Origin of the sequence: Maritalea sp., assembly GCF_051251695.1 — a bacterium.
GTDB lineage: Bacteria > Pseudomonadota > Alphaproteobacteria > Rhizobiales > Devosiaceae > Maritalea.
The window spans coordinates 1-57671 of sequence record NZ_JBPOEU010000008.1 but is presented as its reverse complement, the minus strand read 5'-3'; the positions used below and the strand labels follow the sequence as shown (position 1 = coordinate 57671).

The 57671-nt window shown below is 49.3% G+C and carries 55 protein-coding genes (1 of these 55 running past the window's edge); 15 read left to right on the top strand and 40 right to left on the bottom strand.

Going from position 1 to position 57671, the window contains the following annotated elements:
- The 3 genes in view from fdhF to ACSHWX_RS06240 are tightly spaced (at most 10 nt apart) and all read right to left on the bottom strand, a layout consistent with a single transcriptional unit that may run on beyond the window.
- Positions 1–490, bottom strand: partial view of a formate dehydrogenase subunit alpha gene (gene fdhF, locus ACSHWX_RS06250; protein WP_435667337.1) — the 5' end (the start) only. The gene continues 2363 nt to the left of window position 1, outside the view; 490 of the gene's 2853 nt are visible here — the first part of the coding sequence; its start codon is at positions 488–490; its stop codon lies off the left edge, out of view.
- Positions 491–500: 10 nt separating this feature from the next.
- On the bottom strand, positions 501–2060 hold the full coding sequence (locus tag ACSHWX_RS06245; RefSeq protein ID WP_435667336.1) for a formate dehydrogenase beta subunit: 1560 nt from the start codon (positions 2058–2060) through the stop codon (positions 501–503).
- On the bottom strand, positions 2057–2500 hold the full coding sequence (locus ACSHWX_RS06240) for an NAD(P)H-dependent oxidoreductase subunit E (protein WP_435667335.1): 444 nt from the start codon (positions 2498–2500) through the stop codon (positions 2057–2059). Before ACSHWX_RS06240 ends, ACSHWX_RS06245 begins: the two co-directional genes overlap by 4 nt.
- A gap of 214 nt (positions 2501–2714) precedes the next feature.
- Between ACSHWX_RS06240 and ACSHWX_RS06235 the strand changes: the two genes are divergently transcribed.
- The gene (locus ACSHWX_RS06235) at positions 2715–3140 is read left to right on the top strand and encodes a GFA family protein (protein ID WP_435667334.1); all 426 of its coding nucleotides are present in this window, start codon (positions 2715–2717) and stop codon (positions 3138–3140) included.
- A gap of 67 nt (positions 3141–3207) precedes the next feature.
- Here ACSHWX_RS06235 and arsH read toward each other — a convergent pair whose 3' ends face one another.
- From arsH to ACSHWX_RS06190, 9 genes are all read right to left on the bottom strand, one after another.
- Positions 3208–3936: an arsenical resistance protein ArsH gene (gene arsH / locus ACSHWX_RS06230; RefSeq protein ID WP_435667333.1), complete on the bottom strand. Its 729-nt coding sequence runs from the start codon at positions 3934–3936 to the stop codon at positions 3208–3210.
- A complete protein-coding gene (locus tag ACSHWX_RS06225; protein ID WP_435667332.1) occupies positions 3933–4337 on the bottom strand; it encodes an arsenate reductase family protein in 405 nt (134 codons plus the stop codon). The genes arsH and ACSHWX_RS06225 overlap by 4 nt, the downstream gene beginning before the upstream one ends.
- 1 nt (position 4338) lies before the next feature.
- Complete coding sequence (locus tag ACSHWX_RS06220; RefSeq protein ID WP_435667331.1) at positions 4339–4695, bottom strand: ArsR/SmtB family transcription factor; 357 nt, start codon at positions 4693–4695, stop codon at positions 4339–4341.
- A 51-nt stretch (positions 4696–4746) separates the two neighbouring features.
- Entirely contained in the window at positions 4747–6147 is a 1401-nt protein-coding gene (locus ACSHWX_RS06215; RefSeq protein WP_435667330.1) for an MATE family efflux transporter, read from the bottom strand.
- 225 nt (positions 6148–6372) lie between these two features.
- Entirely contained in the window at positions 6373–6753 is a 381-nt protein-coding gene (locus tag ACSHWX_RS06210; protein WP_435667329.1) for a GFA family protein, read from the bottom strand.
- Positions 6754–6829: 76 nt separating this feature from the next.
- Positions 6830–8488 (bottom strand): 4Fe-4S dicluster domain-containing protein, encoded by a 1659-nt coding sequence (locus ACSHWX_RS06205; protein WP_435667328.1) that lies wholly within the window; start codon positions 8486–8488, stop codon positions 6830–6832.
- A 150-nt stretch (positions 8489–8638) separates the two neighbouring features.
- A complete protein-coding gene (locus tag ACSHWX_RS06200; protein ID WP_435667327.1) occupies positions 8639–8986 on the bottom strand; it encodes a RidA family protein in 348 nt (115 codons plus the stop codon).
- A gap of 9 nt (positions 8987–8995) precedes the next feature.
- Complete coding sequence (locus tag ACSHWX_RS06195) at positions 8996–10147, bottom strand: NAD(P)/FAD-dependent oxidoreductase (protein ID WP_435667326.1); 1152 nt, start codon at positions 10145–10147, stop codon at positions 8996–8998.
- A 95-nt stretch (positions 10148–10242) separates the two neighbouring features.
- The gene (locus ACSHWX_RS06190) at positions 10243–12051 is read right to left on the bottom strand and encodes a gamma-glutamyltransferase family protein (RefSeq protein WP_435667325.1); all 1809 of its coding nucleotides are present in this window, start codon (positions 12049–12051) and stop codon (positions 10243–10245) included.
- Positions 12052–12251: 200 nt separating this feature from the next.
- On the opposite strand from ACSHWX_RS06190, the gene ACSHWX_RS06185 reads away from it, so the two are divergent.
- A complete protein-coding gene (locus ACSHWX_RS06185; protein WP_435667324.1) occupies positions 12252–12980 on the top strand; it encodes a FadR/GntR family transcriptional regulator in 729 nt (242 codons plus the stop codon).
- 26 nt (positions 12981–13006) lie between these two features.
- On the opposite strand, the gene ACSHWX_RS06180 is transcribed toward ACSHWX_RS06185, so the two are convergent.
- Both ACSHWX_RS06180 and ACSHWX_RS06175 read right to left on the bottom strand, forming a co-directional pair.
- The gene (locus tag ACSHWX_RS06180; RefSeq protein WP_435667323.1) at positions 13007–15394 is read right to left on the bottom strand and encodes a 1-deoxy-D-xylulose-5-phosphate synthase N-terminal domain-containing protein; all 2388 of its coding nucleotides are present in this window, start codon (positions 15392–15394) and stop codon (positions 13007–13009) included.
- Positions 15395–15468: 74 nt separating this feature from the next.
- The gene (locus ACSHWX_RS06175; protein WP_435667322.1) at positions 15469–16695 is read right to left on the bottom strand and encodes a methionine gamma-lyase; all 1227 of its coding nucleotides are present in this window, start codon (positions 16693–16695) and stop codon (positions 15469–15471) included.
- Between the two features lie 150 nt (positions 16696–16845).
- Between ACSHWX_RS06175 and ACSHWX_RS06170 the strand changes: the two genes are divergently transcribed.
- Positions 16846–17301 (top strand): Lrp/AsnC family transcriptional regulator, encoded by a 456-nt coding sequence (locus ACSHWX_RS06170; RefSeq protein WP_435667321.1) that lies wholly within the window; start codon positions 16846–16848, stop codon positions 17299–17301.
- Positions 17302–17336: 35 nt separating this feature from the next.
- Here ACSHWX_RS06170 and ACSHWX_RS06165 read toward each other — a convergent pair whose 3' ends face one another.
- The 10 genes from ACSHWX_RS06165 to ACSHWX_RS06120 all read right to left on the bottom strand — a co-directional run bounded on the left by ACSHWX_RS06165 (position 17337) and on the right by ACSHWX_RS06120 (position 26541).
- On the bottom strand, positions 17337–18608 hold the full coding sequence (locus ACSHWX_RS06165) for an FAD-dependent oxidoreductase (protein ID WP_435667320.1): 1272 nt from the start codon (positions 18606–18608) through the stop codon (positions 17337–17339).
- A 38-nt stretch (positions 18609–18646) separates the two neighbouring features.
- Entirely contained in the window at positions 18647–19705 is a 1059-nt protein-coding gene (locus tag ACSHWX_RS06160) for a c-type cytochrome (protein WP_435667319.1), read from the bottom strand.
- Complete coding sequence (gene soxC, locus ACSHWX_RS06155) at positions 19689–20909, bottom strand: sulfite dehydrogenase (protein ID WP_435667427.1); 1221 nt, start codon at positions 20907–20909, stop codon at positions 19689–19691. The genes ACSHWX_RS06160 and soxC overlap by 17 nt, the downstream gene beginning before the upstream one ends.
- A 181-nt stretch (positions 20910–21090) precedes the next feature.
- A complete protein-coding gene (soxB, locus tag ACSHWX_RS06150) occupies positions 21091–22782 on the bottom strand; it encodes a thiosulfohydrolase SoxB (protein WP_435667318.1) in 1692 nt (563 codons plus the stop codon).
- Positions 22783–22872: 90 nt separating this feature from the next.
- Positions 22873–23727 carry a sulfur oxidation c-type cytochrome SoxA gene (gene soxA / locus ACSHWX_RS06145; protein WP_435667317.1) on the bottom strand — a complete coding sequence of 285 codons (855 nt, stop codon included), beginning with the start codon at positions 23725–23727 and terminating at the stop codon, positions 22873–22875.
- 55 nt (positions 23728–23782) lie between these two features.
- Positions 23783–24106: a thiosulfate oxidation carrier complex protein SoxZ gene (soxZ, locus tag ACSHWX_RS06140; protein ID WP_435667316.1), complete on the bottom strand. Its 324-nt coding sequence runs from the start codon at positions 24104–24106 to the stop codon at positions 23783–23785.
- Positions 24107–24133: 27 nt separating this feature from the next.
- Positions 24134–24589, bottom strand: coding sequence for a thiosulfate oxidation carrier protein SoxY (gene soxY, locus ACSHWX_RS06135; RefSeq protein ID WP_435667315.1), 456 nt, complete (start codon positions 24587–24589; stop codon positions 24134–24136).
- Positions 24590–24615: 26 nt separating this feature from the next.
- Positions 24616–25077 (bottom strand): sulfur oxidation c-type cytochrome SoxX, encoded by a 462-nt coding sequence (gene soxX / locus ACSHWX_RS06130; protein WP_435667314.1) that lies wholly within the window; start codon positions 25075–25077, stop codon positions 24616–24618.
- Between the two features lie 144 nt (positions 25078–25221).
- Positions 25222–25797, bottom strand: coding sequence for a SoxW family protein (locus ACSHWX_RS06125; protein WP_435667313.1), 576 nt, complete (start codon positions 25795–25797; stop codon positions 25222–25224).
- A 9-nt stretch (positions 25798–25806) separates the two neighbouring features.
- Positions 25807–26541, bottom strand: coding sequence for a cytochrome c biogenesis CcdA family protein (locus ACSHWX_RS06120; RefSeq protein WP_435667312.1), 735 nt, complete (start codon positions 26539–26541; stop codon positions 25807–25809).
- Between the two features lie 117 nt (positions 26542–26658).
- Here ACSHWX_RS06120 and ACSHWX_RS06115 point away from each other — a divergent pair, with 117 nt between their 5' ends.
- From ACSHWX_RS06115 to ACSHWX_RS06105, 3 genes are all read left to right on the top strand, one after another.
- A complete protein-coding gene (locus ACSHWX_RS06115) occupies positions 26659–27021 on the top strand; it encodes a transcriptional regulator (RefSeq protein ID WP_435667311.1) in 363 nt (120 codons plus the stop codon).
- 55 nt (positions 27022–27076) lie between these two features.
- Complete coding sequence (locus ACSHWX_RS06110; protein WP_435667310.1) at positions 27077–27430, top strand: ArsR/SmtB family transcription factor; 354 nt, start codon at positions 27077–27079, stop codon at positions 27428–27430.
- A gap of 100 nt (positions 27431–27530) precedes the next feature.
- Positions 27531–28598: a YeeE/YedE family protein gene (locus tag ACSHWX_RS06105; protein WP_435667309.1), complete on the top strand. Its 1068-nt coding sequence runs from the start codon at positions 27531–27533 to the stop codon at positions 28596–28598.
- 1 nt (position 28599) lies between these two features.
- Here the strand turns inward: ACSHWX_RS06105 and ACSHWX_RS06100 are convergent, their stop codons facing one another.
- From ACSHWX_RS06100 to ACSHWX_RS06070, 7 genes are all read right to left on the bottom strand, one after another.
- The gene (locus ACSHWX_RS06100; RefSeq protein WP_435667308.1) at positions 28600–29517 is read right to left on the bottom strand and encodes an MBL fold metallo-hydrolase; all 918 of its coding nucleotides are present in this window, start codon (positions 29515–29517) and stop codon (positions 28600–28602) included.
- 75 nt (positions 29518–29592) lie between these two features.
- Positions 29593–30531: a sugar kinase gene (locus ACSHWX_RS06095; protein ID WP_435667307.1), complete on the bottom strand. Its 939-nt coding sequence runs from the start codon at positions 30529–30531 to the stop codon at positions 29593–29595.
- 144 nt (positions 30532–30675) lie between these two features.
- Positions 30676–31845: a winged helix-turn-helix domain-containing protein gene (locus tag ACSHWX_RS06090; protein ID WP_435667306.1), complete on the bottom strand. Its 1170-nt coding sequence runs from the start codon at positions 31843–31845 to the stop codon at positions 30676–30678.
- A 73-nt stretch (positions 31846–31918) separates the two neighbouring features.
- Complete coding sequence (locus ACSHWX_RS06085; protein ID WP_435667305.1) at positions 31919–32968, bottom strand: ABC transporter substrate-binding protein; 1050 nt, start codon at positions 32966–32968, stop codon at positions 31919–31921.
- Positions 32938–34323, bottom strand: a complete 1386-nt coding sequence (locus ACSHWX_RS06080; RefSeq protein WP_435667304.1) for a sensor histidine kinase N-terminal domain-containing protein — start codon at positions 34321–34323, stop codon at positions 32938–32940. Before ACSHWX_RS06080 ends, ACSHWX_RS06085 begins: the two co-directional genes overlap by 31 nt.
- Positions 34320–34988 (bottom strand): response regulator transcription factor, encoded by a 669-nt coding sequence (locus ACSHWX_RS06075; RefSeq protein ID WP_435667303.1) that lies wholly within the window; start codon positions 34986–34988, stop codon positions 34320–34322. Before ACSHWX_RS06075 ends, ACSHWX_RS06080 begins: the two co-directional genes overlap by 4 nt.
- Before the next feature lie 59 nt (positions 34989–35047).
- Complete coding sequence (locus tag ACSHWX_RS06070; RefSeq protein ID WP_435667302.1) at positions 35048–35836, bottom strand: SDR family oxidoreductase; 789 nt, start codon at positions 35834–35836, stop codon at positions 35048–35050.
- A 199-nt stretch (positions 35837–36035) separates the two neighbouring features.
- Here ACSHWX_RS06070 and ACSHWX_RS06065 point away from each other — a divergent pair, with 199 nt between their 5' ends.
- From ACSHWX_RS06065 to ACSHWX_RS06055, 3 genes are all read left to right on the top strand, one after another.
- Positions 36036–36443: a GFA family protein gene (locus ACSHWX_RS06065; protein WP_435667301.1), complete on the top strand. Its 408-nt coding sequence runs from the start codon at positions 36036–36038 to the stop codon at positions 36441–36443.
- An 82-nt stretch (positions 36444–36525) separates the two neighbouring features.
- The gene (locus tag ACSHWX_RS06060) at positions 36526–37320 is read left to right on the top strand and encodes a FadR/GntR family transcriptional regulator (RefSeq protein WP_435667300.1); all 795 of its coding nucleotides are present in this window, start codon (positions 36526–36528) and stop codon (positions 37318–37320) included.
- A gap of 53 nt (positions 37321–37373) precedes the next feature.
- Positions 37374–38519: an alpha-hydroxy acid oxidase gene (locus tag ACSHWX_RS06055; RefSeq protein WP_435667299.1), complete on the top strand. Its 1146-nt coding sequence runs from the start codon at positions 37374–37376 to the stop codon at positions 38517–38519.
- A gap of 97 nt (positions 38520–38616) precedes the next feature.
- Here ACSHWX_RS06055 and ACSHWX_RS06050 read toward each other — a convergent pair whose 3' ends face one another.
- The 9 genes from ACSHWX_RS06050 to ACSHWX_RS06010 form a co-directional block, all read right to left on the bottom strand.
- A complete protein-coding gene (locus tag ACSHWX_RS06050; protein ID WP_435667298.1) occupies positions 38617–40152 on the bottom strand; it encodes a tripartite tricarboxylate transporter permease in 1536 nt (511 codons plus the stop codon).
- 6 nt (positions 40153–40158) lie between these two features.
- Positions 40159–40617 carry a tripartite tricarboxylate transporter TctB family protein gene (locus ACSHWX_RS06045; RefSeq protein WP_435667297.1) on the bottom strand — a complete coding sequence of 153 codons (459 nt, stop codon included), beginning with the start codon at positions 40615–40617 and terminating at the stop codon, positions 40159–40161.
- A 117-nt stretch (positions 40618–40734) separates the two neighbouring features.
- Positions 40735–41709 (bottom strand): tripartite tricarboxylate transporter substrate binding protein, encoded by a 975-nt coding sequence (locus tag ACSHWX_RS06040; RefSeq protein WP_435667296.1) that lies wholly within the window; start codon positions 41707–41709, stop codon positions 40735–40737.
- Positions 41710–41826: 117 nt separating this feature from the next.
- Positions 41827–42618 (bottom strand): 3-keto-5-aminohexanoate cleavage protein, encoded by a 792-nt coding sequence (locus tag ACSHWX_RS06035; protein ID WP_435667295.1) that lies wholly within the window; start codon positions 42616–42618, stop codon positions 41827–41829.
- On the bottom strand, positions 42615–43964 hold the full coding sequence (locus ACSHWX_RS06030) for an aspartate aminotransferase family protein (RefSeq protein ID WP_435667294.1): 1350 nt from the start codon (positions 43962–43964) through the stop codon (positions 42615–42617). The genes ACSHWX_RS06035 and ACSHWX_RS06030 overlap by 4 nt, the downstream gene beginning before the upstream one ends.
- Before the next feature lie 22 nt (positions 43965–43986).
- Positions 43987–44418, bottom strand: coding sequence for a universal stress protein (locus ACSHWX_RS06025; protein WP_435667293.1), 432 nt, complete (start codon positions 44416–44418; stop codon positions 43987–43989).
- Positions 44419–44429: 11 nt separating this feature from the next.
- Positions 44430–47063, bottom strand: a complete 2634-nt coding sequence (locus ACSHWX_RS06020) for a TRAP transporter permease (protein ID WP_435667292.1) — start codon at positions 47061–47063, stop codon at positions 44430–44432.
- 81 nt (positions 47064–47144) lie between these two features.
- A complete protein-coding gene (locus ACSHWX_RS06015; protein ID WP_435667426.1) occupies positions 47145–48095 on the bottom strand; it encodes a TAXI family TRAP transporter solute-binding subunit in 951 nt (316 codons plus the stop codon).
- A gap of 72 nt (positions 48096–48167) precedes the next feature.
- Positions 48168–49520, bottom strand: coding sequence for an FAD-dependent oxidoreductase (locus tag ACSHWX_RS06010; RefSeq protein ID WP_435667291.1), 1353 nt, complete (start codon positions 49518–49520; stop codon positions 48168–48170).
- Between the two features lie 255 nt (positions 49521–49775).
- Here ACSHWX_RS06010 and ACSHWX_RS06005 point away from each other — a divergent pair, with 255 nt between their 5' ends.
- The 6 genes from ACSHWX_RS06005 to ACSHWX_RS05980 all read left to right on the top strand — a co-directional run.
- Positions 49776–50660: a LysR family transcriptional regulator gene (locus ACSHWX_RS06005; protein WP_435667290.1), complete on the top strand. Its 885-nt coding sequence runs from the start codon at positions 49776–49778 to the stop codon at positions 50658–50660.
- A gap of 94 nt (positions 50661–50754) precedes the next feature.
- Positions 50755–51525 carry a DeoR/GlpR family DNA-binding transcription regulator gene (locus tag ACSHWX_RS06000; RefSeq protein WP_435667289.1) on the top strand — a complete coding sequence of 257 codons (771 nt, stop codon included), beginning with the start codon at positions 50755–50757 and terminating at the stop codon, positions 51523–51525.
- On the top strand, positions 51522–53111 hold the full coding sequence (gene glpD, locus ACSHWX_RS05995) for a glycerol-3-phosphate dehydrogenase (protein ID WP_435667288.1): 1590 nt from the start codon (positions 51522–51524) through the stop codon (positions 53109–53111). The genes ACSHWX_RS06000 and glpD overlap by 4 nt, the downstream gene beginning before the upstream one ends.
- Before the next feature lie 172 nt (positions 53112–53283).
- The gene (gene glgB / locus ACSHWX_RS05990) at positions 53284–55506 is read left to right on the top strand and encodes a 1,4-alpha-glucan branching protein GlgB (RefSeq protein WP_435667287.1); all 2223 of its coding nucleotides are present in this window, start codon (positions 53284–53286) and stop codon (positions 55504–55506) included.
- 19 nt (positions 55507–55525) lie between these two features.
- Positions 55526–56782: a glucose-1-phosphate adenylyltransferase gene (gene glgC / locus ACSHWX_RS05985; RefSeq protein ID WP_435667286.1), complete on the top strand. Its 1257-nt coding sequence runs from the start codon at positions 55526–55528 to the stop codon at positions 56780–56782.
- Positions 56779–57671: glycogen/starch synthase (locus ACSHWX_RS05980; protein WP_435667285.1), on the top strand; the 893-nt coding region annotated here is incomplete at its 3' end. The genes glgC and ACSHWX_RS05980, both read left to right, overlap by 4 nt.

The window sequence follows — 57671 nt, the reverse complement described above, 5'->3', positions numbered from 1 at the left end:
GATCAAACGTGAAATATGGATTGCTTTGGTCTTTAGGCGTATCAAAATGGTTCGCGCCGTCATAGCCGTAACGCACATCGCGCAAGCCGACAGAACCGGCCATATCCTGCAATTCGCAATCTCCATTGGCAGCGCAGGTTAGGCAGTCCAACGGGTGATCCGAAATATACAATTCCATCACCCCTCGCCGAAGCTTTTCGAGCCGCGGCGTTTGCGTCGAAATCTTCATGCCCGTAGTTACCGGCGTCGTACAGCTTGCTGGTGTTCCTTTGCGGCCCTCGACTTCAACCAAACAAAGTCGACAAGAACCGAAAGGATCTAAACTGTCCGTCGCGCAAAGTTTGGGAATATCGATGCCAATTTCGGAAGCAGCGCGCATAACGCTGGTGCCCTCTTCAACTTCAACTTTGAAGCCGTCGATTTGCACCTCAACTTTTTGCACTGATTTGGATTTGGGTGTTCCAAAATCTTTTTCTTTTAAGATAGCCATCGTCTATCTCCTATTCTGCCGCTTCGCGAGAAACCCGCGGCGCAAAATCATCAGGGAAATGCTTAACTGCACTCATCACAGGAATTGGGGTCATACCGCCCATTGCACAAAGGGAGCCATCGACCATCAATTCGCAAAGGTCTTCTAGTAGCACCATGTTTGCGTCATAGTCAGTGTCAGAAGCGAGCTTATCGATCACCTCTTCGCCCCGTACAGCGCCCACCCGACATGGGGTGCATTTGCCGCAACTCTCTTCAGCACAAAACTCAAATGCATAACGCGCTTGCGCCATCAAGTCGGCACTATCGTCAAATACAACAATCCCGCCGTGGCCAACACCTGCACCATTTTCTGCCATTACTTCATAATCCATTGGCAATTCGAGCATGTGCTCGGGCAAATATGCGCCCAATGGTCCACCAATTTGAACGGCCTTAAATGGTCGGCCAGAACGAGTCCCACCACCATATTTTTCAACGAGATCACTTAATTTAACACCGAACGCGGTTTCAAACAAACCGCCCTGCTTAATGTTGCCAGCTAGTTGAAACGCTAGAGTTCCCTTAGACCGTCCTTGACCGTAGCTGGCATAAGCATCGCCACCATTCGCCAATATCCAAGGCGCGGCACAAAGTGACAAGACATTGTGTACAAGTGTTGGCTTACCAAACAAACCTTCAAGTGCTGGGATAGGCGGTTTTGCGCGCACGACGCCGCGCTTGCCTTCTAAGCTTTCCAAAAGGGATGTTTCTTCGCCGCAAATATAAGCACCTGCCCCGATGAACACAGTCAGATCGAAAGCTTTGCCTGAACCCAATACATCATCGCCAAGCAAATTATTGGCTTTGGCGATCTCTATCGCTTCATTCAAAACTCGTGCGGCAATTGGATATTCCGAGCGCAAATAGATAAAGCCCTTGGTCGCGCCGACACCCAACCCAGCAATAACCATGCCCTCAATCAAAAGGAACGGATCGCCTTCCATGATAATGCGATCAGCAAACGTTCCGCTGTCACCCTCGTCAGCATTGCAAACGATGTATTTTTGATCGGCTTGCGCACGTTGAACAGTGTCCCATTTGATACCAGCCGGGAACCCAGCGCCACCTCGGCCGCGAAGTCCGGAAGACTTCACTTCACTAACAATGTCAGCTTGTGATGCGGCAGCTGCTTTTCGTGCGCCTACAACGCCACCATTTGCTTCATAATCCGCGAATGACAATGGATCGGTCAGCCCACACCGAGCAAACGTCAGACGTTGCTGATCACGCATAAAGGAATGCTCATCCACCACGCCGATATTTTTATCATGCGCGCCACCGTTCAAAAAAGTTGCGTCAAACAAGGATGCAACGTCACTTTTCGAAATCGGGCCATAGCCCACGCGTTTGCCGTCAATTTCAACTTCAACTAATGGTTCAAGCCAATGCATGCCGCGAGACCCGTTACGCACGATTTCAATCTCAATTCCACGCGTTTCAGCTTCCTTAGAAATTGCATCGGCAACTTCGTCCGCTCCCAACGCCACAGCTGCGCTATCAAGCGGCACAAACACTTTTTGTTTGCTCATGAAGCAACCTCGTCAGCAATCCGTTGCCCATCGACGCGAGCAATCAGTTTGCCGTTCACCTCCGCCGCAGGTGCGCAGGAACAAAGTCCCAAACAATAAACGGGTTCTATCGTGATAAAACCACTTTCATCTGTGGTGCCCATTTTTGTGGCAAACCGTTGTTCCAAGTCTGCTTTTATCGCGCGCGCACCAACAGATTGGCACGCCTCCGCAACGCAAAGACGGACATGATTTTCACCTGGCTTTTTGTCGCGAAAGTCAGCGTAAAAACTAATTACGCCACGCACCTCTGCCTGGCTAATGTTAAATAGTTCTGCCGCGATCCTAACGGTGTCGCTGGGCACGAACCCGCATCTTTCCTGTACATGACGTAAGCCGGTGATTAGACCACCTGTTTCTCCAACATGACCGGAAAGAGCCTCCTCGATAATCTTTTCCATACCCAATCGTTCCCTCAATGCGGCGCGAAGGTCAAGCATGTTGATGTAAATCTTTCGTCAAAGACAAATTCAACCGCTTCAACGGAGAACAATTAGTATGACGACCCTTTAAGGTTAGGTGCGCTTTGTTGTGCGAAGAACTGCAGTTCCAGCAGTGCCAAAAGTTACGTGATTATTAGTTGTGTTTCGTCCGACCACCAGTATGATCCAGAAAATGAAAAACAAATACTCTGGAAAATGCCTTTGCGGCGCGGTTACTTACCAAGTTGATGGGCAGCCAGTCGTTGTTGCGCAATGCCACTGCGATGAGTGCCGCAGGCTAAGCGGTACTGGCCACACCATTGGTGCTATGTTCCCTATCGCGGCTGTCACAATGAATGGCAAACTGAATGAATTCAGATATCAGTCTGACAAAGAATCAGCGGTCACGAAATCCTTTTGCGGAAAATGTGGCAGTCCAATATTCGGAACAAACTCACGCACACCTGACCATCTGACGCTTTCACTAGGCTCAATGGACGACGCCACTGAACTGGATGTTCAGGTCGTCATATTTGAACGCGATAAGAAACACTGGGACCAACTCGGACCGGACGTCATGTCGTTTGCCACCCAGCCGGATTGGAAACCAGACAATTGAAACGCCTTAAATGATTACGTGGTGTTTCAGTTGCAGTATTCTCTAATTAGCGCTGATCCAAGCCTCTCTATATCGACCGGATATTCACACGCTTTGATAATTCCTCAACGCTCTCAACACGCTCAGAATATCGGTCAACCAAATATGCTGAACGGCCCCGCGTCAAAACGGTAAATTTCATCAGCTCTTCCATGACATCAACCATCCGGTTGTAAAACGGGGATGGCTTCATGCGCCCGTCTTCATCAAATTCTGTAAATGCTTTGGGGACGGAAGATTGATTGGGGATGGTGATCATGCGCATCCAACGTCCAAGCACGCGCATTTGATTGAGCGTATTAAAACTCTGCGAGCCTCCACACACTTGCATGAGCGCTAGGGTGCGGCCTTGAGTTGGTCGAACACCGCCAATCGGGGCAAGTGGCAACCAGTCGATTTGGGTTTTCATAACCCCAGTCATCGCACCATGTCGTTCTGGCGAGCACCACACCTGTGCCTCTGACCAAATCGAAAGGTCACGCAACTCCTCCACCTTGGGATGGGTCGCATTTTCATCATCAACTAAAGGCAAATCGGTTGGGTCAAAAACGCGAACCGTTGCTCCTAGAGCTGTCAAAACCCTAGCCGCCTCTAACGTCATCAGTTTGGAGTATGATCTTTCCCGCAAAGAACCATAAAGCATCAATATGCGCGGTGCATGATCAGGCTCACCAGCTAATCCCAATGCGTCCTTATCGATTGGATGCAGTGCATCTTTGGTGAGGTTGAACATTGGATCAGCTAAAAAATCACTCATGGCGCGACAATGACCTCACCATCTTCTTTGGTGTATGATTTACCCGACGGCACATCCAGCAGATCAAAAACCCGCTCTGAAGGTCGGCAAAGCGCCACACCTTTGGCGGTACACACAATTGGCCGGTTGACGAGAACCGGATGTTCAACCATCGCGGTCAACAGCTCATCGTCAGTAACATCGTCCCGCGTCAGCCCCAGTTCGACAGCAGGCGATTTTGAAGTTCGCAAAGCATCTTTTGGCGACAAGTTTGCAGCTGCAAACAGCCCCAACAATTGTTGGCGTGTCCATCCGGTTTGCAAATACTCGATGACAGTTGGTTCATATGCAAATGCATGAATGATGTCCAATACATTGCGCGAGGTGCCACAATCAGGATTGTGGTGAATAACGATACTCATGTTAGTCCCTTGAAGAATTATCTGGTTTATTTAGGCAGGTGATTTCATCCAACACGGTTTGACAGAGCTCTGGTTGACCGCCGCAGCAATCCTGCATGAGGAAGCCCAAAAGACCACGCACGACCTCGAAATCCGCAAAGTAGCGTATCATGCGACCTTGCCGCTGGTTGCAGACTAAGCCTGCATTAAGAAGAACAGAAAGGTTGGCGGACATGGTGTTTTGGCGCACGCCAAGTGCGTCACCAAGCTCACCGGCCAACATGCCTTCTTCGCCAGCATTTACGAGCCGACGAAAAACGTCCAACCGCGTTTGCTGACTAAGAGCGGAAAAAGCACCAATTGCATTCAATGAATCCATACATCATGATTAATTGATATATTATCACCGTGCAACCAAAAACCACTACGCTTAGTGAGAAACCTTTTGTGGTTTTAACAACCCCAGACGCTCTCGCCAATAAAAACGGATGTTCAAAATGACGGCAACAATTGTCAGCCCACCTGCTAACCCAAGCCAGATGCCGACCCCGCGCATATCCAACACGAAGCCAAGCAAATAGGCGATTGGCATACCCATAATCCAGTAACCAAATATTGCAGCATACATCGGCACCTTCGTGTCGCTCAGTCCGCGCAAAGAAGCGGCTGCCATGGCTTGCGCACCATCAACAAGTTGAAACAATCCAGCCACTGCTAGATATGACGCAGCCAACCCAAATACAGCAACGTTTTCCGGTTTTGCGGCATCAAGGAACAGCGAGACAAATGCATCAGGGAACAGCACAAAAAGCATACACGTGATCGCCATAAATCCTGTACCCAGAGCGATCGAAGTCCAGCCGGAAATACCAACGCCATCGTACGATCCTCGACCATATTGCAACCCAACCCGAATGGTTGTGGCTTGCGATAGACCAAGTGGCACCATGAAGGAGATCGAGGCCAATTGCAGAGCCACAGCATGGGCGGCTAATTCCTGAGTGCCCAACCAGCCCATCATCACAGTGGCCACGCTAAACATGCCCACTTCGGCGGTCAGCATGAGACCGATTGGTGTTCCGACTTTGATAATTTCAATAAAGCGTGGCCAATCAGGACGCCAAAACCGAATGAGCAACTCGTAGTGCCGGTACTTTTGACGCACCAGCACATAACCAAGACCAAACAAAAACGTTACCGAGTGAACAATAATGGTGGAAATACCGGCCCCAGCAAGTTCAAGCCGTGGGAAACCAAAGTTACCAAACATCAGCGCATAGTTGCCTATGCCATTGACAAAAATACCAATGATGGTCGCGATCAGAACAATCTTGGTATCTTCATGAGCGGACAAAAAACCGCGCAGAACCGTGAACAGCAAAAACGGATAGAATTGAAACGCCGCAAACTGAATATAAGTCGCAGCCAAAGCGCCAAGTTTAGGGTCTTGCCCCAACACTTGGAATATCCACTCGATCTGTAAAATGAACGGCACAAGAATCGTCGCGAACAACAGCGAAACCCAAAAACCCTGCCGCACCGTGCGTCGCACAGATATGAAGTCTTCTCGACCTATCGCCTGCGCCATCATGGGTGAAACGGCGGTAACAATGCCAATCCCAAAAATCAGAAACAAGAACATCAAAGATGAAGAGACGGTGCCTGCAGCCAGATACTCGGGGCCGAGCCACCCCATCATGATAACGTCTGTTGTGCCAAGGCCAATTTGCGCCAACTGTGCAGCGATTAGCGGCCATGCCAGCGTTAAAGTCGTCTTCGTCTCACGCTGCCAATTGGTCTGCGTGGCCTGAACGTTTTTTGCGTCAGACATTATCTCACCTCATAAAAACCTCCGGCAAGAGACTATTCATTGTCCAGACATGCGCTCGTTTTCATCGAGCAAACATCAAAAAGGACAACCGCTTATATACGATTACCGGCGCGAAGGAGTCGCGATTCATAAATATGGATCGCACCACTTCGTCCAATTGGCAAGTAGTTCTTACTGAGTGGTCAAATTCGACTTAGCGCTGTGGCCAATTTGCCAATCGACCAATCAATGCTCGTTTTGCGGCAAACCGTCGGCGATGTCGTAATAGTCGCCTTTTTCAGCCGTAAAAATATGTTTGTCCATCTTCGTATTAGTTGGCTTGTCAAAGGCCCCCATGGCAACACCAGTCCAGTCCTTAAATATCGCATCAAAGAACAAGGTTGAACCGCACATTAGGCAAAATCCGCGTCGAACTTTCTCCGACGATTGAAACCAGCTGATATTTTCTTCGCCGCTGATTTTCAGGTCATCTTTTTTAACATCTGTTGAAACAAGAAAATGCCCCGTTGATTTACGGCAAGCATCACAATGACAACCATCAGGCGCGTTCAATTCACCTGAAACTTCAAATTCGATGGCACCGCACAAACAGCTTCCAGTATGCATAATCACTCTCCAGACAAATCAAAACAGGCTCCGTTCTAACGCGCCCATTTTGTGAATTCAATATTGACGCTCAACCCTACATGTTTGGGTAGTTCGGCCCCTCGCCGCCCTGCGGCGTTACCCATGTGATATTGCGAGCTGGGTCTTTGATGTCGCACGTTTTGCAATGCACGCAGTTCTGCGCGTTGATCACAAACTTAGGCTCAGATCCATCTGATTGCTCCACCACTTCATAAACACCCGCCGGGCAATATCGCTGCGCAGGCTCATCAAATTCAGGCAGGTTTTTGCTGATCGGCAGGTTCGGATCAGCTAGCTTCAAATGGCATGGCTGCTCTTCGGCATGATTTGTGAAACTGAATGAGACATTGGTCGTTCGATCAAATGAAAGTTTTCCATCCGGTTTCGGATAATCGATCTTTTGATGGCCAGCAGCAGGCTCCGTCGCCATCGCGTCCGACTTCGAATGTCCCCACGTACCGAACAATGGTGTACCAAACAGCGACGCAAACCACATATCTGCGCCAGCAAGTATCGTCCCCCACACTGCCCCAAGTTTGGAGCTCATCGGCTTAACGTTACGGACTTTGTTTAGCTCTTTGGCAATTGCACCAGTGCGAATTTCGGTTTCGTAATTGCTCAACTTGTCGCCATGGCGTCCAGCCTTCAACGCTTCAGCTGCCGCTTCCGCAGCCGCAATTCCACCCAACATCGCATTGTGATTGCCCTTTAGGCGCGCAAAGTTCAACGTGCCAGCGGCGCAACCCAAAAGCGCTCCACCCGGGAAAACCAACTTAGGAAGAGACTGAATGCCACCACTCGCGATCACCCGCGCACCATAGGCGGTACGTCGACCGCCTTCCAATAGCTTAGCGACTTGTGGGTGATGTTTGAATTGTTGGAATGCCATATACGGGAACACATATGGATTTTTGTAATCCAAATGCACCGTGAAGCCGACATAAACTTGATTGTCTTCAAGGTGATAGATGAACGAACCGCCACCCGCTTCGCTACCCAGCGGCCATCCAAGTGAATGCTCGACATGCCCAAGCTTGTGCTTGGATGGATCAATTTCCCAGATTTCTTTCATTCCCAAACCAAATTTGGGATGATCTGCATTCTTATCGAGCTCGAAATTAGCGATGACTTGCTTGGCCAGTGACCCGCGAGCACCTTCACTCAACAACACATATTTGCCGCGCAGTTCCATGCCCGGTTCGTAGCCCACGCTTTGGGTGCTGTCTGGGTTCAAGCCAAACTCACCAGCGACAACACCAACCAACTCACCTTGCTCACCATAGACCAATTCAGAAGCCGCAAAACCCGGGAAAATCTCGACGCCAATCGCTTCTGCCTGCTCCGCCAACCATCGACAAACATTGCCCATGGAGACGATATAGCAGCCCTTGTTGGACAATAGTGGCGGCATCAGAATATGTGGAATTGTAAAGCCGCCAGACTTTGAAAAAACATTGAAATGATCACTTGTCACTTCCGTTTTAATTGGCGCGGCCTTCTCTTTCCAATCAGGGATCAACTTATCGATGCCAGTAACATCAAGGATCGCACCCGAAAGAATATGAGCGCCAACTTCTGAGCCTTTTTCCAGCACAACAACTGAAATATCCTCGCCACCAATTTGTTTCAGGCGAATTGCAGCCGACAGTCCCGCAGGTCCAGCGCCAACAATAACCACATCATATTCCATGGATTCGCGTGCGACTTCACTCATTCCAATTCCCCTAACAAATGTTCAAAAACGGCCCACAGATAGCGGGCCGTTCAATTCAAACTAGCGATGTTTTATACACAAAACAGTCATGCGCAAAATCAGCATTTCGCATAATACGATCACCAAACCGTATCATACGGAGCTCGCCAGCTAGATTTTTGCAGCCGTAATCATGATTTCAACATAGAAATCACTTGTTGCCAATTTGCTTTCACCAGTCGCCCGAGCTGGAGGATTTACTGGGTCAATCCAAGCATCCCAAACAGCATTCATTTCACCGAAATACTGCATGCTTGAAAGCCAAATTTCAGCTTTCAGCACATTTGATTTTGACGTACCAGCAGCAGCCAACAATTCATCCACTTTAGCCAAAATAGTTTTTGTTTGCTCAGCAGGGTTTTCGCCAGCATTGCCAACTTGGCCTGAAAGATAAACCATGTCGCCAAATACAACGGCTTGGCTCATGCGCGTGCCGGGTTTGATGCGTTGAATACTCATAATCTTTTCCTATTGTGTAAGTGTTGCCCGGTTGGGCGACAAATCGTCTATCAATTCTTGATCGGCAAATGATGGCAAACTTGTTCTAAGAACCATATGCGCGGCCAACAATGACAATGCGGGTGATGTTTGGATGCCATATCCGCCCTGTCCTGCCAACCAGAAAAATCCATCAACCGCAGATGCATATCCACATACCGGTGTTTTATCGGGCGTAAAGACCCGAAGCCCAGCCCAACTACCATCAACGTGCGTCACTTCGTAAGTTGTCGCTTCAGAAAACCGAAAAAGGCCTTCAGCCAAAACCATATCGTCAACGAACACATCATGAGGTGGAACAGGGTCTTCATCCGCAGGCGACACCAAAAAACTACCCGCATCTGGCTTCATATACCAGTCTTCTACTGCGCTAAGCAGCATCGGCCATTTGTGCGACTGTTCAGGATGAGATGACGGCAATGTGGCAATTGAACGTCGTTTGGCAACCAACCCGACCGGAGCCACCCCGAACATTTGCGCCACTTCATCTGCCCATGCACCTGCGGCATTGACCACAATCGGCGCTTCAAAAACACCCTGCGACGTTTCAAGCTGCCAAACGCCATCTACATATTTAGCGGCGGTAACACCCGCATCGCAAACAACAATTCCGCCGTTCGTTTTGGCTTCCTTCAACCACCCCTGATGCAGGGCTGCTACATCCAAGTCTTTCGCGTCGCGCTCAAACCCAACACCAGCACACTCATTCTCATCAATAATTGGAACTAGTTTCTTGGCTTCAGCAGCAGATAAAAAATCAAGGTCATCAGCACTCGCAATCAATTCATCCAAATGCGCTTTGCTGTCTACATTGGCATAATACAAAACACCGCGATCCGCTAAAACTGGGTGTGGAAAAAACGTCGGCGACAAGTTTTGGAACATTTCCCACGAAGCGCGATTGAGCTTTTTGATCGGATCATTGCCATAATTCATCGCAAACATTGCAGCGGATCGACCCGTCGAATGATAACCAGGACGCTCCTCCATATCCAAAATGATCACGCGTTTTGACTTCGCCAATTGCGCCGCGATACCAGCGCCAGCAATGCCAGCGCCGATCACCAAAATGTCAGTTTGCTGATTCATATCGAAAAAGACCAGTTTGTTTTGTGAGTCCATGATTGCGACCCGTCAGGCAAAAAGCAAGCATGAATCATCGGATTAAGTCATTGAATCTAACTTTTCAGGCAGCCCTGTAAACCGCTGAAAACAACCTACCTTCCAACAGCATAGCCCTGCATAAACCGAGCATTGGCACCGGCCCTGAGGAAACCATCCGTTTTTGATGCCGCCGTCATGCGACCCAACGTCCAATCCCCATCCACCTGCACACGGTGTCCCTTACGTTTAAGCTCTTCAATCGTCGAACTTGGGAAACGCCCTTCAACAACAAGATGCCCAGCATCTGCCTCGCGCGGATAAAATGAACTTGGAAAATGATTGGTATGGAAACCCGGCGCGTCGATCGCTTCTTGCAGGTTTTGCCCAAAATGCACGTAGCGCAAAAAATGATGCAATGACCATTGATCCTGCTGATCGCCACCCGGTGTGCCAAAGGTGGTCTCCGGTTTCCCGTCCTTCATCGCCATGGAAACTGACAATGTTGTACGCGGGCGTTTACCCGGCGCGATGCACGTAGGAGAACGTTCATCCAGCCAGAACATTTGCGCACGGTTGGTCAAACAAAATCCGAGCCCCGGCACAACCGGCGAACTTTGCAACCATCCACCAGATGGTGTTGCGGTGGCCATGTTTCCCCATTGATCAATAATGTCAAAATGGCAAGTATCGCCCTTTGTGCGCCCGTCAGCTCCAGTGGGCAAGTCATCAAAACGAGCCACAGTTGGCTCACCAATATCCTTGTTGTTACGTCCCTCTTCCGTTTCACCCAACGGACGGTTCACAACTGGTCCGCCAGCGCCCTCAACATGCCCAGGACGCAACTCCAGTGATGCTTGGTCACCAATCAGCTTTCGACGCTCATCATTGTATGCATCGCTCAACAACGTTTCCATTGGTACATCTACAAAGTCAGGGTCGCCATAAAACGCTTCCCTGTCTGCGAATGCTAGCTTTGACGCCTCAATAACGACGTGAACAAACTCTGGATCATCCGGAGACATTCCATCCAAATCAAAGCCCTTGAGCAAAGCAAGTTGTTGCAAAAACGCAGGACCTTGCCCCCATGGGCCCGTTTTGAGCACGTCGTAGCCCTTATAGTGATAGCTTAGCGGCTCCTCATATGAAGCACTCCAGCTCGCCATATCTGCACCGGTCAAAAAACCCGGCTGAGGCCGTCCCGTCGTATCCATCATTTCATTTTGGGTAAAAAACATATCGACTGCTTCGGCGACAAATCCTTCACGCCAAATTTGCCGAGCTTTCTGGATCTGCTGCTCGCGGTCTCCGCCAACGGTCTCCGCCTCTTCAATTATCCGCGAATAAGTTTTCGCGAGAATTGGATTGGCAAACCGACTACCCACTTTTGGCACGCGTCCACCCGGTAAAAACACCTCAGCAGAACTAGGCCAATGATCGTTAAACTGATCTTGCACCTTTGATATAGTGCCCACGATATTCGGCACCAAGGGTACACCGCTTTGCGCATATCCTACTGCGTACGAAAGAACATCTCGCAAATGCAAAGTTCCATAATCGAGCAGCAACATCATCCACGCGTCAAACGCGCCGGGTACAACTGCCGACAAAAAGCCAGTACCGGGCACAATATCAAGCCCAAGCGACTTATAGGCATCTAACGTTGCGTTTTGTGGCGCAACGCCCTGCCCACAAACAACACGAGGCGCCTCGCCAGCCTTTGCAATCAACATCGGTACTTCGCCGCCGGGGCCATTCAAATGAGGCTCGACAATTTGCAATGTGAATCCGGTGGCGACCGCCGCATCAAAAGCATTACCCCCGCGTTCTAAAACGGACATGCCAACGCCAGATGCAATCCAATGCGTCGAAGCGACAACACCAAAGTCGCCCACAATTTCCGGACGAGTTGTAAAATTACTCATATTTCCCCCAAACATTTAACCAGCATTTTACGGGGTTTTTCTAATCATGCAACAAATGGTTGTACCAATTCAATTTTACTGACGGATTCGATCATCTGACCGCAGATATCAACCAATTTATCAAACACTGCAGATTTCACTGTTGATTAAAAGGGCTTTTTTGCGCTTTAAAGAGGGTCAACAACAAAAATTGGTTGAACATGGCCGTAATTGAAAAAAATACACTTTCGACGAACAAACCCACGCGCGCTACAAGCGACGCCTCGCCGACCATGCGTGCCTATGAAACCGTAGTTGCAAAGATCCGTGTCCTCATAGAAGAGAAAAAGCTTGGCCCCGGCGACATGCTACCGCCAGAGCGACAACTCTCGGAACAGTTCAAAGTTTCCCGCCACTCGTTGCGCGAAGCCATTCGGGTCATGCAAGAGCAAGGTGTGCTTGCTGCACGTCAAGGCAGCGGCAACTATATCCAAGCCACCAGCAAAGCGGATTTGGTGCGCGCACTTGGGTTTTCGACTAAAGGCAATACCAGAAAAGTGTTCGATCTTTTCCAGCTGCGCGACATGCTAGAACCACAAATTGCCGGCCTTGCAGCCGAATTGGCAAGTGAAGACCAGCTTTCCGTCATAAAAGACTATGCAGCACGGCTGGAGACAAACCAGGACTTTGCCGCCGGGCAAAAGCTTGATCGCTCTTTCCACGAAGCAATCGCCGCTGCAACTGGCAACGAGTTGCTTTTTGACGTATTGCGGGAAATCAATTTGCACATTCTGCCAAGCGCTTCCTCAGACGACGAAAAAGCACGTCGCAAAACCGTTTCCGACGAGGGCCACAAACGCATCATCGACGCACTCGAAAAACAAGATGCTGAAGCGGCACGCGAAGCCATGCACCAGCATATTTCAGAAGTGCGTTCAGAGGTTCTTTAGCCACCGATATTGCGGCTATTAATAGTTCAAACAACCACGCTTAAGTTCCGCAACGGACGGCCTGAAACCAAATTTTGCGCAACAGAAACAATCGTATCTGCATCAATACCGAAATGGGAATAAAGATCACCAACTGTGCCAGTTTGGCCGAAGTGTTCCACCCCAAGCGGTACAGTTTGATGCCCAGCGACAGCCCCTAACCAACTCAATGTGGCTGGATGGCCATCCGTCACCGTGATGATTTTACAGTGCGGCGGCAACTCACAAAGCATGCGTTCAACGTGGGACATGGCGCCGTCGTTGCCGCGTCTACGCGCACGTTGCGCTGCAGTCCAGCCAGCGTTCAAACGGTCAGCCGAAGTACAAGCCAAAACGCCAATATCGCGGCGATCTTCACCGATGCGGCCGGCAGCTTCCAATATTTCAGGAGCAACGACGCCTTGATAGGCGATGACAACTTCACAATTCGCGCCCGGCTTACGCCACCAATATGCGCCATCAATAACGCCCTGCCTAAAAGCGTCATCTTCACGCCATACCGGCTGCTCCAAGGGTCGCGTTGAAAGACGCATATAGATCGATCCGCCAGTTTCGTCACGCAGCCAAGTGCGCTCGTCAGGGTCACCTTCACCATCGCGCTGCATATAGTCGAACGCCCAGTTCATAATCACCGACAATTCGTCCAAATAGGCTGGTTCAAACGCAGCCAAACCATCTTGGCTCATCCCAATCAATTGCGATCCAATAGACTGGTGGGCACCACCTTCTGGAGCCAATGTAACCCCTGATGGTGTGCCAACGATCATAAACCGGCTGTCTTGGTAACAAGCGTAGTTTAGCGCATCTAGACCTCGTGCTATGAACGGGTCATAGACCGTCCCAACGGGCAACAAGCGCTCGCCAAATATGCTGTGAGAAAGCCCTGCTGCACCCAGCATGAGGAACAAATTCATTTCCGCAATGCCAAGCTCCATATGCTGCCCATCTGGCGAAAACGACCACTTTTGAGCCGAAGGAATAGCTTCGTCTTTAAACGTATCCCGCATTGCCTCACGGGCAAACAACCCTTTACGGTTTACCCAACCACCCATATTGGTTGAAACCGTAACATCAGGAGACGTGGTGATGATCCGCTCAGCAAGCTTGTCATCACGCTTGGCAATAGCATCAAGGATTTTGCCAAATCCAGCCTGCGTAGACTGCAAACGGTCCGTTAGTTTGATGCTTTCGCCAACGGGCACAGCATCCGCTTTAAAACGGCGCGTGCCTTTTGCAAAAAACGGCACTTGATTCAAAAATGTCTGCGTTTTCTTTTGATCTGCAACAGCGCCAAACTTCTCCCATTCGTCACCAAGATTCACGCCGACATTATTGCGGAATATCTCCATCTGAGCAGGTGTCATCAATCCCGCATGATTGTCTTTGTGCCCTGCAAGCGGCGTGCCCCAACCTTTAATCGTATAGGAAAGAAACATCGTAGGTTTGTCGTGATCAATACGATCAAACGCTTCCACCAATGTTTCCATGCACTGACCGCCCAGATTGTTCATCAAAGCCGACAATTCGTCATCAGAACGTTTTTCAATCAATGCGGTTACATCGCCTTGGTCGCCAATCTCATCTAACAACCGTTTGCGCCACGCGCCACCACCTTGGAACGTTAGGGCCGAGTAAAGCTGGTTCGGGCAGCTGTCGATCCAGTCGCGCAATTCCTTGCCACCTGGCTCCGCAAATGCAGCACGTTGCAACGACCCGTGTTTGATGCGCACAACTTCCCAACCAAATGCTTTGAAGATAGTTTCAAGCCGTTCCCAAAGCCCTTCTTTGATCACGCCGTCCAAGCTTTGTCGGTTGTAATCGATTATCCACCAGACATTGCGCAGATCGTGTTTCCAACCTTCTTGCAGACATTCAAAAATGTTGCCTTCATCCATTTCCGCATCGCCGATCAATGAAATCATGCGACCCATGGGCTTGTCTTTCGCCCATTTTTTGGCCTGCAAATAATCTTGAATCATGGAGGCAAACGCAGTTACCCCAACACCCAACCCAACCGAGCCGGTTGAAAAATCAACATCATCAATGTCTTTTGTGCGACTTGGATAGCTCTGCACGCCACCAAAACCACGGAAATTCTCCATTTTCTCACGCGTTTGATTGCCCATCAAATACTGGATCGAGTGAAAGATAGGTGACGCGTGCGGCTTTACCGCCACACGGTCTTCTGGCCGGAGCACGTGGAAATATAGCGCGGTCATAATCGAAACAATTGAAGCTGACGACGCTTGGTGTCCGCCGACCTTCACGTCACCATCTTCTTTTTTCCGGAGATGGTTGGCATTGTGGATCATCCAGCAGGCAAGCCAAAGCACCTGATTTTCCAACTGTTTAAGTTGTTCAATCTCTTTACTCATTGTACTTCCCCTCGCCTCGTCCATTGCATGTCCAAAACTCAACACATGCCGTTCATCGTGAACAACTTAAAAACCTAAGCAACTTTTTGATCAGCTATAGGGAGCGCCTGCATAATATCGGCAATTATATCGTCAGGATCTTCCAGCCCCACTGACATTCGAACCAAGCCTTCACTAATCCGATGCGCCGCACGTTCTTCGGGCGTATAGGTCGAATGGGTCATGCTCGCTGGATGCTGAATTAGCGTTTCAGCGTCACCTAAACTTACCGCCCTTTTGATCATTTTCAGCCGGTTCATCGTCGACTTACCGGCTTCAATACCGCCAATCACTTCAAACGCAATCATGCCACCAAAATCCTTCATTGTGCGCTTTGCCAGTGCATGTTGCGGGAAGCTTTCCAGACCTGGAAAATGAACTTCAGAAACCATCGGGTGCGCCTCAAGTGCCTTGGCAACTTTCATCGCGCTCGAACAATGTCGGTCCATGCGCAATTGCAAAGTTTTGATGCCCCGCAAGATAAGCATGGCGTTAAACGGTGCCATTACCGCCCCGGTCATATCCTTCATACCAACAAGACGGATTTGACTTATATCTTCCAGCGAACCTGCAACAAGTCCAGCTATGACATCGCCATGTCCACCCAAATATTTCGTCGCTGAATGCACCACAATATCGGCACCCAACTCAATTGGCCGCATCAAATATGGCGTAGTATAGGTGCTATCAACGACAACCTTTGCACCTACCTCATGGGCGATATCAGATATAGCCGCCACATCAATCAACCGCATATTTGGGTTTGACACTGTCTCAAAATATACAATCTTGGTCTTCTCACTGATTGCCGCACGCACATTTTCGGCATTGGTCATATCCACATAGGTGATTTTGATACCGAACTTGGTCAACCCGTGTTCGAAATAGGCAAACGTGCAGCCGTAAAGTGTCTCATCACAAATCACCTCATCGCCCGGCGATAGAAATGTCCACATCACCGATGTGATTGCACCCATACCCGAAGCATTCGCCAATCCGGCTTCCGCGCCTTCTAAAACAGCGATCCGGCGCTCAAGTAAATCACATGTTGGATTAGAAATCCGAGAATAGACATGCCCCTGCCGTTCCCCCGCAAACATTTCACCGCCATGCTCAGCAGAGTCAAATGCATAGGTCGAAGTCAGGTGAAGCGGCGGGGTAAGCGCGCCCTCTTCATCCAACGGATCATATCCATGATGAATGGCGTTTGTCGAAAACCCAAGTGAGCGTCCAAGTGGGCGTCCTAGTGAATCATCTTTCATTTCGCATTCCTTTGAACTGTGAGCGGCCAACATTGCGCCAACATTGCGCCATCATCGACACCATGATATTGCTTTTTCCGCAGCAGTTTCTGGCAAATATGGATACAAAGACCCTCAAAATTGGCATATTGTTGCGCATTGGAGGAGTGAATGGACAAAATCGACCAAAACATCATTAGGGAGTTACAGACCAACGGACGTTTAACCAACCAAGAACTGGCTGAGCGTGTAAATCTGTCTCCATCCCCATGCCTGCGACGCCTGAAAAACCTTGAAAAAGCTGGGATTATCAAGGGCTATTGCGCGATTGTTGACCAAGGAAAATACGGTTTGCCGGTTACCGTTTTCGTGCGAATCAAACTTCAACATCACACCGAAAACGTCGTGAGTGAATTTGAAACTGCTGTGCGTCGAATTGATGAAATACTTGAATGCCACCTCATGACCGGCGACTGGGATTATCTATTGCGCGTTGTCGTCGCTAGTCTTGAAGATTATGAGCGCTTTACCCGGCAGCGTATCCACAAAATTTCCGGGGTGGCTGCAATTGAAACGAGTTTTGCGTATGGCGAAGTCAAGCGTACCAACACCTATCCCGCCATGTAGTATTTAACTACTAGGTGACAAGGTAACGACTGGGATCAACCAAACATATCGGCGCTAATGTCAGCATACCACTCCAACGACTGGGCGAAGGTCGCAGCGCGTTCTTCGGGTGTTTCTTCCAGTTGCGAAACGTGACTTGTCACCGGTTCAATCTTTTGCATTTGGGCTTTAAAAGTTGCGCTGACCACGGCCCCATTATTGTCTGAAATCAGGCTATAACATGCATTGCCAAATTCGGCTTCTCCACGATCGCTGCCAGTTAGATCAGCTACAACATTTTGTGCGCAGACCTTTGCTTGGCTGTTGGCTGAATAGGCCGATTTCGGCATTTTCCCAGCAATGCAACTATCCCCGATGACATATATGTTTGGGTCCAACTGTGAACGCATTGATGATCCGTCGATTTCGCAAAACCCTGTCTCATTTGCCAGTTGGGCAGATCGTGCAATTTCACCAGCTAATTGACCGGGTATTACGTTTAGTAAGTCACCTTCAAAATCATCAAAATCAGTTTCCACAATCCCAGATTGCGCATCAATATTGATTATGCCGCCATGTATATCTGGCCCCAACCATTCAACCATGCCCGGGTAATGCTGCGCCCAACCTTGCGAAAATAACGCTTGTTTTGAAAAACTAGGCTTAGGGTCAAGAATAATAATCCGAGAATTCGTATGCCCTTTAGCGGTCAATAAATGTGCCATCATGGAAACACGCTCATATGGTCCGGGTGGACACCGATAGGGGTAATCTGGGGGAACGACGATGATCTGTTGACCATCCTCAATCAAATCCAGCTTTTGCTTAAGAAGTTGAGTTTGTTCACCGGCTTGCCAAGCATGGGGCGCAATATCAACGTCTTCAATCGAATAGCCAGGCGTTGTGTCAAAATCAAAATCAATGCCGGGCGATAGAACAAGTCGATCATATTCGACAAAACCGCCAGATACCAAAACCACGCGCTGTTTGCCACGATCAATCTGGGCGGCATAGTCGTGGATCACATTGATCCCATCGACACTTTTCAACTTTGAATATGAATGTGTTATAGACGAAAAACTACGATAGTCAGCCAGATATAGATTGGAGAAAAAGCAGGTAGTGTAAGTCTTTTTCGGCTCGATTAGTGTTATATCAAGCGCGCCATTTGCAAGTGCAGATATTGCCCGAGCGGCAGATGCACCACCGGCCCCTCCACCGACAACAACTACGCGCGGCCTAACCTGAGCGCGCAAAACCGAAGGAAACGCCAATGTAGCCGCCCCTGCCGCGCCCAACCCGATAAATCCCCGACGATCAACACTCATTGCTTCCTCCGAAATTTACTGCGCCGAACCGGCGCTAACTAATTGCTCTGGTCTGGTGTCACGTCCAACACTTGTGCTCGTTTTGTAATCTCAACCGGACCAGGTTTGCATGCGCTCATACAAGGTTCTTCACTTGTACCATAACTTGGCTCGTCCGCCCGATCATCCGCGTAAAAGTTCGCCGTGTTGGGCATCTCTATGGACAAAAAATTCTCGTTGGAAAGCTCAAATTCTTCATCATCAACAATGTCATTTAAATAAAGCAAGTAGGCGGTAATCGCATAGGTTTCATCGTCGGAAACACTGCCTACCTCGCCAAATGGCATCGCACGTTGCACATAATCATAAACCGTTGAAAGGTATGGCCAATAGGAGCCTATGGTTTTAACTGGCCGCTCGTCTTGCAAAGTGCCTTGGCCACCTGCAAGAACAGGCCATCTTCCAGTACCTTCGCCAAAATCACCGTGACAAGAAGCACATTTCTCAATAAATATTTCTTCGCCATCAAGAACGTTGCCACGCCCTTCTGGCAGACCCATTCCATCTGGTCGCACGTCATGGTCCCAAGCCGATATCTCATCAGCAGTTGCGACACGTCCAAGTTGAAATACGCCATGTGTCGGCATGCTTTCGTTGATAGGTTTAACAGCAACGGGAACATCTTCAACTACTGGCACGACTTCCTCAACCACAGCCTCTTCTTGAGCTGCCGAAAACGATTTGAGATAGGCCAGCAAATTGTCGGTGTCTTTTTGCTTTCTCAAACCAGCAAACGACATTTTCGTGCCCTTGATGAAAGCTTTCGGCTTAGCAAGGAACGCGGCCAAATTAGCATCATCCCACACCAAGCCTTCATCGGCCTTCGCCAGCATCGCCTTCGAGTATTTAAACCTTTCGATTGAACCCGCATCGCGGCCAAAAATATCGTTGAGTTGTGGCCCAATTTTGTTCTTTGCCCCATCACCAATGGCGTGGCAAGCTTTGCACTTTTTGAACACTTTCGCGCCAGCTACAGCATCACCCTGCGCAAACGCCGCGCCAGAAAGCACGATAGCGGCAACAACGCTAAGCGCGGCAAATTTAAGAAACTTCAACATTTTCCGTCACTCCGTCTTTTGCCACGTACCATGTTTGAATACCGTTATTGTGATAGATCGAGTTAACGCCGCGTACAGCCCGTAACGCATCTTTAGTTGGCTGAAGATTTCCGGCTTCATCCATTGCCCGAGACTGCAAATAAAGCGGTTCACCATTCCAATCGATATCAAGATAAAACCGATGAACTGATCTAGAAAAGCTCGGCCCGTCGATCCGTGCAGGCTGCCAGTTGCGCCCACCATCAATCGAAACATCCACCCGCGAGATTTTGCCCGCGCCTGACCATGCAAGCCCCGTAATTACGGTGCGGCCTTTGCCATGCGTAATCGGTACTTGCGGACTTGGGCTGGTGATCACAGACTTCACGTCCATTTGCCACGTAAATCGCCGCGCGCGCCCATCAGGCATCAAATCTGTATATTTTGAGGTCTCTTCGCGCTGCTGCCAAGGCTGATCACCAACTTCAATGCGTCGCAACCACTTGATCCACATGTTACCTTCCCAACCCGGCACCACAAGCCGCAGTGGATAGCCCTGTTCCGGACGAAGCGCCTCGCCATTCATCTTGAAGGCGATCATGCAATCATCGAGTGCTTTTTCCATCGGGATCGAACGGGTCATCGCGGAGGCGTCTCCGCCTTCAGCTAGCAACCATTTACCGTTTGGTTTGATGCCTGCTTCTTCAAGAACGTGCCGCAGTTTGACACCCGTATACATAACATTGTGGATCATGCCGTGGGTGAACTGCACGCCGTTCAGCTGAGCACCGCGCCATTCCATGCCCGAGTTGGCTGCGCACTCCAAAAAGTGAACTCTGTTTTCTCGGGGAAACCGCTTTATGTCTTCTAGCGTAAAGACCAAAGGCGTATCCACCAACCCATGGATCATCAACCGATGCGCAGTCGGGTCAATCTCTGCAATACCGCCATGGTGCCGCTCGAAACAAACGCCATTTGGCGTAATAATACCATCAAGTTCATGCAAAGGCGTGAAGCTAACCGAACTAATGGGATCCGCCGTTAGCCATTCGACACTGCGGCGAACAACATGTTTTTCATGCTCAGATGGAAACCCGTATGGCCGCTCGCCAACGCCGTCGCCCAAAGTAGTACGCCAATCTTGCTTTTGCAAAATCACGTCTTCACCAGCGGCATGCGCAGCGCCAGCACTTGCTGCACCAATCGCAGCAGCGCCGCCAGCCATAAGACCATTCTTCAAGAACGCACGCCGCCCTTGATTCATTTGCCTGTCAGCCTTGTCCGCGTTTTTCGGTTTTGATATTTCACTCACCCCGATGACGCCTTTCTATATTCATATGGTTTTTCATATGTATTTGAACAGATTCCTATCCATAAATCAAAAAAATCTCTAACTCTTTGATTTATTAGGTAATTACTTTAACAGAACGGTTCGCCTCTAAAGCGACAACCGGGTTCTTTTTCAGATGATCTTCCACGACATCCCAAATTGCGGGGCCCTCGACGTCTTCACTAACAGACGCCCATCCAGCCACGATGTAGGCGCTCTCAGCCGTAATCTTCTCGCCCGTTTTCAGCATGGTCATGTCAGTAATTCGGTTGCCAATGGTCTTGGTTGGGTCAATCGTGTAACCCATACCGCCCACACGCACCATATCGCCACCTTGTTGGTAATAGGGGTCAACATTGAACAAGTTGTCCGCAACGTCTTCCAAGATGTCGTGAATGGTCTGGCCGGTCATTTCAGAACGATATGCCGACGGATAGGTCATCGCACATGCATTGTGTAAATCTTCAACGGTGATCGCTTGACCTGGCAGCACGCTCGTGCCCCATCTAAAGCCGGGTGAAAGCGAAATGTCCGCGTCTCGCTCCTCAATCAGCGCCTGACAAATAAGATCATCAAAGGTGCCATTGAAATTGCCACGACGGTACAAAAGACTATCTGTTGTTCCCAGTTCTCGCGCCAACTCTTCTTTGTAAGGCGCACGGACTTTATCCACCAATGCCGTCATAGACGCATCAGGTGCAATTACATCAGAGAAAATCGGCACCAATCGATATTTGAAGCCTTTGACCTCGCCGCCTTGCACATCCAAATCAAGCCGCGAAACAAACTTGCCGTGCGAACCCGTCGCAACCAGCAATGTGCCATTCACCAGCAGTGGTTCTGGCAGAGCATCGTGGGTGTGACCACAAAGAATAACATCAATGCCATCAACACGTTTCGCCAACGCACGATCAACATCAAAACCGTTATGGGAAAGCAATACAATAAGTTCAGCACCATCTGCGCGCGCCGCTTCGATATTGCGAACAATATCTTCTTCGCGAATGCCGAACGACCAGTTCGGAAACATCCAACGTGGATTTGCAATTGGTGTATATGGGAAAGCTTGACCGACAACGCCGATTTTCACGCCACAGCGTTCAAATATCTTATATCCTTCAAACGCTGGTTCATTCCATTCAGCGTCATAAATATTCGAGCCCAAAAACGAGAACGGCAACTCGTCGACAATTTCAGTTACCCGGTCCACACCGTAGGTAAACTCCCAGTGCCCCGTCATCGCGTCAGGTTGCAAGGAGTTCATCACCTCAACCATATCTGCGCCTTGGGTTTGGTTGGACGTATAGCTGCCCTGCCAAGTATCACCGCCATCCAGCAGCAACATGTTGTCAGCACGTTCTGAGCGGATGGAGTTCACGACTGTTGCAATGCGGTCCATGCCACCCATCTTGCCGTACTCATTAGCTAGGCTGACATAATCATCAGAAGTCAGCGCGTATGCATCAGCAGAACCGGGAGCAATATTATACAAGTCAAGAAAGTCTTTCCCCGTAACATGAGGCGGTAAACCGTTAACATCGCCAACGCCCAGATTGATGGAGGGTTCGCGGAAATAAACTGGTTTAAGCTGGGCGTGTAGGTCAGTAATATGCACGAGGGTCACATTCCCGTAGCCATCCATATCCAGCAAATCGCCTTGAGTAAGTTCTTGGCGCGCTGCCGCCCGAGCCCATTGCCCAGACATACCAACTCCACCAATTGCTGACGTTGCTACAGCCGCCATCAAAAACTCACGACGAGAAAGCATACAAACACCCCTATTTTATGAAACTGCCCTTACCAGGCATCAAAACGGCAACGGCACTTACTTAGCGCCGTTGCCACAAATTAAACGTTCCTAGTTCCGCACAGACGGACCTTCGACCGCCAAACCAGCACCGCGAGATGCAACATAAGCTTCTAGAGCGATAAACTCGTCTGAACCGCGTTTAAATGGCGTTGCTCGAATATTGTCCATGCAGCCTTTAAAGCGTCGATGGATGGAACCCAAACCAGCCCACTTCAACCGATAAACAGGGAAACCGTTGATTTGCCCTTGGCTCAAATGATCTGAACGAATTTGCTTACCGTAATTGTCTTCATGGCAATTCGAACAGGACATGTTGAGTTGGCCAACACGGGTGTAATAAAGGTCCTTGCCCTTTTCCATCCACTCAGCCATTGGTCCGTCAGTTTGAATATTGACCGGCATGCCGCGAGACTGAACGCTAATCAACGCGGTCATGTTAAGCATCTCTTTTGCTTCCCATTTCCAAGCGTCTGCGCCCATACGGTCAGTACGACAACGATTGATCAAATTCTCCATCGTTGCTGGCTTGTTGGTTGCTTCATCCCATTTTGGCAGTTCGGCGCGCAATCCAGCCAAACTGGAAACATCTTCGTGACAGGATGCGCAAGATTTTCCTTCGCTTCCGTCTGCTGTTTCCCAAGTTTCTGCCGCATCATCAACCGCTACAAAACCTGGATTTTCGAAATCATCCAACTGCAATGACTGCGTTTCAGGTGCGCGGAAACGCCAACCAGAATAGATATGGTCAAGCGGTGAACTATCAGGTGCGGCAACATCAGTAACGATGAGCTCGCCTTCAATGATCAGTTGATTATTGTCCGGATCGGCCAATGCCGGCGACATCAAAGTCGCAACGATTGCACTAAGACCTAAAGCGGCAATTATCCCCCCTTTTTTGATCATCTGTCTCCTCCTCTAAGCAACAGATTTCGAGCCGTTTAGCTCGTTGTCTGTCTAATTAATTTACAGCAATATCTTTGCTCGACGTATATTCAGAACCATCATCATCAAGCCATATGAAGTTAAATGTGCCACTCTCGGTGACCTTCACATTAAACTCGATGAACGGGTTCGCCGCTACGCCGGGCTCAATATCGGCAGAAAACACCGGCGTACCGTTGAAATCCGCTGTAAATTTATTGATGATTTTGCGTGGGATCAGATTTCCATCTTTTCCTTTGCGTTGCCCGCTTTCCATAGCGTGGCTGATCAATGTCTTAATAGTAATAACATCACCAGCGGCAGCTTTTTTAGGCACTTTAACGCGAGGTTTTGAAGCCATAATTGTCTCTCCTAATTTGTCGGCCGCTTAGCCGCCACAACCGCCAATAGTTACTTTGACGAGCTTCTTATCCATAAACACCGAGCCATCGCTCATCTTCGCCACCGCAATCACATTCTGTGTTTTTGCAAGACGAATACGTGTTGTTGACGAAGCAACTCCACTCATGGGTGTGAAATTGAGCGTGACAACGCCAGGGTTTGGATTGCCTTCAGCCAAAATCATAACCGACGCGACATAGTCTGCATCTGTCATGGGGCTTTCAACATCAACCGAAACTGGAACGGTGTTACCGTTCTCTGCGATTTCAGGTGCTGTCAGTGAAACTCGGCCTTCACCAATACTTGCACCACCAGCAAACGCATCAATTGCGGCTTGCGCAGCGGCATCATCGGCAAATGCAATGCTTGACTTAAACCCAGTCAAGGCAATTGCACCAAGGCCAGCACCTAGCGCAAGCACTTTGCGTCTTGATATGCTCATTCTTGTCTCCTTGTTCATGCTTTTGCCTATTCGTCTTTCAGCGTCATCAAATAAGCCAATACATCTTCAACCTGCTGGGCATCCAAAATCGTTTTACCAGCAAATTTCTCTGCTACACGGGCACCAAGCTCCAAGCTATAGAATGATGGCATTATCGAATCTGGGTTCACCGCCTGTTTGGCGTTCACCAAAATTGCGCGTAATTCACCCTCGCTCCACCGGCTGGCAGCACCATCAAGTGGGGGGCCAACTTCACCGTGGAACGGTTGCTCTGAAATTTCAGTGTTCATATGGCACGCGAGGCAATTGCCAAGCTTGCGGTTGATCATGATGTCCCGTCCAGCAGCTGGATCACCCATCTGCCCGGTCAATGAATTTTCAATAACCGCGTCGACCATTTTAACGTCACTTGGTCCAACCGCGTCAGCAAACACAGAACCTGTGCTGCATAATATCGCCACTGAGGTAGCGACAATCAGTTTTCTCATACCAGTCCCCTCCCTGAGATGGATCGTTAGATCTCATTCACATTATCGTGAGCTTAAATCGATAATTCCTTTCAATCAATGTATTAATTCAAATGTTCATATGTTTTGCGCGAAATCGACTATTTTCCACACACCGTAATCAGATCAAAGTCGCCCTTCAGCGCGCAGTTGCTCTATGATTCTTGCATGATATTTTTGGAAATGCTCTTCACCTTCATAGCCCCGCTCATTCACCCATTTGAACATATTGAGGAATGTCCATTTGCCAAATGCACCCGGCATAGTCGCCACAGCGGCTTTGGCAACACTAGTAGATTCGACTGGAACGACATCAGGCAAAAACACCAAAGTCGGGGTAAAAACATATCCCCATTTGCGCGCAGCGGTCTTCTCCGTTAGCTCTTCGCCATCAAGATCAGTGACCCCTTCATCGCCGAACATGTTATACTGAACGACCATGTAGTTCTCTTGGATGTAGGCGGCCACTTCAGGGTCAGACAAAAGATCCTTATGCATTTTGGCGCAATAAATGCAGCCGCGTTGTTCAAATATTAACACTAAACGCTTGTCTTCTGCCGCAGCTGCTTCGATATCCTCCGCAATGTCGCGGAATGTCAGTGTGAACCAATCCTGTTTATGCAGTCCGTCCTCACCAATGGTTTCGGCATAAGCCGTATTACCCAAAAACAAAAAACTGAATATCATCAAAATCCGAAACATTTCTGCCTCCTATCCAACTGTGCCAAAAATGGGGAATGTATCTAAAAGCCACTGGGCAATCGCGCTCATACTTCCCGTAACAAACAAAATCCCCGTAACAATCAGCAGTATGCCCATAGCAATTTCTATCTTGCGCATATGTTGCTTCAACCGCCCAGCGACTTTGATAAATCTCGCGGCAAATGCCCCGGCCAGTATAAACGGAATACCAATGCCCGCAGAATAGGCGAGCAACAGGCTCATGCCGCGCCAAGCGGTATCTTCAGACCCTGCCACGAACAAAATGGTCGCTAAAATCGGCCCCACACAGGGCGTCCAGCCGAAAGCAAAGGCCAATCCCATAATGAATGCGCCCAGCAATCCAACAGGTTTAGAATTTACCTGCACCCGCGCTTCACGATAAAGCACCGACAAGCGCAAAATCCCAATAAAGTGCAGGCCCATCGCAATGATGATCACACCGGCAATAATCGACAGAATATGGTAATATTGGGCAATCGTTTGGCCCAGAAGGCTCGCTGTAGCGCCCAACGCGACAAAAACGGTCGAGAAGCCAACAACAAATGCAACCGAAGCCAAAAGGATTTGCCGAGCAGCGCTGGCATCCATGTCCTCGTCGCTTAGTTGCTCAAAACTGACCCCCGCCAAATAGGCGAGATATGGCGGTACGATCGGTAAAACACAGGGGGAAAAGAACGATAGTACGCCCGCGATGAACGCCCCCCAAATACTTACATCCAACATATTGGCCCCAACATATATTAATTTGCATATCTATCTCACCATAGCTCAAATATATTTGATTTCCACTATATATTTTCACTGATATACTGAAATTCACGCTGGAACTCAGGAACACGAATGAAAACGGTCTATCTAAAAATGCTATTGGCAACTTTGCTTGCCATAATGTTGTTTGCAAACCCGGCAAGGGCACAGCAATTGCTGATGCTTGAGCAAGCTGGATGCACCTATTGTGAACAGTGGGACAAAGAGATCGGCGAAATTTATCCAAAGACGTGGGAAGGCAAAGCTGCGCCCTTACGACGCGTTGACATTCATGAGCCCTGGCCTCAAGACCTGTCCCAGATAAAGCCAGATATATTCACGCCAACCTTTGTGTTAATTGCTGGCGGCGAAGAAATTGGCCGCTTGCGCGGATACGCTGGTGATCAATTTTTCTGGTTTCTACTCGATGAATTGCTTGAAAAGCTTGAAAAATGAGCCATTTTTTGACATCAAGGCCCACGACACAACTAAATAGATGAATGTGAACTTCATGGCATTGCCAAAATTGAGTGAAAACTCTTCCCCCGAAGAGATGCGCAACATGATGGAACAGGCGCGAAAAGCGAGCGAATTGCTTAAGGCTCTTTCGCACGAGTCGCGTATGCTCATCTTGTGCATTCTATCTGAAGGTGAAAAGTCGGTTTCCGACCTAGAGCGCGTCATGTCGATGCCCCAGGCATCTGTGTCACAACTCTTAGCCCGATTGCGGTTTGACAAATTAGTCAATACCCGCCGTGAAGGCCGAACCATTTACTATTCAATCGCCAGCGACGAAGTATCAACGATTATTGGTCAATTATACGAATTGTTCTGTGTCGACGAAAAACCAGATCAAGCCGAATAGCCCCCTTATCCAGAACGAACTTACAGACTCATTTATCTAATCCAATTGTCTTTTTGCTGATTTGCGTCATATGATGGCGCAGGGGACAGGGAGATTTGGGATGATAGAGCCACTATATGGCTTGCCGTTGGCGGGAATCGCTGTTGGCGTTTTGTTGGGATACGTGGCGCGTGTGAACGTGTTTTGCACACTCTCTGCATTTGAAAAAGCTTGGTATTCTGGCGACACAGGTGGGCTACGCACATGGGGCTTAGCCGCCCTCGTCGCGGCAATCATAACCCAAATCGCAATTTCAACTGGAACCCTAAACCTCAGCTCCAGTTTTTACCTCACAACCGACTTTGCCGTTGGCGCTTACATAATCGGCGGCGTATTTTTTGGGTTGGGCATGGCGCTCGTCGGCACTTGTGGATTTGGTGCGCTGATCCGTCTTGGTGGGGGCAGCCTAAAAGGGTTTGTCGCGTTCCTTGTCATCGGCATAACGGCCCTTGCAACCGCCCGTGGCACACTTTCACCAGTGCGCATCTTCATTGAACAAAATTCAAGTATTGATCTTAGCTTCGCTGCTGACCAATCAATTCCCAGCCTGGTTGCAAGTGTTTTGGGTAGTTGGGCACAACTCCCGACAATGATCATCCTACTAGCGGCTGTTGCTTTTTGGGTGTTTAAATCCAAAGAATTTCGGCACAACAAGTCTGGTCTGTTGACGGGCACAATTGTTGGTGGCGTCATTGCCAGCGGTTGGTGGATCACTTCCTATTTTCAACAAATCTCATTTGCCCCGGTTCAACTTGAATCTGCCAGCTTTGTTCTTCCATTGGGGGACGGCATTTTGCAATTCATTGCCAATACCGGTGTTGGACCAGATTATGGAGTTGGATTAGTCTTCGGCACAATTTTAGGTGCTGCCATTGGGGCAATCAAACAACATTCAGTCCGCTGGGAAGCATGTGACGACGCGCGTGAACTTGGACGCCATATCGCCGGAGCTGCATTTATGGGGTTTGGCGGCATTTTGGCACTAGGCTGCACAATCGGCCAAGGCCTAAGCGCCGCTTCCCTGCTTACAGTAAGCGCACCAATTGTTTTTCTCTGTGTTGCTTTGGGTGCCCGTATTGGTCTTGCCTATTTGCTCGGCGGACGCATCTTTCAATTAGGCACCCAGTAATTTAGCTTCCTACAAACCGGAATGCAGTTCCTGATTGCTCGACACGTCCCACCCCATTGTTGGTAAGATGATAGCCAATTACCCGCATCTGATCATGCGATAAGCGATCCAGCAGTTTTAGCCGCGTGGCAATCCCTTGGTCCATGTCGTGGTCAGACCCTGTCGGCCAATTGGGCTTTTCAAACGAAATGATCGGGTGCGTTAATGCATCGCCCAATATCATCGTTGGCTGGTCGCCGCCGTGTACGACGAACGAGGTATGTCCGATTGTGTGACCACTTGTGTCTACCGCCTCAATGCCGCCCAATATCTCATCGCCAAACTCAAAAAAACTGAAACGATCGGCCAATTCGCCCAAACGATTTTTAGCCCCAACCGCAAAGGATTGGCGTTCCGGGTTCATCTTTGAAATTGTATTTTTATCCATCCAGAAGTCGAACTCAGATCGCGCTATATGCATTTTCGCTTCTGGGAAAATCACTTCGTCAAAATCATCGATTATGCCCCAAAGGTGATCAGGATGAGCATGGGTAAACACCACATCTGTGACCCGTTCCGGATCGAACCCCGCCTCAATAAAGGCATCAAAAAATCCACCGAGTGAGGACAAGAAATTGGTGCCGCCACCAACATCAAAGACAATAAGGCCCTCATCGGTTTCAAGCACAGTTACATTGCAAGGTGGAGACACAGCATCCAGTGCTAAGCCGTTTTGAATAAGTAATGCATCTCGTTCGGCTTGCGGGGCACTTCCATAAACAAACCCCATTGGCAGCTGCATAAATCCATCATTAATAACGTGAAGCTTCGCGTTCCCCAACGAAAGCGTAGCCGCCGTTTGCGCGCGCACGATGCTCGGCAAACCAATTGCCAAACCCGCAGCGGTGAACAATTTCAAGAATTCTCTTTTCGTCAGCATAATGTGCATCTCCCACAAACATATCAATATTCATATGTAATTTTAGGGTGACGCACAAGACAATTCAATTGTCGCTTATTTCGGCATTGCGTCTTGAGGTATAATCGCGCCAGAATATTTGATGACTACCGCAGCCAATTTTTGTCCCGCCTTTACGCAATCTTGGGCGGCTTTTCCGTTCAAATAGGCATGTAAGTAACCCGCGCTGAAGCTATCCCCAGCAGCCGTACTATCCACAACATCGACGACTTCATCAAAGCCTACTTCGTGAACTTCACCAGCGTCATAGACACATATTTGATCTCCACCGTCCGTCACCACCAATTGAGCAGAACCAGTCAAGCGCAATTTCTCAATCAGCCTGGATGATTTGGAAACACCAAACAAAACCTCACCCTCATCGCGGCCAATTTTCACAATTGTTGCTGCGGCAATAAACTTCCGCACCAATTCAGGAACATCAACATGGGGCGAATGGCTTTGCCACAGGTTGGCTCGAAAATTGACATCGAACATAACTTTTTTGCCAGTTTGTAAAAACGTTCGTGCGATGTCTAGCAACTGCGCCCGCCCCTCATCTGACAAAACGGCTAGCGTTATGCCGGAGAGATAAAGACTGTCAAACCCATGTAGAAACGTCCGTTCATCTTCGCCACTGTTCCCAGTAAGCAAGAGACGAACTGCAGCACTTTCGCGCCAATAGGTGAACGATCTTTCCCCCGCCTCGTCCGTACTAATCGCGTACAAGCCCGGCGTGCCCTCATCTGCCTGAGTTTGCTCGGACAGTCCAATATTCTCCCCATGCAAATACGCCGCCAAATCGTTGGAAAACCGGCTTTGGCCCAACCGCGTCAAATACCCGACGCGCCCCTGCGCGCCGAAAAGACGCGACAAATAAATCGCCGTGTTGCCAGTATCCCCGCCAAACCCTAGTCGCGCAGACCCGTCTTGCTGAACACCTGAAAGTTCAAGCATAATCTCACCAACAGCAACAACGCTTTTGATTTCAGGCATGTTTACAAAGCTCCATATTATTCATCCCACTTCATTAACGCGCACCGCGCATTTGAGGAAGTTAGATGTACCAGAAACCGACAATTTCCATGATGTTTGAGCTCATGCCCCGAAAATTTCTCAATGCGGTCAAATTCACCCGCTTTAAAGAGCAAGCTGATCACAGTTCCAACTCACTGTTTCAACGCCACCAAATTTGGCAAACCGAGCCAATTCCTTCTTCAACGCCTCATGCCTTTTTGGTGTCCACTTCACCTTGCCTTCTGGCCAGAATGCGACAACGTTCAACTCAGATTTCTTTCGATCCGCTTTAAGTTCAATCCGGCCAACAAACCGATCGTCTTGCAACAATGGATAAACGTAATATCCCCAAACCCGTTTATGCGCCGGCACAAATATCTCAATCGTATAATCAAATCCAAACAAGCGTTTCAGTCGGTCACGGTCTCGAATTGCGGGGTCGAACGGATTGATTATGCGCAATCTAGACGTCGGTTTTATTGCCGCGTTCATACTCGCTTCAATATCAGCTGGCGCAAACATCTCGGCCCAACTGCCATCATGGGCCTGCACTTTGACCGGTTCCAAATCTGATTTTGCCGCCCACTCTTTCACCTCAGATGGGCTTACTGCGTCCCAAAATTTTCGAATCTCGCTCAAATTTGCAACACCCAAACGCTCCAGCGCGGCATTGCAAAGCCAATCAATCTGTTCTTGCGCCGACAACTCCGTATTCAAAATTGCTTCGGGCACAACACGCTCCATCAGGTCATAATATTTGCGAAACCCTTTACGATGAGACGTGGAAAGTTCGCCCGCATACCACATAAAATCAAGCATACGCTTGTGCGGTGGGCGGGCCCACATCTTCTTTTCACCTTCAATTTTTGTATCAAATGCCTCGGTGGAAAGCGGACCTTCCCTTAAAATTCTTTCTCGAACCTGATCGCGCAAATCAGTGGCCAAAATATCCTCATGCCATCCGCGTTTATGGATATATTCTTCCATCCGCGTAAACTGTCTTCGCCACATGGGAAAAAACGCAGTTGGGATCATCGATGCGTCATGGGTAAAGTGCTCGAACAGATCACCAGATCGTCCCAGATGCTTATCAATCACCTTCGAGCGATAGTTCTGGTTGCGGCTCCAAAGTATGTGATGATGAGCGCGCGCAACATTTTGAATGGTGTCAATTTGCACAAACCCCAGATCTTTGACGGTTTGCATTAGATCAAACGCCCCGGTAGGCGGTTTCGCCAACAGATTCTTGTTCAGCCAGAACCAACGTGCTTGTTTATTGTTGATTTCCAGCATGTTATCTCCGCCCCCTTGCTTAATCCCAAAATTGAACAAAAGAAGAACAAATTCGAGAGTAAACGTCAATCACTTAGTTTTGCTCAATTGAGCTGGTCCAACTGCGAACAAAAGTTTCGCGACGAAGCTTGTCCAAAAACACCAGCAGTCCGGGGCCAAGCCGAATTGGCCGTAAAACGGTCCCAGTGGATTGCGCCACACGCTGAATTGGCGGCAAACCGGTTTGGGCAGAGAGCTCTGGGTGTCCTTCAAGCCGGACGAGAAAATCAATCATTCGCCCCGCAGCGCTTGCATTTTTAGCACCGGTGGGAATAAGTGCAGTGCGCAGCATGACGCCAACAAAGTCATCAAGCGGAATAATTTCAAGCCCATCTGTCCCGGCTAATTGGCTTTCCGCATAGCTGCCCAAAACGTTATAGGCCAGCGCCAGTTTACCCGAAGCAACATCTGCAATCATGCCGCCCGAGCAACAATATAATTTTGCGTCGAGCCGGCCCATGACTTCCGTTAGACGCCAGAAGCTTTCCGTGTTCCGAGAATCTTGAGTTGCGAACAGGTAACCCAATCCCGAAATTCGCACGTCATATGTTCCAACTCGTCCTGCGAATGTCTCGGGATTGTTCCGCAACGTCTCAATTAGTTCTTGGCGCGTGTGTGGCACACCTACATTTTTAAATGCAGCTTTGGAAATCACCATCACCGCCGGTTCTTGCGTGAAACCAAATAGCTGATCACGCCAAACCGCCCAGTCGGGCAACGAAGACGTTGCCTCAGACGAATAGTCCCGAGCAAAACCATCATTCGCCAGTTTTGTTTGCAAATCCATCGCCGAAGAAATGACCAAATCGAACTGCGCGTTCTCGACGTAAATCGCCTTCATCAACTCCGTACTTCCGGTGGTTACATATTCGATATTGATTGAAGGATTTTCGCGCTGAAACGCCAATATAATCGGCTCGAACACGTCGATATCCGCTGTGGATAGAACAGACAATAATTCCTGTCCATTTTCGGCCGAATAGTATTTTCGCTCTTCCTCTTCAAACCCGAAGACGTGCGAAATAGGCAGCACCGCGATTGTTAGCAACAGCGCTAAGACAAGTCGAAAATCAAGGATACGCATGCGCCTCTGCCTTTTAGGTTCTCGCCAACTTCCAGTCGGCCATTATGGGCCTGAGCCACTTCGTCTGCGATCGTTAGCCCAAGCCCGGAACCAACAACATCATCAACGTTAGATCCTCGGGAAAAGCGCTTGGTCAGCTTGGTGGCGTCCATACCACCAAACCCACGTCCTTCATCGGTTATGGACAATTTCATCACTTTGTTGGATTTTGATACTTGTACATTTATCGTACTTTCGACCGGCGAATATTTGATGGCGTTGTCCATAATATTGCGCACCGCATTTTGGATGAGTATACGATCAGCCAAAATAGGTACTTCGTTTGGGGACTGTTCCAAAACAATGTCGATATCTTTTAGCTCTGCGGTTGGCCTAAGCCGCTGGCAGATTTCTTTGGCGATGTCCCCCAGCTCAACTTCGCTTTTTTCAAGCTGATCAGTTCTAAACGTCACCATGGCGTGGTCTAATAACTGCCCCGCCGATCTTGAACTTTCGTCAACAGCCCTGATCATTTCGCGCAATGCTTTACGGTTTTCCGCCCGCTCCATTTGCCGATAAACAACTTCGGCCTGCGTGCGCACTGTCGCTAATGGCGTCCGCACCCGGTGCGCAGCTTCAGCAATAAAATCCTCAGAGCGCGTCAGTGAAGACCGCAAGCGACCCATGAAATTATTAAGCGCATCCACCAGAGGAACCAACTCTCCTGGCGTTTTCGTGACCACCGAGCGCAAGTCTTTGGGGCCGCGCCGCGCAACCGATTGGGCAAGACGTTTTAGCGGTGCCACTGCGCTTTGAGCCGCAAAAAGACTTAAAGCGGTTGCCATCAAGAAAAAACCAATGGCAACGGCCATCGCCGTTGTGGTGATTTGAGATGATATCGCCGCTAACCCGCGTTGTGTTTGGGCTACAACAACTTGTACTTCTGCTGCGCGATCTCCGCTGCTCACGGCTCGAGCAAGCGAAACAAGGCGGACTTCCTCGCCTTTATACTGAGCCGTAACAAACTGAGCGCGAAGCCTGTCGGCACCGATATCTGGCACCTGGAGATCGTCATATCCGGTCACCGTTTCACCATCGGCAACAATGCGATAAAAGACCCGATCTTCAGAAATTGCCCCCAACATCGAAAGCGCTGAATAGGGCAATTCAACCCGCACATTGCCGCGTTCAGAATATAGAGCGTCGGCAATCGACGTCGCAGAGGCTGCGAGAACATTATCTTGTGTATCCGCTGCAGCGCCCTCAGCAACTGACCGTACGGCCAAAAAGAACACGATCGATAGCAAAGCAGCGATTATGCTGAGTTGGGCCACCAATCGCCGACGAATAGAACTGGTCGCAAAAAACCGGATCATGATCGTTGGATCATCCTGTACCCCAAACCGCGAACGGTTTCGAGCCGCACTTCAGAACCTTCGAGCTTCTTGCGCAACCGCCCGACATAAACTTCAATGGCATTTTCGGACACTTCCTCGTCAAAAGAGAACAACCGGTCCATCAAATAATTCTTCGAAAAAATCTGCCCGGGCGCACCAAAAAACACCTCAAGAAGTCGCAATTCCCGATTGCGCAAAGCGCGTTCGTCTGCACCGACCCGCAATATGCCAGTTGACGGATCAAATACCAGATCACCAAATTCGCGCGCATTGTTGACGCTCCCCCCCTGCCGCCGCAAAACCGCACGACACCGGGCCTCAAGTTCTGAAAAATCAAACGGCTTGGTGATGTAATCATCGGCACCCAAATCGAGCAGCCCCACACGGTCGGAGACTTCAGAACGAGCAGTAAGAACGATCACCGGTGTGCGTTCAGCTTTCGACCGATGGGTTTTCAAAAATGATCGCCCGTCGCCATCCGGCAGCATAATATCCAGCAAAATCAAATCATAAGCGACGGTTGAAGTGCTGGTCGCCGCATCGCGTAGATCTTGCGCATGGTCGACAACATGGCCATCCAACGCAAATCTCTTTTTTAGCGCTGCAGCCAACTGCATATTGTCTTCAACCAACAAAAACCGCACTTCTACTCCTCAATTTTATCGCCGTACTACCGCAACCAACAATAGAAACCCACGGCACATTAGATGCCTTTGGTTGCTCCACCATCGCAGCGGATCACAGATCCGTTGACATAGCTTGCGCGCTCAGAAACTAAAAACGCTGCTAGATCGCCAAACTCCTCGGTCCGCCCATAGCGACCAACTGGAATTTGCGCTTCATTTTCAGCCCGCACAGCTTCCAGAGTTCTGCCCGTACGTTCGGCATTTCCGCCGTCCAATTGATCAAGCCGCGCGGTCAATATGCGCCCCGGCAATTGCATGTTTGAGGTGATGTCATATTTCGCCACTTCATTGGCCAACGATTTACTCCACCCCACAAGTGAAGACCGCAACGTATTCGACATGGCCAAGTTTGGAATGGGTTGCTCGACACCTGAAGAGGCAATGGTCAAAACACGCCCCCAACTATTGGCCTGCATGTCTGGCAGACAAAAATTGGTCATCTCAATAACGCGCAAAATCATCGTGTCAAAATAGGCACGCCATGTATCAGCGTCTGGCGCTGTGGTGACACCGGGAGGCGGACCGCCAGTATTATTCACCAAAATATCAACTTGCCCGAGTTTCGCCTTCGCCTCAGCATAAAGATTAGCCGCAGCGCCTTGCATCGACAAATCAGCCTCGACGAAATCCGCTTTACCCGGCCCCATCTCGTTTAGTTCTCGCACCACCGTTTCCAGCTTTTGTGCCGAACGACAGCTGATCACAACGTGAGCTCCCTCGCGCACCAAGGATGTTGCAACAGAAAGGCCGAGACCTTGGCTGGATGCCAACACGAGAGCTCGCTTATCGCTTAGTCCTAAATCCATATTTTCCGCACCCAATTTGTTCGAATTTGTTTGTCTGAAACTCTGTTTCAATCTTTGGGGTAAGCCTATGCTTCTGCGCAACGCCTGACAAGTTGAACAACACCAAAATGTGAGCGGCTTTAGTCACAATACTGCGAAGACTTCTTGGAGGAATTCCTTATGATCAAGTTCATCCAATAAAAAATTGCGGGGCAGGAATATGAACGACAAAATTGCAGGAAGCTGCTTATGCGGCAGTGTTACATTTGATGTAGAAAACCAATTCAGAAACTTTTATTTTTGTCACTGCAGTCAATGCCGCAAAATCACAGGATCGGCACACGCGTCAAACCTATTTGCAGCGCCGGACGCTGTGACTTGGCATACAGGACAAGGTGACGTCGAAACTTTCCGCCATCCCACACGAAGCATAGCAAAAGCATTTTGCAAGAAATGCGGATCGGGCTTACCATACGTGAATTTGAAAAAGACCTTCACCATTGTGCCTGCTGGATCGTTGGATGAAACGCCAGATAAAGACCAAGGCAAGCGCATTTTTTGGCACGACAGAGCTCCTTGGCATGACTGGATAAAAGACGCGCCCGCTTTTGACGAGTTTCCGAAATAGCGCATTTTTGTGATTGAAACGAATGCCTTAAGCTCGCACAATGGGTGGACAATTTATTTTACCACTCTGACAGGAAACAAACGTGGGCTTTCGCGACACAATATTCAAACCCGTTGATCACAGTTCAATTGTTGATGCGGTTGTTGATCAGATCGAAGCCCTTATTTTGAACGGGGTGCTGCGAGACGGATACAAATTACCATCAGAACGTGACCTCGCTGAACAAATGTCTGCTTCGCGACCAAAAGTTCGCGAAGCGCTTAAACTGCTCGAAGAAAATGACCTCATCATTTCTCGGCATGGTGAAGGCACGTTTGTTGCGCCGCTTATCGGCTCGGCAATGTCCCCTGCCCTTATCGATCTTTACTCGCGGCATGCCAGTGCGTTTTTGGACTATCTTGAGTTCCGAAGAGAACAGGAGCAGTTCGCCAGCGCACTCGCAGCGGAGCGTGCTACCGACATCGACAAAGAGACCCTGAATGCCATCATGGAAGAGCTTGAAGCTGCCCACGAATGTGACAACTTTGACGCCTCAGAGGAAGCAGATATTCGCTTTCATGCAGCAATTGTTGATGCTAGTCACAATTCACTGCTGGTCCACACGATGTCGTCTATTTACGCGCTAACACGGCAGAACTTGTTCTACAACCGCCGAGTTTTGCGCGTTGCAGATGGAGGCGCGGCGAATGAACTTTTATTGCTCCAACATCGCGCAATCCATCAGGCAATTATTCAGGGAAAACCAGAGAGTGCGCGCAAGGCGGCCCGTGCTCATATCGACTTTTTAGAGCGATCCTATTTATTGGAGCAAGATCGTAACCGACGAGAACAAATTGCAAACCACAGACGATTGATTTCAAGAGGTAAACAAACTTGACCTTATCAACGATCATGCGATAGCTTGCCGTCACAAAACGATGGGAGAGACCTATGCGTCTTACTGATTGTCATAATTTTCAAGACTTCCGAAAACTCGCAAAACGCAGGCTGCCCTCACCCATTTTCAACTACATTGATGGCGCTGCGGACGACGAGGTCACTTATCGTCGCAATACAGCGAGCTTTGATGAATGCGATTTGGTTCCTGATGTTTTGAACGGCATTACGGACGTGGATATGTCGGTAACCGTTATGGGCCAAAAGCTCGACATGCCGATTTACTGCTCTCCCACAGCTCTTCAACGTCTATTTCATCACGATGGGGAACGCGCTGTTGCGGCTGCCGCGAATAAATTTGGCACCATGTTTGGTGTCTCCTCGCTGGGCACTGTTTCCATGGAAGAACTCCGCGAAAAATATGATACGCCCCAAGCCTACCAATTCTATTTCCATAAAGATCGCGGCTTGAACAAAGCCATGCTGCAACGCGCCAAAGACGCAGGGATCAACGTGATGATGCTTACCGTTGATGCCATTGTTGGCGGCAATCGTGAACGCGATCTGCGCACTGGGTTTTCTATCCCTTTTAAACTGAGCGTTGGCGGGTTGGCCCAATTTGTTCTCAAGCCCATTTGGGGTCTGAACTATGTCACCCATGAAAAATTCAGCCTGCCCCAACTCGACTATCATGTGGATATGGGCGGTGGGGCTAAATCCATCAGTTCCTATTTCACCGAGATGCTTGATCCTTCTATTTCTTGGGACGATGTGGCGCAAATGGTCAAAGAATGGGACGGACAGTTCTGCATCAAAGGCATCATGTCAGTTGAAGACGCAAAAAAAGCCGCAGACATAGGCTGCACAGGCATCATCATTTCAAACCATGGTGGTCGACAGCTTGATGGTTCACGCTCATCTTTTGATCAACTGGCAGCAATTGTTGACGCCGTAGGTGACCGATTGGACGTCATCATGGATAGCGGCGTGCAGCGCGGCACCCATGTGCTTAAAGCGTTGGCGCTCGGCGCAAAAGCGGTTGGCGGCGGACGGTTTTATCTGTTTCCTTTGGCGGCAGCCGGACAACCCGGCGTTGAACGGGCACTGGAATTGATGCGCGCAGAAATTCGCCGTGGCATGATATTGATGGGCGCATCTTCGGTCGACCAGCTCACCAGCGACAAATTGCTCTTTAGATAAAAAAGCGCCGATCCAAATGAATTGAACCGACGCCAATAGGAGAAGGGTTGGGAGTTTTTATTTTACCAAGGCGTTCCCAATAGCCTGGGCAATTTTTCTAGCCGCCCTCACCTGCCCGGTCCGCATTTTTACGCCACTTTTGATAAAGCGGCATAAGCATTGGAACAAACAAGGTCAAACCGGCAATAACCAGAATTGAAAGCGTTAGTTCACGCTCCCAAAGGAACGACCAGCTGTCATCATTGATCAGCAAAGCACGACGTAAATTCTCTTCCATCATGCCGCCAAGAATGAAGCCCAAGATCATTGGTGCCAATGGGAAATCAAGCAGTCGCAGCACAACCGCTGCAATGGCGAATATGATCATAAGTTGAATATCAAACGTATTGAAACTGACGAAGTAAACCCCGATCAATGAGAAGAACAAAATCAATGGCAACAGAAAACGTGCCGGAATTGCCAAAACCTTAGCGATGTAAGGAATGAGCGGCAGGTTCAAGACCAACAGAATAATGTTACCGATCCACATCGAAACGATAACCGCCCAGAAAACTTCTGGCTGATCAATGTAAAGTCGAGGTCCGGGCTGAATGCCATACCCAATCAGAGCACCAAGCATGATCGCTGTTGTACCTGAGCCCGGAATACCGAGGGTGAGCAAGGGGACGAAAGAACCCGTGGCAGCCGCATTGTTTGCAGTCTCTGGAGCAGCCAACCCACGAATAGAGCCCTTACCAAAAAGCTTGCCCTTTTCTGGGCCAGCAAGTCGTTGCTCAGTTCCATAAGCCAAGAAGCTAGCAATGGTCGCACCAGCGCCCGGCAACACGCCAATCAGAAAGCCCATAATAGACGAACGTCCAATCACAGGTGCCATTTCTTTCACTTCCTCACGGCTAATTTTCATAGACCCAAGGTTGGAGGAAGCTTCTTTTTCCTTGATACGATCCTCATCGTTCTTAGGCTTCAAAATAGCCATCAGCGCTTCAGATAGAGCAAACGTTGCCATCACCAACAACAAGAACGACACACCATCAAGCAAATCAATCATGCCCAACGTAAAGCGTTGAATGCCTTGCGTCTGATCGGTCCCCACAGTTGACAGCATCAAGCCGATAACCGTCATCAACATGGCTTTTAAAACATTACCCTGCCCCGCAAACGCAGCAACCGCAGTAAGCCCCAAAACCATCAAAGCAAAATAGTCGGTTGAGTGAAACGATAAGGAAACACTAGCCAAAAATGGAGCAGCAATCAGCAATAGGATCGCACCGATAACACCGCCTGAGAATGACGAATAAGCCGCAATAGCCAACGCCTTACCAGCCTTGCCTTGCTTGGCCATCGGATAGCCATCAAACGAGGTGGCGACGGTACTGGCGACCCCCGGCGCATTAATCAAAATCGACGACGTCGAGCCGCCAAAAATGGCGCCATAATAAACCGCAGCCATCAAAATAATGCCTGCCGCCGGGTCCAACCCTGCTGCAACCGGTATCATAAGAGCGATCGCAGACATCGGGCCAAGACCCGGCAACATGCCAATGAATGTCCCCACAAGACATCCAGCGACAACAAAAGCCAAATTCATTGGCGTTAGGGCGGTGGTAAGCCCAATAAAAATACCCTCAAGCATGGTCCATCACCCTTTCAAAAACCAAGGAAGCGGTTCGATGAACACGCCCAAGCCAAGTGTCATTAGTGCCCAAAATGCAACCGCGATTGGAATTGACGTCGCAAGCAGCAACCAAATTTTGCGCTCGCCCAATATCCAATAGCCAACACCCAGCAAAATCGAAGAAGACAAAATAAATCCGAAGGGTCGAATGGTCAGGCCGTAAAATGACATCAGCACCAAAAACGAAAACACGGTGCCCCAATTTTTACCCGATAAATCCAGATATTCTTTGGACGCAGGCAGCGCGATAATGGCGATGCTCAAACCAATTCCCAGCACGGCAAGAACTTCGGGCATGGTGCGCGCATGAAACGCGACATTCGCTTGAAATGGCAATAATGGAATGCGTTGGCTAAGCACTGCGTAAGTCACGCAAAATGCCAGCAATAACAAACCGCCAATTCTTCTGTTGGTAAAAAACACGACTGGCCTCCCCGACCGATCTTAAAAGAAGCGCCTGACATGCAGGCGCTCTAAAGACAATAATCGTAACTGAAACGGCCGCAACCAAAAGGCTGCGGCCGATATTGTCGTTATGGCTTAAAGGAAGCCAAGTTCGCGCATAAGCGAACCGATTTCTTCTTCTTGGCCTTCAAGGAACGTAATGAAGTCCGCATCAGCATTGAAGATCTCTACCCAACCATTCCGGTCACGAACAGTTGCCCATTCGTCAGTGCTGTACATTTCATTAAGCGCTTTTACGAACTGTGCTTTTTTCTCATCAGACATCCCTGGTGCGCCAAAGAAACCGCGCCAGTTAACAAACTCTGTACCTGGAGAACCAGCCTCAGCACATGTTGGTGTGTCTGGTGCAGTTGGCAGACGCTCCGGTGCAGTCACACAAAGAATGTTTACTTCACCTTGACGCGCAAGTTCGGCAGCTTCGCCAAAACCGGTTGTCAGCGCAGCAATTTCGCCCGAAAGCAAACCAGCCATCGCTTTTCCGCCAGCATCGTATGGAATGTACTTAACTTCAACTGGGTTAGCACCGGCATTTTTCATCACCAATGCAGCGATCAAGTGGTCCATACCACCAGCAACAGAGCCGCCACCAATCGCAATGCTTGATGGATCGTTTGCGTAAGTCGCCAACAAAGCCTGCATCGTTTCGATTGAGCTATCTTTGTGGACAACCATCGCACCGTAATCACCAATGGTGCCGGCGATAGGGGTCAGGTCACGGAATGACTGGGGGAATACCCCTTGCAAAGACCGGATCACGATTGGCGTTGAATTGACCATCAACGTATTTTCGTCGTTGGTCTCAATGATGTGTGCGATAGCTTTACCGCCGCCGCCGCCAGACATATTTTCATATGTAGCGCCGCCAGCAATACCTGATTTGGTTAGGGCTTCACCCGTTCCGCGTGCAGTACCATCCCAGCCGCCGCCAGCGCCGCCGGGGATGAGAAACTTGATTTCATCAACGACTTTATGACCGTCTGCCAATGCAACGCCAGCTGCACCAAGCATGAGTGAAGTAGCTGCAAAAGCAGCTGTGAATTTCTTGAACATAGATGTCCTCCCAATTAGTTCAAAACCGTTTTCCGGTTCTTGGGCTATGCCATCATGACAAACTGACACCAACCTGACATGTGAAAAATGTTCGCAAATCCGTTGTTATTCAACATGTTATGAAGAAGAGTTAGTTGCAGCATCTTTTAGTTTGGAAATGAGTTCCCCGACTCGTGCGCCATTATCCGGGGCATTTATTTGGTCGGCCATGTACAAATTATTTTCAAAACCGACACGACAATCACTTCCAAATGAAGCGGCATGAACAAGACAAGCTGTCTCCCGTCCACCAAAAGCACAGGTCATAACTTTTGCTTCTGACGAAAATGGTGATGCTTGCATCGCGCTGTGGAATGGATCGAAATGCAAGGGGTTCGATTGCTGTCCTGCTGTGTAACGTCCCAACACAAACAAAAATGAGGGCGCACCATTTGGGATTACCCCTTGATCCACAAATTGCTCGAATTGCTGAACTTCGGCAGGATCGTAAAGAATATGTTGAACGTCTATGCTGTCATCAGCGAGCGAATGATAAAACTGGCTAAGTTCTGCCCTATCAGGGTGCTTGCTCAGCTCTGCTAATGCGATAGAAACCATCTTAGGATACACGTCCTGCACAACCTGCATTTGCTCTTGAGGTGAATAGATGCCGACCGCTTCAGTAGTGATTTGAACATCCATTTTCGGCACGACCAGCGCCAATTCTGAAATCAGTTCACGATAGAGCCCAGCGTCCAGAACATGCTCATCTTGTGAACCGCGAACATGGGCGTGAATACCATTGGCACCAACCGCAAAACATTGTCTTGCCGTTTCGACAACTTCAGGGATCGAAATGGGCAACGCCCTATGATCTGCCTTTGTGCGCCGAGCGCCATTTGGTGCAACCATTATGTAGGGCAAACTCATTTGCTGCCCAAACGATCACCAAACACATCATCCAAAGCAATCGCCAATAAATCAACAAGCAAGTCGATATGTTCATTTTCGTAGATGAAGGGAGGCGCAAGCAAAATATGGTCTCCGCTTTTCCCGTCAACGGTTCCACCCATTGGGTAAATCATCAAACCACGTTCAAATGCGGCTTTCTTGGCTTGCATTGCAATACCCAGTTTGGGATCAAATGGTATTTTGGTTTGTCGGTCTTCCACCAATTCTAATCCCCAAAACAACCCCTTGCCCCGAATGTCACCGACAAATGGATGTTGTCCGAACTTCTTGTGCAATGCAGCTTCCAACAATTCTCCAAGCTCGACAACACGGGGCAGCAATTGTTTCGTTTCGATCTCTTCAAGTACCGCTAGCCCTGCAGCGCAGGCTGCCGGGTGACCCAAATAGGTATGGCCATGCTGGAAAAACCCGCTGCCCTTCTTAATCGAGGCATAAATCTCGCCCGAACAGATCATTGCCGCGAGGGGCTGAACTCCCGCTGCAATCCCCTTTGCGATGCAAATCATGTCCGGCTTGATGTTGTAATGTTCTGATGCGAAATACTTACCGGTGCGCCCACACCCGACCATCACTTCATCCATAATCAACAGCACACCATGTCGCTGGCAGATCGCCTGAATGCGATCATAATAACCTTCCGCAGGCGGCACTGCACCCATGGTCGCACCAACAATTGGCTCAGCGATAAAAGCCGCAACATTCTTCGTGCCCAATTGAAGGATCATTTCCTCCAATTGATTTGCCATCCGTAGGCCGTAATCAACTTCGCTTTCACCATCCAGCCCAAAGCGCCAATAATGACACGGATCAATATGAACCATCGAGGGCACCAAAAGCGGCTCGAACTGCGCCTTGCGCCACATATTGCCGCCCGCCGACAACGCGCCAAGCGTATTGCCGTGGTAGCTCTGCTTGCGCGCAATAATATGTTTGCGATCAGGTTGCCCTATTTCCAGAAAATACTGCCGCGCCAGCTTGATCGCGCTTTCAGTAGCTTCTGATCCGCCAGAGACGAAATAGACCCGCTCCATATTGTCAGGCGCCAGCTCAATCAGCTTATCAGCTAAGCGTTCGGCTGGCTCTGAAGTAAAGAACGACGTGTGCGCATATGAGATTTTATCGAGCTGGTCTTTTACCGCATCTATAACGCGCTTGGGCGAATGGCCAAGGCACGAAACAGCGGCCCCGCCACACCCATCTAGATACTTTTTCCCGTCGACATCAAATAGCCATGGCCCATCGCCGGACGCAATAACAGGATAGTCCACACGCATATGGCGTGGAAACACATGATCTGCACACATCTTTTCGTTCCGCCAATACCTTTTAGTCTGGTCTTACAACAAAGACTGATTGCTTGGCATGTCGCACAACGCGCGCGGCATTGGGGCCGAGCATATAGTCTTGAAGCGCCGGTCTATGCGATCCCATAACAATGACATCGCATTTGATTTTATCCGCATAGCGCAAGATCTCATCGTAAATCGTACCGCTTGCGGTAAACCGTTTCACTGATGCCGGGTCGTCGCAATGATCTGCGACGAACTGCTTCAAAGCGGCTGAAGCAGCACTTTCGGCCTGTTTCTCAAACCCTTCCGGGAAATATTGAGACACCATAGGCAGACCAAAATTTGGCACAACACTCATAATGGTGAGTTTCGCGCCATAATCGCGCGCGATTTGCTGCGCTGCAGGCATGGCCCTGTCCCAAGAGCTTTCCTGCCCCAAATCAACCGGTAATAAAACAGATTTAAACATTCAAATTCTCCTTAAAACGCGGGTTGAGTTTGACGGCGACGTTGCAGCATAATCACAAGACCCAGCAACAAAAGCGCTGGAATGTAGAATATCTGCTTGGGCATCCGGTCAGCCGCAGTTTGCACCGACTTGATTTCAACTGGTTCGTCTAAATAGAAATCAAACCCGCCAAGTTTCTCGAAATATGGCGTTCCAGGGAACGGCTCATCCAGTTTCACGATCTCGCCCTCTGGGAAGGTCGTAATGCCAGCACCTGTTAGCCTTGTCGCACCATCACCTTCATCGGTAACAGGCAAGATAACCGTCACGTCTTTGGCTTCACCGGTATCAAAATCAGGTCCACTCACGACGATGCGAATGTCGCTACCAATCGGCGCTTTGCCCACAACTTCTTCCAACTGCGTCGCCGCAGATGTTTGATAAGGCTGTTGAACATAATCCAAGAAGAAACCGGGACGGAACAACGTGAACGCGATTAGGATAAGCAAAGCACTTTCCCACTTGCGAGACTTCGCAAAGAAATATCCTTGCGTTCCCGCCGCGAACAGTAACATGGCCACCGTCGCCACAATGAAGATGATAATACCGTCAATCCAGCCAACATTAATCAGCAACAAATCGGTGTTGAAGATAAACAGGAATGGCAGCGCAACTGTACGCAAACTGTAGAAAAATGCTGTGAAGCCCGTCTTGATTGGATCGCCGCCAGAAACGGCGGCTGCGGCAAAGGAGGCGAGGCCCACCGGGGGCGTAACATCCGCCATTATGCCAAAGTAGAACACGAACATATGAACAGCGATCAACGGCACAATTAGACCATTTTGCGCACCAAGCTCAACCACAACACCCGCCATCAATGATGACACAACAATATAGTTCGCTGTTGTCGGCAAGCCCATGCCCAAGATCAAACTGATCACGCCAACACACATCAACATGATAATGAGGTTGCCGCCGGATAAGAACTCAACAAGTTCAGCCATAACTTGGCCAACTCCGGTTAGAGTAACCGTACCAACGATAATGCCAGCCGTAGCGGTTGCAACACCAATTCCAATCATGTTGCGTGATCCGGCGATCATGCCAGCGATCAGATCGTCAAAGCCATCTTTGAACTCTGCAGCTAAATCGCCTGACTTACGGAAAAACGCCTTAAGCGGTTTTTGCGTCAGCAGAATCACGATCAATAGTGAAGATGCCCAAAACGCAGACAATCCAGGTGATTTACGCTCGATCATCAGGAACCAAACCAGCACCACGATCGGCAAGATGTAATGAAGGCCCGTGCCCTTAACATCGTCATATGCCGGTAGCTCAACAATTTCAGATTTAGGATCATCCATTTCAAGGTTTGGCTTACGTGCCGCAACTGCAACCATGGCAACATAAATCACCAAAGTGCCGATGGTGAGAATGATTGAAGCGTTTTCACCAAACACGCCACGCATCCAACCGATGCCGTAATAAATGCCAAAACACAGCGCACCAAAAACAGCAAAACCGATGAAAGTCGACAGTAACTGTTGAACGAGGGTTTTGGTTTTTTGAACAGGCTTCGGCAGCGCCGTCATGCCCTTCTTCAAGGCCTCCAAATGCACAATGTACAACAGCGCAATGTAAGAAACGACGGCTGGCAAGAACGCGTGCTTGATTACTTCAACATATGGAATGCCGATATATTCCACCATCAAGAACGCTGCAGCGCCCATAACAGGTGGCATGATTTGACCGTTTACCGAAGAGGCAACTTCAACCGATCCGGCTTGTTCTGAGGTAAACCCAACACGCTTCATCAAAGGAATGGTGAAAGTGCCGGTGGTCACCACATTGGCGATCGAGGAGCCGGAAATAAGCCCGGTCATCGCAGAACCCACAACGGCAGCTTTCGCAGGTCCGCCGCGAAGGTGGCCCAATAATGAAAATGCAATTTGAATGAAATAGTTGCCCGCGCCCGCTTTATCTAGAAGCGATCCGAACAACACGAAAAGGAAAACAAAGCTGGCAGAGACGCCCAGTGCAATGCCGAACACGCCTTCTGTGGTCAACCACATATGGCTCATGGCTTTGGAGAAGCTAGCGCCTTTCCAGCGGATAACGTCAGGAATGAAACTTTCAGACCCGAAGAAAACATACACGAGGAAAATCAACGCTACGATCGCAAGAGCTGGCCCCAAGGCGCGTCTTGCGGCTTCGAGCAGGATCAACAAACCAACGCCGGACATCACCAACTGTAAAGTTGTTGGTAGGCCCTGCGCACCAGTGGCTGCCAAGGTTCCATAAGCATAGAATGCGTACCCAGCACAAAGTGCTCCAACACTTCCCAACACCCAATCATAAATAGGAATGCGGGAACGTGAGCTCGATTTAAACGCCGGATATGCCATAAACGCCAAGAAAACCGCAATCGCCAAATGCAGCGAGCGAGTTTGTGTATCGTTTAAAACAGGAATGATACGGCCAATCGCCGTATAGGGTAATGGTGAAGCGATCCAAAGCTGGAAAAGCGCCCAAAAAAGTGCCAATCCGGCAATAAATTTCCCAACTGGCCCTGCTGGATTACGTGCCCCACTATCAGTGGAGGCAACCAGATCTTCCAGTTCCTCATCACTTAGTGGTGAATTCTCATTTTTGTTTACGTCGCTCATTTGCCCCTCCCAGAACCCCTACAAATTCTTACCCAAATTGGGTATGAGGTGGCACAGTTGCGCCACCCCAAATGTTATGGCCTACATGCCATTCTCTGCATAATATTTCGCAGCGCCAGCATGGATCGGTGCTGAAAGACCGTCTTTTGCCATTTGTTTTGGATCAAGGTTTGCAAATGCAGGGTGCAATTTGCGGAAGCCGTCAATGTCGTCAAACACAGCTTTTACAACTTCGTAAACAACTTCATCTGCAACCGCAGCTGATGAAACGAACGTTGCGCCAACACCAAACGTTGTGGTGTCTTCATCGTTACCGCGATACATGCCGCCTGGAATTGTTGCAATCCGGTAGAAAGAGTTCTCTGCAATCAATTTTTCGATCTCAGGACCAGTTACATTTACCAATACTGAATCACATGATGTTGTCGCTTCAGAGATTGAGCCAGAAGGGTGACCAACCGTGTAGATCATTGCGTCAAGTTTGTTGTCGCAAAGTGCCTGTGATTGCTCAGATGCCTTAAGTTCAGACGCCAATGCAAAATCAGCAGTTGTCCAGCCAAGTGCATCCAACACAACATCCATTGTGCCGCGCTGACCTGAACCGGGGTTACCGATATTCACGCGCTTACCTTTAAGATCTGCAAAGTTTTTGATGCCTGAATCGGCACGCGCCACAACCGTAAATGGCTCTGGGTGAACTGAGAAAACAGCACGAAGGTCAGTAAATGCACCCTGCTCTTCAAATTTTGAAGTGCCGTTATATGCGTGATACTGCCAGTCAGATTGTGCAACGCCAAACTCAAGCTCGCCTTGGCGAATTGTGTTGATGTTATAAACAGACCCACCAGTAGATTCCACAGCACAACGAATGCCATGTTCTTTACGGTTTTTGTTGACCAAACGACAGATCGCGCCACCAGTTGGATAATAAACACCAGTTACGCCACCAGTACCGATGGAGATAAACTGTTGCTGTGCAAAAGACGGTACTGCCGCCCCTACAACCATTGCTGCGCCAATCGCAGCACTCATAATCATTTTTTTCACGTCGTGTTCTCCCTTTAGACGTTTCAAGTTTATTCATGCCACGTTGGGCATGTGGTATTACGCCGATTTAGCGAAATTGGAATTGTTAGAAACAACGCCGCTGTCTTTCATGTAATCGGTCGTTTCTTTTTGCACCAAATCGGGCAATGGCCCAATTTGCGCGCAAATTTCTTCTGCCAACTGAACCGCACAAGCGGCTGCCATGGTCCAGCCTAGCGTGCCATGCCCACAATTGACGAATGCATTTTTGAGTTTTGTTTGCCCAACGATGGGCTGCGAGTTTGGCGTGACCGGTCTATGACCAATCCAAGGCTCGCCGTCACCTTGCAAAATTGCAGCGCCCGGAAACCGCTCTGTCAGCACTTTCTTCAATTGTGCAAGACGATCACTTTTAACCCGCAAGCTTGTTTCCCCAATGTCCGCAAGACCGGCAATGCGGACCTTATCGCCCAATTGGCACAGAACAGCTTTACCCTTCACATCCGTGATGCTGTTTTGGGGCGCATTCGGTCCCTTTGGATAAGTGAGGCTATATCCAGCAACCGGCACAATCGGTAAATCCATACCAAGGGTTTTAGCGAATTTCGGCATCCAATGACCCGCTGCAAACACATAATTATCTGCGCACATTTGCCCCCGGTTCGTATCTAAACCGCAAACTTTGCCGTCTTCAGCAAGAACATCTTCAACCTTGCAGCCACGCAACAATCGATTGTCCGGCGATAGTGACAAGATGTGTTGAATTATAGCTTCTGCAAACCGACGTGGATCACCCACCTCTTCACCTTCAGTGAAAATCGCACCGGCAATTTTGCCGCCGAACTGAGAAAGTGATGGCTCAATCTCCAACGCCTCTTCTGGAGACAAAAGTGTCTGCCTTATACTAAATTGACGCTTTAGCGTGATCAGCTCCGCAGCATCATCAATTGATTTTTGATCGGGCAAAATATGTATTTTGCCGCCAACCTTGTGGTCAAACTGAAAATCGTATCGTCCGCGCCATTCGCGCATCTGTTCTTTTGATCGAAGGGAAAGCTCTAAACTGGCAGCCGTATTGCGCATAAAGCGTGGCTTGGAACTTTGGGCAATAAAGCGTGTTAGCCAAGAATAGTTATGTAGGCTCGGCTTTAAACGGAACTTCATACCGGGCTCACGCCCCGTCAGTATTCGACCAGCCATACCGATTAAGCCCGGGCTGGCCATCGCATCTGCATAGCCGTAGCTCAACTGCGCGCCGTTTGCCTTGCTCGTTGCATTCGCAACATGCTCATCCCGTTCCAGAACCGTTACATTAAACCCGCGCTCAACTAGCGCCAATGCTGTTGTTGCCCCAACAATTCCGGCACCTACAACCATAATTGTCGGCTTAGAGGTCTTCAGTTTCGATTTTGGTTTGCTTGTGCTGCTCATTATTTACCGCGCCACCACAACGTGTCGCGTGAACAAGCTAAAGCGCCAAACCTTGCACTATCTTGCCTTAATATAAATTCATTTCGGCTTAAAATACTCACCAGAGGAAACATCAATTTAGTTCGCCCTACTCACCCTCAATTCAAGAAGCCTATGAAATTTCTAACCAAAAGGTAAATAATAATACATTGGTTTCATATAATCCTGAGTTATAACTAGAGCGCTGAGAAAATTCGATATTGGGGCTTGGATAGAATGAACTTACGGCACATAGAACTATTTCATACCATCATGGTTGAGGGCACAATCAGCGGCGCAGCGCGCGCACTGAATATTTCACAGCCTGCTGTCAGCAACGCCCTTCGGCACGCAGAAGACCAGCTCGGCTTCCAGTTATTTCACCGTTTGGGGAAACGCATTGTGCCCAGCAATGAGGCAAAGCTACTTTTTGCCCACACTGAAAGCGTCATGCAGCAAGTTGAACGGGTCACCCAGATTTGTGAAAACATGGATGAGGGTGTAGGCCTATCTATCCGAATCGGTGTGGTACCCGCCCTATCTTTTCAACTTCTGCCGCTGGCCCTCGCCGCCCTTCGGCAGTCTTTCCCCCACGTTTCAATTAGGGTCAATGTCATGCGTTATGACACCATGCGCGAGGCATTGCTGCGCCAGGACATCGACTTGGCGCTCTCCTTTTATGGTGGCGACTTTCCGGGCACTCGAACGAGCAAACTTGGACGCGGACGATTTGTCATCGTCAGTCAAAGAGATCGCGTAGACGTAAAATCTAACCCCGACATTTCCTTGGTGACAAAAGACGACTTTGTTTCAATCGCCGACAGTGGCCCATTGGGCAAATTGCTTGACCAAGCAAAAGAAAATGCAGGCTTCATGGCGAGCCCCATAATGGCAACAGAAACATATCACACAGCCATATCGTTGGTCCGGGTTGGGTTAGGCATTGCCATTGTGGATATTTTTTCAGCAAGAGCGAATGCTGGAACCGACATTGAAATAACAGAGACGAAAAACCTTCCCGGCTTTGATGTGTCCGCCAGTTACTTGCCCGAGAATGAAAAGTCATCCGTTCTGCGCATTTTCCAAGAACTACTTACGCGAACCGCACTTCAAGTAATTTAGATCACGCGCACGTGTTCGTCTGAATGCAAAAATACCCTTGTGATGTTCACTTGAACATCTTAGACTACCAGTTGAGCAAACAAACCCGTGATTTATGCAGCCGACAACAAGAACCGACAAAATAATTGAACTGCTCAACGCCGCGGGGCAAGTCGATGTGATTGATCTCGCGCAAAAGTTTGACGTTACTGAGCAAACAATCCGCAGAGACCTTGCTTCCCTTTGCCAACGCGGCCTCGCTACTCGAATGCATGGCGGTGCTCGCCGGCTCAAATCTACAGCTTCTTTGAGTTATGAAGCCCGCCGCCAAGACAATATGGCCGCCAAAAACGCCATCGCCTTGCGTGTGGCCGAATTAATCCCAAACGCTAGCTCTGTTTTCTTGAACATCGGCACCACAACAGAACAAGTCGCTACGGCTCTTTTGGGCCATGAAGACCTCCACATCATCACCAACAACACCAACATTATTGGCATTTTGCAGTCAGCCACGTTGCGAACCCTCACCCAAATCGGTGGCACTGTGCGTCAACTGGACGGGGCGATTGTTGGCGAAGACGCAGTCGAATTCATCTCCCACTACAAAGCGGACTATGCTGTTATTGGTGCTTCCTCAATTGATGACGATGGTTCCGTTTTGGATTTTGACCCACGCGAAGTCGCTGTCGCCAAGGCTATCCTGAAAAACGCCCGTACGCGCATACTTGTGATTGATCACACCAAGTTCGAAATCAATGCGTCAGTTCGTATCACAACACTTGAACAGTTAGATTTTGTGGTCACGAGCAAACAGCCATCAGCTGTATTTACGCAAACAGCAATCGCCGCAAACACACAAATCATCATCACAGGACCAAATCAATGACCGAACAACAAGCTGAAAAAATCTATGATCTTTTCATCGTTGGCGGCGGCATAAATGGCTGCGGCATTGCTCGAGACGCTGCCGGTCGTGGACTGTCCGTCGCTTTAGCTGAAATGAATGATCTGGCCTCAGCCACTTCTTCTGCTTCCACCAAATTGTTTCATGGCGGCTTGCGCTATCTGGAGTATTTTGAATTTCGTTTGGTACAAGAAGCCCTAAAGGAGAGGGAAAATCTACTCGTCGCCATGCCGCATATTTCATGGCCGATGCGTTTTGTCCTACCCTATCATCCTGACATGCGTTTTGAAGGCGAAACGCCAACATCCAAGCTGCTCAATTTCACAATGCCTTGGACCAAAGGTCAGCGGCCTGCTTGGCTCATCCGCCTTGGCTTGTTTTTGTACGACAACATGGGTGGGCGTAAAATTCTGCCCGGCACCCAAACCATTGATCTTAAATCGAACCCAGTCGGCGACCCGCTAAAATCAAAATTTGAACACGCGTATGAATATTCGGATTGTTGGGTGGAGGACAGTCGGCTGGTTGTTCTAAACGCCAGAGATGCCCAACGGCTCGGCGCGAAAATAATGACCCGCACTAAAGTGATTGATGCGACGTCCAAAAACGGCATTTGGACCATCACCACCAAGGACCAACTGACCGGCAAAGAGCAGACTTACAAGTCAAAACTATTGGTCAATGCAGGCGGTCCATGGGTTGAGCACATCATCAAAGACCTTGCACATATCAAAACCAACGAAGGCGTTCGTTTGGTTCGCGGTAGCCACATTGTCACAAAGAAATTGTTTGATCACGACAAGGCATATTTCTTTCAAGGCGAAGACGGACGGATCATTTTTGCCATTCCGTATGAACAAGATTTCACCCTGATTGGCACCACTGATCAAGACCATGAAGATGTTTCAACAAAACCTGAATGTAGCGAAGAGGAACAAGAATATTTGTGCAAATTCGCATCGCAATATTTCGAGAAAAACATCACGCGCGATGACATCGTTTGGACCTATTCTGGCGTCCGTCCTCTTTATGACGATCATGCATCATCAAGCACCGCGGCAACCCGCGAATATGTGCTTAAACTAAATGAAACCGGTCAGGCACCTGCCCTCAACATTTTTGGCGGTAAGATCACAACATATCGACGCCTCGCCGAATCCGCGATCGCAAAATTCGCCCATTTCTTCCCAACCATGTCAGATGAATGGACCGAACGAGCGCCCCTGCCAGGCGGAGATTTCAAACATGACCAGTTTGAAAGTCTTGTCTCAGACCTGCATTCAGACCTACCCTTCCTAGAGCACCAAACAGCCCACCGCCTAGTGCGCGCTTACGGCACCGATGCGAAAGAAATGTTTACGGGAATTTCAACTGAGAAAGATCTCGGCACTCATTTCGGCCACGGCATATATGCACCCGAACTCGATTGGGTAATTGCCAATGAATGGGTTATGACCGCCGAAGACTATTTGTGGCGCCGAACAAAAATGGGCCTACGTGTAAGCGACAGTCAAAAGGCCCAAATTCAAGAGTACATTATCGGAAAATTGAACTCACAGCGCGCTTAAGAATTTGGTGTTAGTTGGAAATTTTGGACCTACCAAACATACGAATTCCTTGGAACAAACATGAAGCAGCAAAAAATAACTTGGTTGACCATAAATTCTGCCCGTGTACAAATTTACTCTTGGGCTGATGTGCAGCTTCCGACATGCAACTTTGCTCATTTAGGATATTTAGATGAAAAATTCGAAATCCAAACTCAAGCAAAAGGGCTCTTGTCCGGATTTCCTAACACCACAAGTGGTGGCAGAATTGAACAGTGGAACCTACGTTGCGCCGTTTGATGTGCTTGGGCCTCACGAAAGTGGTGGCAAACGCTGGGTTTCAACCTTTCAACCAGATGCCGTGCAAGTTATTGCAACCGTTTCGGGCAAACAAACAATGTTGCCACGTATCGATGGTGATGTGTTTTCCGGCCCCGTTGTAGGCAACGCCTATACGCTCACGACGACGTTTGCAGATGGCGCGCAGCACACAAGCCACGACCCGTTTTCCTTTGATCCGATCATTTCAGACTTTGATCAATATTTGGTCGGCGAAGGTACGCACAAAGAACTTTGGCGCATTTTGGGTGCCCATGTAACTCAACATCAAATGATCGATGGTGTTCACTTTGCGGTTTGGGCACCAAATGCACAACGGGTAAGCCTCATCGGCGATTTCAACCGCTGGGATGGTCGCCGCCATCCCATGCGAGCTGTGGGACATACCGGCGTCTGGGAAATCTTCATCCCGCAGATGAGTGATGGCGATCTATATAAATTTGAAGTTGCCAGCAAAGACGGAACGATCACGCTAAAGGCTGACCCTGTTGGATTTGGCTCACAACACCCACCTGAAAAAGCATCGATCGTTCGCGACATCAAAGGTTATGGCTGGAAAGACAAAGACTGGATGGATGCGCGCGCATCCCGCGCAGATCGCAGCAGTCCCATGTCGATCTATGAAGTTCATCTTGGGTCATGGCGGCGACGTTATGACGACGGGGGGCGGCCCCTTAGTTACAAAGAACTCGCAAAAGATCTCATATCTTATGTCAAATATATGGGCTTCACCCATGTCGAGTTGCTGCCGATCTCTGAGTTCCCATTTGATGGGTCTTGGGGATATCAACCTGTGGGGCTTTTTGCACCTACCATTCGCTTTGGTCCACCACATGAATTCCGCGATTTCATTGAAGCTGCCCATGCGGCAGATATTGGGGTTTTGCTTGATTGGGTTCCCGGGCATTTCCCGACAGATGACCATGGCCTTGCCAAATTCGATGGCACTTGCCTTTATGAACATGCGGACCCGCGCGAGGGCTTCCACCAAGATTGGAATACACTGATTTACAATTACGGGCGAAGCGAGGTTAAGAACTACCTTGTTTCAAACGCCCTCTATTGGATTGAGGAATATCATCTTGACGGTTTGCGCGTCGATGCGGTGGCGTCGATGCTTTATCGCGACTATTCGCGAAATGAGGGCGAATGGGTGCCGAATAAAGATGGTGGACGCGAAAATTACGAAGCCATTGCCTTTTTACAAGAGATGAACATCGCAGTTTACGGCGCTGACCCCAGCGTCATGACGGTGGCGGAGGAAAGCACGTCCTTTCCTGCTGTTTCCCAACCTGTCCATGCTGGCGGACTTGGTTTCGGTTACAAATGGAACATGGGTTGGATGAACGACACGCTTCGCTACATGGAAAAAGACCCCATTTACCGCCGACACGATCATCACCTGATGACCAGCCCAATCGATTGGGCCTTTACTGAAAACTTCGTCCTGCCGATCAGTCATGACGAGGTTGTGCATGGCAAAGGCTCGATGATTGAAAAAATGCCGGGTAATCGTTGGGAGAAGTTTGCCAACTTGCGGGCCTACTATGCCTTTATGTGGACCCAACCTGGCAAGAAGTTACTTTTCATGGGGTGCGAATTTGCCCAACCTGAAGAGTGGAAACACGATAACGAGTTAAACTGGGGCGCTGCTGAACAACCTGCGCATAAGGGCATACAAGAGTTGGTGCGTGATTTGAACAAACTCTATCGCGACACGCCAGCTTTGCATGTGAACGATTGCAAGTCGGAAGGTTTCAAATGGCTTTCCAATGACCCGACGCAATCGACCATTGGGTTCGTGCGTTATGGGGGAGCACATGATGCGCCGGTCGTGGTGATGTGCAATTTTACACCAGTTGAGAGATCAGAGTTCCGAGTTGGAGTACCTGAGTTAGGCTTTTGGGAAGAAGCCTTAAATACCGATGCAGCAATCTATGGCGGGGACAACCGTGGCAATATGGGTGGAGGAGAGGCTGTGAAGGTGGCCGCTGATGGGCACGCGCAGTCTTTGACATTAACATTGCCACCACTGTCTGTGGTCGTGTTGCGGCACCGGACGAAAACGATAAAGTAACAGGGATGGAGAGTACAACATGGAGACGAAACGTCTTACACAAAGAACAATGGCATTTGTGCTTGCAGGCGGCAGAGGAAGCCGCCTCAAAGAACTTACAGACCGTCGAGTAAAGCCCGCTGTTCCCTTTGGTGGAAAAGCCCGCATCATTGATTTCGCTCTCTCCAACGCCGTGAATTCTGGCATCAGAAAAATCGCTGTCGCGACACAATATAAAGCCCACAGCTTAATCCGCCACACCCAGCGCGGTTGGAATTTCTTTCGTGCAGAACGTAATGAGTTTCTTGATGTACTGCCTGCCTCTCAGCGGGGTGGAACAGAAAGCTGGTACAAAGGCACCGCTGACGCTGTTACTCAAAACATCGATATTATTGATAGCTACAACGTCGATTATGTGGTCATTCTGGCGGGCGATCATATCTATAAAATGGACTATGAAATAATGCTCCGCCAACATCTTGAGACAAGCGCGGATGTAACCGTGGGTTGTTTGACAGTTCCCCGGATGGAAGCCACCGCTTTTGGGGTGATGGACACCAACAAGGAAGGTCGCATCACCAGTTTCTTGGAAAAACCTGCCGACCCTCCGGGTACACCTGAGAACCCAGACCTCGCTTTGGCATCAATGGGCATTTATGTATTTAGCTGGAAATTCCTGCGCGCGCTTTTGCTCGATGATGCACAAGATCCTAACTCAACCAACGATTTTGGAAGCGACTTGATCCCTGAAATTGTCAAAACCGGCAAAGCGATGGCTCACCGTTTTGACGAAAGTTGCGTTCGGGCCGAAGGCGCACCAGCCTATTGGAAAGACGTGGGCACAGTCGACGCGTTCTGGCAGGCCCATATTGATTTGACGGACTTTACACCGGAACTGGATCTGTGGGAGAACGACTGGCCGATCTGGACATATGCTGAAAACGTTCCGCCCGCGAAATTTATCCATGACCAAAGCGACCGACGCGGCATGGCGATTTCCTCTATGGTCTCAGGTGGCTGTATTATTTCGGGCACCGAAGTGCGCAATTCGTGTTTGTTCACCAATGTGCATACCAATTCTTACGCCGTGCTAGACCATGCAGTAATATTGCCAAACGTGACGGTTCACCGCTCTGCCCGATTGCGCAAAGTTGTCGTTGACGCTCGTGTTGTAATCCCCGAAGGCCTTGTTGTTGGGGAAGATCGAGCTGAGGATGAGAAATGGTTCCGGGTTACAGAACGTGGAACGACCCTTGTTACCCAAGACATGCTAGATAAAAGAGCTGCTGCAATATGACACAAATCCTTTTCGTCGTTTCCGAATGCGCCCCCTTGATCAAAACAGGTGGCTTGGCCGATGTTGCGGGCGCTCTGCCCGGAGCATTGGCAACTCATGGCGACGAAGTGCGCGTTTTGCTTCCAGGCTACAGGACTGTCCTGGAAAAGCTGGACAAAGGCACCATTGTTGAAACCTACGACGACTTGTTTGGCGGGCCAGCAAAATTGCGGGCCTGCAAAGTCGATGGGCTGGACTTGTTGGTTATCGACGCGCCACATCTTTATAATCGCGGTGGCGGTGTTTATGTAGACGCACAGGGCAAAGACTGGCCTGACAACCCTGAACGGTTTGCTGCACTTTCATATGTGGCGGCGCAGATCGCGACTTCGGGGGCTGGTGATTGGACGCCGGACATTGTGCATGGACACGACTGGCAAGCTGGCCTTACGCCAGAATATTTGCACGCCGCCAAGTCAAAAGTCCCTTTTGTATTCACCATCCACAACATCGCCTTTCATGGCAATACGGGCCGGGAAAACTTAAAAGCGCTTGGGCTGAATGAAGACCGGTTCGATGCGGATCATTTTGAATTTTGGGGGCAAATTTCAGCCTTAAAATCGGCACTAACGGGTGCTGCAAAAATCACGACCGTTTCCCAAACCTATGCGGAAGAACTTTTAACACCAGAGTTCGGCATGGGGATGGAAGGGGTTTTAAGCCAACGCAAATCCGACCTTTTTGGGATTGTGAATGGCATTGACGAAACCACTTGGAACCCCGCGACAGACCCACATATCACGCCGTACAAAACAGCCGCCGGTAAGGCACCCAATACACAAGCTTTGCAAAAAATATTTGGGTTAGAACAGAGTGACGGTCCACTTTGCGTGCTCGTGTCTCGACTAAC

What these genes read in the sequence shown, in the direction of transcription:
- ACSHWX_RS06030 (WP_435667294.1), bottom strand. Translation starts at nt 43,964, where the DNA reads ATGTGTGCAGATCATGTGTTTCCACGCCATATGCGTGTGGACTATCCT.
- ACSHWX_RS06035 (WP_435667295.1), bottom strand. Translation starts at nt 42,618, where the DNA reads ATGAGTTTGCCCTACATAATGGTTGCACCAAATGGCGCTCGGCGCACA.
- ACSHWX_RS06085 (WP_435667305.1), bottom strand. Translation starts at nt 32,968, where the DNA reads ATGCGTATCCTTGATTTTCGACTTGTCTTAGCGCTGTTGCTAACAATC.
- ACSHWX_RS06210 (WP_435667329.1), bottom strand. Translation starts at nt 6,753, where the DNA reads ATGCATACTGGAAGCTGTTTGTGCGGTGCCATCGAATTTGAAGTTTCA.
- ACSHWX_RS06170 (WP_435667321.1), top strand. Translation starts at nt 16,846, where the DNA reads ATGGACAAAATCGACCAAAACATCATTAGGGAGTTACAGACCAACGGA.
- soxY (WP_435667315.1), bottom strand. Translation starts at nt 24,589, where the DNA reads ATGAGCATATCAAGACGCAAAGTGCTTGCGCTAGGTGCTGGCCTTGGT.
- glgC (WP_435667286.1), top strand. Translation starts at nt 55,526, where the DNA reads ATGGAGACGAAACGTCTTACACAAAGAACAATGGCATTTGTGCTTGCA.
- ACSHWX_RS06180 (WP_435667323.1), bottom strand. Translation starts at nt 15,394, where the DNA reads ATGAGTAAAGAGATTGAACAACTTAAACAGTTGGAAAATCAGGTGCTT.
- ACSHWX_RS06025 (WP_435667293.1), bottom strand. Translation starts at nt 44,418, where the DNA reads ATGTTTAAATCTGTTTTATTACCGGTTGATTTGGGGCAGGAAAGCTCT.
- ACSHWX_RS06235 (WP_435667334.1), top strand. Translation starts at nt 2,715, where the DNA reads ATGAAAAACAAATACTCTGGAAAATGCCTTTGCGGCGCGGTTACTTAC.
- ACSHWX_RS06115 (WP_435667311.1), top strand. Translation starts at nt 26,659, where the DNA reads ATGAAAACGGTCTATCTAAAAATGCTATTGGCAACTTTGCTTGCCATA.
- ACSHWX_RS06220 (WP_435667331.1), bottom strand. Translation starts at nt 4,695, where the DNA reads ATGGATTCATTGAATGCAATTGGTGCTTTTTCCGCTCTTAGTCAGCAA.
- soxX (WP_435667314.1), bottom strand. Translation starts at nt 25,077, where the DNA reads ATGAGAAAACTGATTGTCGCTACCTCAGTGGCGATATTATGCAGCACA.
- ACSHWX_RS06050 (WP_435667298.1), bottom strand. Translation starts at nt 40,152, where the DNA reads ATGCTTGAGGGTATTTTTATTGGGCTTACCACCGCCCTAACGCCAATG.
- ACSHWX_RS06125 (WP_435667313.1), bottom strand. Translation starts at nt 25,797, where the DNA reads ATGTTTCGGATTTTGATGATATTCAGTTTTTTGTTTTTGGGTAATACG.
- ACSHWX_RS06105 (WP_435667309.1), top strand. Translation starts at nt 27,531, where the DNA reads ATGATAGAGCCACTATATGGCTTGCCGTTGGCGGGAATCGCTGTTGGC.
- arsH (WP_435667333.1), bottom strand. Translation starts at nt 3,936, where the DNA reads ATGAGTGATTTTTTAGCTGATCCAATGTTCAACCTCACCAAAGATGCA.
- ACSHWX_RS06005 (WP_435667290.1), top strand. Translation starts at nt 49,776, where the DNA reads ATGAACTTACGGCACATAGAACTATTTCATACCATCATGGTTGAGGGC.
- ACSHWX_RS06090 (WP_435667306.1), bottom strand. Translation starts at nt 31,845, where the DNA reads ATGCTGGAAATCAACAATAAACAAGCACGTTGGTTCTGGCTGAACAAG.
- ACSHWX_RS06000 (WP_435667289.1), top strand. Translation starts at nt 50,755, where the DNA reads ATGCAGCCGACAACAAGAACCGACAAAATAATTGAACTGCTCAACGCC.
- ACSHWX_RS06175 (WP_435667322.1), bottom strand. Translation starts at nt 16,695, where the DNA reads ATGAAAGATGATTCACTAGGACGCCCACTTGGACGCTCACTTGGGTTT.
- soxZ (WP_435667316.1), bottom strand. Translation starts at nt 24,106, where the DNA reads ATGGCTTCAAAACCTCGCGTTAAAGTGCCTAAAAAAGCTGCCGCTGGT.
- ACSHWX_RS06010 (WP_435667291.1), bottom strand. Translation starts at nt 49,520, where the DNA reads ATGAGCAGCACAAGCAAACCAAAATCGAAACTGAAGACCTCTAAGCCG.
- ACSHWX_RS06200 (WP_435667327.1), bottom strand. Translation starts at nt 8,986, where the DNA reads ATGAGTATTCAACGCATCAAACCCGGCACGCGCATGAGCCAAGCCGTT.
- ACSHWX_RS06055 (WP_435667299.1), top strand. Translation starts at nt 37,374, where the DNA reads ATGCGTCTTACTGATTGTCATAATTTTCAAGACTTCCGAAAACTCGCA.
- ACSHWX_RS06205 (WP_435667328.1), bottom strand. Translation starts at nt 8,488, where the DNA reads ATGAGTGAAGTCGCACGCGAATCCATGGAATATGATGTGGTTATTGTT.
- ACSHWX_RS06110 (WP_435667310.1), top strand. Translation starts at nt 27,077, where the DNA reads ATGGCATTGCCAAAATTGAGTGAAAACTCTTCCCCCGAAGAGATGCGC.
- ACSHWX_RS06195 (WP_435667326.1), bottom strand. Translation starts at nt 10,147, where the DNA reads ATGGACTCACAAAACAAACTGGTCTTTTTCGATATGAATCAGCAAACT.
- glpD (WP_435667288.1), top strand. Translation starts at nt 51,522, where the DNA reads ATGACCGAACAACAAGCTGAAAAAATCTATGATCTTTTCATCGTTGGC.
- ACSHWX_RS06190 (WP_435667325.1), bottom strand. Translation starts at nt 12,051, where the DNA reads ATGAGTAATTTTACAACTCGTCCGGAAATTGTGGGCGACTTTGGTGTT.
- ACSHWX_RS06015 (WP_435667426.1), bottom strand. Translation starts at nt 48,095, where the DNA reads ATGAGTGCTGCGATTGGCGCAGCAATGGTTGTAGGGGCGGCAGTACCG.
- ACSHWX_RS06120 (WP_435667312.1), bottom strand. Translation starts at nt 26,541, where the DNA reads ATGTTGGATGTAAGTATTTGGGGGGCGTTCATCGCGGGCGTACTATCG.
- ACSHWX_RS06070 (WP_435667302.1), bottom strand. Translation starts at nt 35,836, where the DNA reads ATGGATTTAGGACTAAGCGATAAGCGAGCTCTCGTGTTGGCATCCAGC.
- ACSHWX_RS06100 (WP_435667308.1), bottom strand. Translation starts at nt 29,517, where the DNA reads ATGCTGACGAAAAGAGAATTCTTGAAATTGTTCACCGCTGCGGGTTTG.
- ACSHWX_RS06065 (WP_435667301.1), top strand. Translation starts at nt 36,036, where the DNA reads ATGAACGACAAAATTGCAGGAAGCTGCTTATGCGGCAGTGTTACATTT.
- ACSHWX_RS06215 (WP_435667330.1), bottom strand. Translation starts at nt 6,147, where the DNA reads ATGTCTGACGCAAAAAACGTTCAGGCCACGCAGACCAATTGGCAGCGT.
- ACSHWX_RS06095 (WP_435667307.1), bottom strand. Translation starts at nt 30,531, where the DNA reads ATGCCTGAAATCAAAAGCGTTGTTGCTGTTGGTGAGATTATGCTTGAA.
- ACSHWX_RS06165 (WP_435667320.1), bottom strand. Translation starts at nt 18,608, where the DNA reads ATGAGTGTTGATCGTCGGGGATTTATCGGGTTGGGCGCGGCAGGGGCG.
- ACSHWX_RS06020 (WP_435667292.1), bottom strand. Translation starts at nt 47,063, where the DNA reads ATGAGCGACGTAAACAAAAATGAGAATTCACCACTAAGTGATGAGGAA.
- soxC (WP_435667427.1), bottom strand. Translation starts at nt 20,909, where the DNA reads ATGGCTGGCGGCGCTGCTGCGATTGGTGCAGCAAGTGCTGGCGCTGCG.
- ACSHWX_RS06080 (WP_435667304.1), bottom strand. Translation starts at nt 34,323, where the DNA reads ATGATCCGGTTTTTTGCGACCAGTTCTATTCGTCGGCGATTGGTGGCC.
- soxA (WP_435667317.1), bottom strand. Translation starts at nt 23,727, where the DNA reads ATGATCAAAAAAGGGGGGATAATTGCCGCTTTAGGTCTTAGTGCAATC.
- ACSHWX_RS06040 (WP_435667296.1), bottom strand. Translation starts at nt 41,709, where the DNA reads ATGTTCAAGAAATTCACAGCTGCTTTTGCAGCTACTTCACTCATGCTT.
- ACSHWX_RS06185 (WP_435667324.1), top strand. Translation starts at nt 12,252, where the DNA reads ATGGCCGTAATTGAAAAAAATACACTTTCGACGAACAAACCCACGCGC.
- soxB (WP_435667318.1), bottom strand. Translation starts at nt 22,782, where the DNA reads ATGCTTTCTCGTCGTGAGTTTTTGATGGCGGCTGTAGCAACGTCAGCA.
- ACSHWX_RS06225 (WP_435667332.1), bottom strand. Translation starts at nt 4,337, where the DNA reads ATGAGTATCGTTATTCACCACAATCCTGATTGTGGCACCTCGCGCAAT.
- ACSHWX_RS06245 (WP_435667336.1), bottom strand. Translation starts at nt 2,060, where the DNA reads ATGAGCAAACAAAAAGTGTTTGTGCCGCTTGATAGCGCAGCTGTGGCG.
- glgB (WP_435667287.1), top strand. Translation starts at nt 53,284, where the DNA reads ATGAAAAATTCGAAATCCAAACTCAAGCAAAAGGGCTCTTGTCCGGAT.
- ACSHWX_RS06240 (WP_435667335.1), bottom strand. Translation starts at nt 2,500, where the DNA reads ATGGAAAAGATTATCGAGGAGGCTCTTTCCGGTCATGTTGGAGAAACA.
- ACSHWX_RS06160 (WP_435667319.1), bottom strand. Translation starts at nt 19,705, where the DNA reads ATGTTGAAGTTTCTTAAATTTGCCGCGCTTAGCGTTGTTGCCGCTATC.